Raw genomic sequence first — 56,152 nt, forward strand, 5'->3', positions numbered from 1 at the left:
GCATCGGCGCCGTCGGTGCCAGGGCGATCAGAAAAGACAGGGCGGCGTACGCGGCAAGCCCGGCGTCCCCACCTGTCACTGAGCGGGCCGAGGACGAGCTGGCCGAGCGCCATGCCGACCAGACGGAAGGTGAGCGAGAGCTGCACCTGTGCGGGAGAGACCGCCAGGTCGCGCGCGATGTCGGGGAGCGCCGGCAGGTACATGTCCAGCGACAGCGGCCCGATCGTCGTGATCAGCCCCGAGAATGACGACCAGCAGCACCCGGCGCGGGGCGCGGGTCCTCGCTTCTCCGGTTCCCACGGTCACGGCCGGAACATACGTCGCGTCCGGGAGTTTCATTCCGGGATGTGATCAGAGGACTCCGAGGTCAGGCGTACGCCGGGTGTCCGGAAGGCGGGACGAGAGTGGCCGGGACAGCGCCCGGTCAGGGCGCCATGCCAGACTGTCACCCGTGTTGCGTTGGCTTACCGCAGGTGAATCGCACGGACCGGCTCTCGTCACGCTGCTGGAGGGTGTTCCCGCCGGGGTGGAGGTGACGAGCTCGGACATCACCCGTGACCTCGTGCGCCGCCGCCTGGGCTATGGGCGCGGCGCCCGGATGAAGTTCGAGCAGGACGAGATCGAGGTCATCGGCGGCATCAGGCACGGCCTCACGCTGGGCAGCCCGGTGGCGATCCGGGTGGGCAACACCGAGTGGCCCAAGTGGGAGACCGTGATGGCGGCCGACCCGGTGGACCCCGAGGAGCTGGCCGCGCAGGCCCGCAACGCCCCGCTCACCCGCCCGCGGCCTGGCCACGCCGACCTGGCCGGCATGCAGAAGTACGGGCACACCGACGCCCGCCCGATCCTGGAGCGCGCCAGCGCCCGGGAGACCGCGGCCCGCGTCGCCGCCGGCGTGGTCGCCAAGAAGCTGATCAAGCAGGCGCTCGGCATCGACATCGTCTCGCACGTGATCGAGCTCGGCTCGGTCGCCGCGAAACCCGGCGTGATCCCCACGCCCGACGACTTCGACCGGATCGACGAGGACCCGCTGCGCTGCCTCGACCCGGAGGCCAGCGCCCGCATGGTGGCCGAGGTCGACGCCGCCAAGCAGGACGCGGACACGCTCGGCGGCATCGTCGAGGTGCTCGCCTACAACGTGCCGCCGGGCCTCGGCTCGCACGTGCAGTGGGACCGCAAGCTGGACGCCCGCCTGGCCACCGCCCTCATGTCGATCCAGTCGGTCAAGGGCGTCGAGATCGGCGACGGCTTCACCCAGGCGCGGTCCCGCGGCTCGGTGGCGCACGACGAGATCATCCCGACGCCGGACGGCGTCAAGCGGGTGACCGACCGGGCCGGCGGCCTGGAGGGTGGCATCACCAACGGCGAGCCGCTGCGGGTCCGTGCCGCGCTCAAGCCGATCTCCTCGCTGAACCGGGCGCTGCAGACCATCGACATCACCACCGGCGAGCCGGCCACCGCGATCAACCAGCGGTCCGACGTCTGTGCGGTCCCGGCCGGCGCGGTGGTCGCCGAGGCGATGGTCGCGCTGGTCCTGGCCGAGGCGGCGACCGAGAAGTTCGGCGGCGACTCGGTCGCCGAGATCCGCCGCAACCTGGCGTCGTACCTCGACACGCTGGTGGTCCGCTGATGGCTCCGGTCGCCGTCGTGCTCGGCGTGATGGGCGCCGGCAAGACCACGATCGGCGCCGCGGTGGCCGAGGCCCTCGGCGTGCCGTTCGCCGACACCGACGCGATCATCGAGGAACGGGCCGGCAAGCCCATCCCGGAGATCTTCGTCGACGACGGCGAGGCCGCCTTCCGCGCGCTGGAGCGTGAGGTCGTCGCCTCGTCGCTGCGCGACTTCGGCGGGGTGCTCGCTCTAGGCGGCGGCGCGATTCTCGACGACGGTACGCGCAAACTGCTCGCCGACCACACGGTGATCTACCTGTCGGTGGAGCTGACCGACGCGATCAAGCGGGTCGGGCTGGGCGCGGGCCGCCCACTGCTGGCGATCAACCCGCGGGCGACGCTGAAATACCTGCTGGAGCAGCGGCGGCCGCTCTATCTGGAGGTCGCCACCCACACGATCACCACCGACGGTCGTGAGCCGGAGGAGATCGCCACCGAGGTCGTCGCCCTGCTCCAGTCGGCTTGAGGCCAGCGCGTCAGGCGTAGCGGACCTTGATCGAAGCCGGCAGGTTGTCCGGTAGGGTCTGCTCCTTCCGCTTGTGCCAGGGCAGCTTGATGGTGAGTGGGCCGCCCTGCCAGTCGACGAAGGGCGTGAGATCGACCGGACCGTCAGACGCTTCCACGTCTATCCGCCGAAGACCGGGGGAGTTCACCAAGGGAGCCAGCTCCGCGCGGTCCGTGAACACCATCTCGATGGATCGCGCCGTCGTCGGAAGCTGGAGGGTGGGCATCTGTCGTTTCGCGAGGCCGCCGAGGAGCAGCGCGCGTAACCGCCCAAAATGCCGCAGGCTGTCAAGACGAGCGCGCCAATGATCCGATCCGTAGAGCTTGAGCTCCTCGACCAGCGGGAAACTCGTGTGCACATCCGCCAGGCCCCGGCGCGGGGGCTTGTGGCACGGGCCGAAGCCGAAGATCCGCACCGGCAGCTGTGCGAGCGCCCGGAACGACCGCACGCTGCCCCACTCGACGTCGAGAGATTCGAGCCGGGACAAGGCCGCCAATGGATCGATGTGTGCGATGTCCTCGGTAAGGACTATCTCCAGCCCTTTCAGCGTCTGGAGTTTGCTGAGCGCGGATATCTCGGGTCCGCCGCAACCGATCTCGCCGGTAAGCGACAAATGCCCGAGTTCGGGCAGGCGGGCGAGGCTTCCGATATCCGCTGCGGCGACGCGACCATGAGCGTCATACGCGTCCAGGATGACGAGGTTGCGAAAGCGTTCCAGGGCAGCCATCGGACCGCGGAATCCGTTGCCCAAGATCAACCGTGTCAACTTGGCGTTGGCCGGCAAGTCGCGGAGGTCCACGCTCGTTCTCAGCCACAGGTCGATTGTCGTCAAATGCCGCAGATGTCGCGTCGCCTCCAGGAATGACGGACGTCTGATGAGGATGTGGCCGCCGACGAGCGGAGCCTCGGCCAGAACCTCTCTCGCGTATTCCTCGGCGTCGAAGTAGTCCCAGGCGCCCGCCAGCTCTAGTTGCACCAGCCTGCGGGGATCCTGGCTGTATCGGCTCAGTACCCGGATCGCGTGCGGGCCATTGATCAGAGCCGCCGTTCGGACCGTGGCCGCGGCTTGTGCTTCCGAGAGGCCCGCCAAGTCGGCCGGGAGCCGGCGTAGTAGCGGGTCGCCCACCGGGTACAAGGACCGGGCCTCGTTCAGGTTGCGCGGCGGCAGAACGTGGTCGAGGCGGGCGTTGATCTCAGTGATCAAAGAGGAAGGTTCCAGGGACGACACGGTTTCCAGACAGGCGCCCGCGAGCAGGGTCAGCGACCTCCGGTGCCGAGGCTCCCGATCGGCGCGTGCCAGGATGCCGGTGACGATCTCGGTGCGTGTCGGGCTGTTGCTGTGCCCGGCGGCCATGATGACGATCTCTCGCCAGGTGTCCAGGTGCGCCTGCCCCGCGAGCAGTCCGCCCATACTCTGCTCAGCGGCCTCGCGAGCGGTCAGATACTCCTGGAAGGTTCGGTGCACGAAATCGATCCGGCCCACCGCCGGCTCGCGGAGGATGCCGCTGCGCTCGATCAAGTGCTGTAACACCGGCTCGGCCTCCGCCGTCATGCGCGGCATTGCCGCCAGCTTCCGGCTCACGTAGTCGAGTGCTTCCGCCCTGGTCAGTTCCGACCGCCCGTTCAGGGAGAGGCGCCAGGCCAGGTCCTGCAGCAGCTGCAACCGCTCCCGTGCAGTCATCTGCGGCAGCGCGGACGGCACTTCCCGCTCGGTGTCGCGGCGGTGCAGGAGCATGTCGACCGCTGCCTGGTAGATGCCCATCCGATCGGGTGGCAGATGGGTCTGGCGGTCCAGGTTCAGGGCGCACAGCATGGCCGCCATCAGAGGGTTCCCGGCCAGCCGGTACAGGTGGTGATTCGCCGCCAGCTGGTTGAGCAGGCTCTGCTCGTACCGATGAAGATCGCCGGCAGGGCACGGCAGCGAGGGTGACGTGCGGGCGGCCTGGTGCCACTGATCGATGAGGGCCCGCACGTCGGCCGGCGCCATGCGTTCCAAGGTGAGGGAGCCGAAGTCTTCGTCTTCCAGCCACCGCACCGGCGCCGCCGGCGGCCGCGAGGTGATCACCACCAGTATGTCGGTGTACGCGGCGAGCAGGTCCCGCAACCATTCACGAACCTTGGGCCGGCGCTCGGCGGGCAACTCGTCCACGCCGTCGACGAGCAGCAGCGCCCGGCCCGCACGCAGCTGGTCATGGACCCAGCCGGGGGGCATCGCGCCGACGAGTGGATCGGCCACGCCGCTGAGGAACCGCTCCGGTTGCGGCAGTTCGGCCGGCCAGCTGCGCAGCTTGACCAGGAAAGGAATGCGGCCGTTCCACTCGGCGAGCGCGCCGGTGAAGCCGTTGCCGGCCGCAGTCACCGCCAGCCAGCGCAGCAACGTCGACTTTCCGGCGCCCGCATCGCCACGGATGAGCGTGCGGGTGCGCCGGGCGAGTGCCTGCTCGACTCGCTCGGAGCCGCCGGCGCCGAGGCGGGCGTGGCGCAGTAGACCGGGATCCCACTTGGGCAGGCGGGCCCGGGCGGGTGCTCCGGTTCCATTCACCGCGAGGCTGACGTAGGCGACGCTGAGCGTGGTCCGCGGCCGGAACTGGGTGTCCAATCCCACCAGCTCCAGCGCGTTCAGCTTCTTGACCAGGAACTCCTGATAACGAGCGAGGAAGCCGGTGGCGGTCTCCGGTACGGCGAGGGCGAGTCTCCGCAGCGCCTCGGACATCAAGTCGGTCAACTCGGAGAGCCGGCCGAGGATCTCCACGGAAGCGCGGCCGGTGAACGGCGCAGTCTGCACGACGAACTGGACGAAGCACCTGGCACAGTCGTCCAATGCGATGTCGTAGAGGCGTTCACCCAAGTCGGAGAGGGCGGCCGGGGGAGCGGAGGCGCGCAGCCGGGCGGTGAGCCGGGCCGGTTCGAGGTCATCGGCGAAGACCGCGTCGTCGGTGAGATCCGCCCGGCGGAAGGTGTCGGCCACCGCCTCCATGCAGGCCACCACCTCGTTCTCAGGCAGGGCCGCGAAGCGGGTGGTGATCAGTGGCTTCAGTCGTTCAGCGACGTCGTCGACGACGGCCTCGATCTGGCGTTCGCCGCGCCGCCGGGTGAATTCATCGGTGGCTCGCTCGCGCAGAAGCTCGCTCAGCGGCAGCGTGCGCTCCCGCTCCTTCCGCCGGCCGCCCAGCCATCGAGTGAACAGCGGCGTGACCACCGCTCGGCCGACGTTGAGAAGAGCCGTCTCGATGCCGCTCACCACGCGGACTGTAGCGAAGGCGTCCCAGGATGCGAAGAGATGGAATCGCCGTCCGATCTTGTCGTGGCCGGCCGCTAGGGTGAGCGCGTGGTGACGCGGATTCCGGTGACGGGTGACCGTCCATATGACGTGATCGTCGGGCGTGGCCTCGACGGCGAGCTGCCCTCTCTCATCGAGGGCGCGGCCCGGGTGGCGATCCTGCACCCGCCCACGCTGCGGGAGCGGGCCGAGGCGGTCGGCAAGGCGGCCGGTGTCGCGACGGTGGTGCCGATCGAGGTGCCCGATGCCGAGGCCGGCAAGTCGATCGAGGTCGCGGCCCGGTGCTGGGACGAGCTGGGTGCGGCCGGCTTCACGCGTACCGATGTGGTCGTCGGTGTCGGTGGCGGAGCGACCACCGACCTGGCGGGATACGTCGCGGCGGCCTGGCTGCGCGGGGTGCGCTGGGTGCCGGTCTCCACCTCGGTGGCCGGCATGGTCGACGCCGCGGTCGGCGGCAAGACCGCGGTCAACATCGCGGCCGGTAAGAACCTGGTGGGCGCGTTCCACCCGCCCGCCGGGGTGCTCTGCGATCTGGACGCGCTCGACACCCTGCCCGCCGAGGACATCGCGGCCGGCCTGGCCGAGGTGGTCAAGGGCGGCTTCATCGCCGATCCGCGGATCCTGGAGCTGATCGAGGCCGACCCGGCCTCAGCGATGAATCCACGCGGCGACGTGCTCCGGGAGCTGGTCGAACGCAAGGTCAGGGTGAAGGCGCACGTGGTGAGCGTGGATCTCAAGGAGTCCGGGCTGCGGGAGATCCTCAACTACGGGCACACGCTCGGGCACGCGATCGAGCGCCGCGAGAAGTACACGTGGAAGCACGGGCACGCGATCTCGGTCGGCCTGGTGTTCGCCGCCGAGCTGGGCCGGCTCACCGGACGGCTGGACGACGTGACCGCCGACCGGCACCGGAGCGTCCTGGAGTCGCTGGGGCTGCCTACGGCGTACTCGAAAGAGGCCTGGACCGACCTGCTGCCCGCCATGCGCGTCGACAAGAAGGCGCGGGCCGCGACCTTGCGGTTCGTCGTTCTCGACGGGCTGGCGAAACCGGGCATCCTGGCCGGGCCCGACGAGGATCTGCTGGAGCGGGCCTACGCGGCGGTGGCCCGATGATCTACGTGCTGAACGGTCCGAATCTGGGGCGCCTCGGCCTGCGCGAGCCCGGTGTGTACGGCTCCGCCACCTACCAGGACCTGATCGACCTGTGTCAGAAGGTCGCCGACGGCCTCGGCGTCACGGTCGAGGTCCGGCAGACCAACGCCGAGCACCAGATGCTGGAGTGGCTCTATCAGGCCGCCGACGAGGGCGCCGACGTGGTGCTCAACCCGGGCGCCTGGACCCATTACAACTACGCCGTCCGGGACGCCTGCGCGATGCTGCGTGGCAAGCTGGTCGAGGTACACATCTCCAACATCCACACGCGCGAGGAGTTCCGGCACCACTCGGTGATCTCAGCCGTCGCGACCGGGGTGATCGCCGGTCTGGGCTTCGACGGATATCGCCTGGCTCTGGAGCACATCGCACGGTAGGCCCGATTCGCTCCGGGCGTCGGCACGCCGGTAGACTCGTTCGGTCACCGATTCGCGTCAAGATCAAGGTAGGACATGGCTTCCACCAACGACCTGAAGAACGGCCTGGTGCTCAACCTCGATGGCGAGCTGTGGGCCGTCGTGGAATTCCAGCACGTCAAGCCGGGCAAGGGGCCGGCGTTCGTGCGCACCACGCTGAAGCACGTCCTGTCCGGCAAGGTCGTCGACAAGACCTTCAACGCCGGCACCAAGGTCGAGACCGCGACCGTCGACAAGCGCACCATGCAGTACCTGTACCAGGACGGCGAGGACTTCGTCTTCATGGACCTGGACACCTACGACCAGATCCACGTGCAGGGCGGCACGGTCGGGGAGAACGCGAACTACCTGCTCCCCGAGGCCGAGGCCACGGTGGCCCTGCACGAGGGTGTGCCGCTCTACATCGAGCTGCCGACCAGCGTGTTCCTCGAGGTCACCTACACCGAGCCGGGTCTGCAGGGCGACCGCTCGACCGGCGGCACCAAGCCGGCCACCGTCGAGACCGGCGCGACCGTCCAGGTCCCGCTCTTCATCACCACCGGCGAGAAGATCAAGGTCGACACCCGCGACGGCCGCTACCTCGGCCGCAGCTGATGGCCGAAGGTCCCAAGAAGGATCGGCTCGCGCGCCGCAAGGCCCGCAAGCGAGCACTCGACGTCCTCTTCGAGGCCGACCTTCGTGACCTGCCGCCGGGCCAGGTGCTCGTCACCTACCTGGACCGGATCGCCAAGCCGCACCCCGACCACATCGGGTACGCGATCACCCTCATCGAGGGCGTCGCGAAGAACCTGAACCGGATCGACGAGCTGATCGCCAGCTACGCGGAGGGCTGGACGATCGACCGCATGCCGGCGGTCGACCGCAACCTCGCCCGCATCGCGGTCTACGAGCTGCTCTACGAGCCGGACATCGACGACCCGGTGGCGATCACCGAGGCGGTCGAGCTGGCCAAGGAGATGTCGACCGACGACAGCCCGCGCTTCCTCAACGGTCTCCTCGACCGGATCGCGGCCTTCGCCACCCGCTGAGTGCCCCACGATCGGCCCGGACTTCGGTCCGGGCCGTTTCGCATTTTTCCGGTACGGGCCACGGGGCGGCCGGAAACTACGCCTGCACCGCGCTGCCGCGCGATCATGCTGCCACCCCGAGCCTCAGCGCGACCGCCGGGAAAGGGTGCCGCGACCTGGTGGGTGGCACGCAGAGCGACGAGATCAGCCGCGGCCGGTGGGTCCCGCCTCGTCGGCCGGCGATCACGCGGTGTTGCCGGAGGACACCCCTGGTTCATCCCGCGCCCCGCTTCCGCCGCCCGGCCTTGATCGACAGACAGTACGGGCGCGGCGCGCCAGAGGTTCAGAGATCCACCGGCGGACACGCGAAAGCCCGCGTCAGGTGCGACGCGGGCTTCAACGGGGGGCGTTGCTGTGGTGCGGGACTCAGCTGGCGAAGAACGCGCGCGGGTCGGCGACCAGGACACCCTGCTCGGTCAGGCGCTCGATGAGGCCGGACGGCGAGATGTCGTAGACGATGGCGAGCGCGCGCAGGTCGTCGGCGCGGATGGAGAGGACGCGGCCGTTGTAGTCGCCGCGCTGCTGCTGGATGGCCCGGGCGTACCGCGCCACGTAGGCGAGGTCCTCGCCAGTGGTGTCGTACAGCTTCTCCAGGTCCAGCACGATCTTGTTGGTGGCCTCGAGCCGGATGCCACTGCCGTCGGGCAGAAGCTCGGACACGGGCACACGGTAGAAGTCGGCCAGTTCGGCAAGGCGCGAGACGGTCACCGCGCGGTCGCCCCGCTCGTACGAGCCGACCACGACCGCCTTCCAGCGGCCGTTGGACTTCTCTTCGACGCCTTGCAGGGACAGGCCCTGCTGCTGGCGGATGGAGCGCAGGCGAGCGCCCAGCGACTTCGCGTACTCAGACGGCATACGGACACTCCCGGTACTGTGCTGGCCCGCGAGGGTACTTTTCCTCGCGGATCGCTACGCTGCGTGACGGTACGGAGTTTGCGACCGCCGGTCAAGTGTTGGTTACCGATGAGTCGCCGAAGTTACCGACTGTATCCCCAGTTACAGGATTTGTCCGGACTGCTCCAGTCAGGCACGTCACCATAATCAACGCTGTGTCCACTGGTAACGTAGCGTCAGCCATGCGGGCAGGTGAAACAGGGCCTACCCGCACCGACGTCCTTTAACGACCCGTCCCGTGAGGCGGGGAAGGAGGTCCGCCGTGGCACAGCCACGCGCCGACGCACCTAGCAAGATCATTTTGGCCGGGTCCGACCTGCATCGGGTCGTCGACCGCATCGCTCACCAGATTCTCGAGAAGACCTCGGGCGCCACCGGCACCGTGCTGCTCGGCATCCCGACCCGGGGCGTTCCGCTGGCTCACCGGCTCGCCGCCCGGATTCACGCCTTCGAGGGCGTCGAGGTGCCGGTCGGCTCGCTGGACATCACCCTCTACCGCGACGACCTGCGCCTCAAGGCCACCCGTGCCCTCGGCAAGACCGAGCTGCCGCCGGGCGGCGTCGACGGCCTCCGGGTCATCCTCGTCGACGACGTGCTCTTCTCCGGCCGCTCGGTGCGGGCCGCCCTGGACGCGCTGCAGGAGCTCGGCCGGCCCAGCTCGGTCCAGCTCGCGGTCCTGGTCGACCGCGGCCACCGGCAGCTGCCGATCCGCGCCGACTACGTGGGCAAGAACATCCCGACCGCGCTCAGCGAGAGCGTCAAGGTGGCGCTCACCGAGGTCGACGGCGCCGACGAGGTCAAGCTGATCGGAGGCCTCACGTGATCAAGCACCTGCGCTCGGCCGCGGATCTGGACGCGGCCACCGCCACGCTGATCCTGGACACCGCCGCGGAGATGGCGGCGCTCTCCGGCCGCGAGGTCAAGAAGCTGCCCGCGCTGCGCGGCCGTACCGTGGTCAACCTCTTCTACGAGGACTCGACCCGGACCCGGATCTCGTTCGAGGCGGCCGCCAAGCGGCTCTCGGCCGACGTGATCAACTTTTCCGCGAAGGGCTCCAGCGTGTCCAAGGGTGAGAGCCTGAAGGACACCGCGCTCACCCTCCAGGCGATGGGCGCCGACGCGGTGGTGATCCGGCACTCGGCGAGCGGCGCGCCGCACCGGCTGGCCAACTGGGTGGACGGTTCGGTGGTCAACGCCGGCGACGGCACCCACGAGCACCCGACTCAGGCGCTGCTGGACGCGTACACCATGCGCTCGCGCCTGGGCCGTCTCGACGGCCTGAAGGTCGCCATCGTGGGCGACGTGCTGCACAGCCGCGTGGCCCGCTCGAACGTCCTGCTGCTGACCACGCTCGGCGCGCAGGTCACCCTGGTCGGCCCGCCGACCCTGATCCCGCTGGACGTCGCCGCCGCACTGTCCGAGAAAACCCAAGTTTCCTACGACTTGGACGCCGTGTTGCCGGACAGCGACGTGGTGATGATGCTGCGGGTGCAGACCGAACGGATGCAGGACTCGTACTTCCCGTCGGCCCGCGAGTACAGCCGCCGCTACGGGCTGGACATGCTGCGCATGAGGAAGCTCCCAGAGCACGCCATCGTCATGCACCCGGGCCCGATGAACCGCGGCATGGAGATCGCGCCCGAGGTGGCCGACTCGCCCCGCTCCACGATCGTCGAACAGGTCGCCAACGGCGTCAGCGTCCGGATGGCCGTCCTCTACCTGCTTTTGGGAGGCAAGTGATGGCGTACCTGCTCAAGGGCGTCTCGATCCTCGGTGCCGAACCGACCGATCTGTTCATCAAGGACGGGGTGATCTCCTCGGACAAGGCCGGCAAGGACGCCGAGGTGATCGACGCGAGCGGCCTAGTCGCGCTGCCCGGCCTGGTGGACGTGCACACCCACCTGCGCGAACCGGGCCGCGAGGACGCCGAAACCGTCGAGACCGGCTCCCGCGCGGCCGCGCTGGGCGGCTACACCGCGGTCTGCGCGATGGCGAACACCTCGCCGGTCGCCGACACCGCCGGCGTGGTCGAACAGGTGTGGCGGCTGGGCCGCGAGGCCGGCCTGGTCGACGTGCAGCCGATCGGCGCGGTCACGGTCGGCCTGGCCGGCAAGCAGATGGCCGAGCTGGGCGCGATGGCCACCTCCGCCGCCAATGTGCGGATCTTCTCCGACGACGGCTTCTGCGTCGCCGACCCGAAGCTGATGCGCCGCGCCCTGGAGTACGTGAAGGCGTTCGACGGCGTGATCGCCCAGCACGCCGAGGAGCCGCGGCTCACCGAGGGCGCGCAGATGCACGAGGGCGAGGTCAGCACGCGGCTCGGCCTCACCGGCTGGCCCGCGGTCGCCGAGGAGGCGATCATCGCCCGCGACGTGCTCCTGGCCGAGCACGTCGGCAGCCGCCTGCACGTCTGCCACGTCTCGACCGCGGGGTCGGTCGAGGTGCTGCGCCAGGCCAAGGCGCGCGGCGTGCGCGTGACCGCCGAGGTCACCCCGCATCACCTCCTGCTGACCGACGAGCTCGCGGCCGGTTACGACCCGGTCTTCAAGGTCAACCCCCCGTTGCGTACGCGCAGCGACGTCGAAGCCCTGCGCCAGGCCCTGCTGGACGGGATCATCGACGTGGTCGCCACCGATCACGCGCCGCACGCCGTGCAGGACAAGGAGTGCGAGTGGGCGTACGCGCGGCCCGGCATGCTCGGCCTGGAGACCGCCCTGCCCATCGTGCTCAGCGTCTTCGGCGAGCAGTGGGACCTGATCGCCGACCGGATGTCGATCGCGCCGGCCCGCATCGCCGGGCTGGCCGGGCACGGCGGCGACCTGACCAAGGCCGGTACGCCGGCCAACCTCACGCTGGTGGACCCGAAAGCACGCTGGGTCGTCGACCCCGGCGGGCTGGCGAGCCGCAGCCGCAACACGCCGTACGCGGGCCTCACGCTGCCGGGTCGCATCGTGGCGACCTTCCTGCGGGGCGAAGCGACGGTCTTGGACGGGAAGGCAGTCAAATGAGCAAGGCGATCCTCGTGCTCGAGGACGGGCGCACGTTCTCCGGCACCGCCTACGGAGCCCTGGGTGAGACGTTCGGCGAGGCGGTGTTCACCACCGGCATGACCGGCTACCAGGAGACGCTGACCGACCCGTCGTTCCACAAGCAGGTCGTGGTGCAGACCGCGCCGCAGATCGGCAACACCGGCGTGAACGACGAGGACGACGAGTCGGACCGGATCTGGGTGGCCGGCTACGTGGTCCGCGACCCGGCCCGCCGCCCGTCGAACTGGCGCTCGAAGGGCGACCTGGGCGAGCGCCTGACCGCCGAGGGCGTCGTCGGGATCAGCGGCGTCGACACCCGCGCGCTCACCCGGCACCTGCGCGAGCGCGGCGCGATGCGGGTCGGCATCTCCTCGGTCGACCTGGATCCGCAGGTTCTGCGGCAGCGGGTGCTGGCCCAGCCGCAGATGCTCGGCGCCGACCTCTCCGCCCAGGTCACGACTGGCGAGCGGTACACGGTCAAGGCCGAGGGGGAGCACCGCTACACGGTCGCCGCCCTGGACCTCGGCATCAAGCGCAACGTGGCCCGCCGGCTCGCCGCCCGCGGGGTCACCACGCACATCTTCCCGGCCTCGTCCTCGATCGAGGACCTGCTCGCGGTCAGCCCGGACGCGGTCTTCTTCTCGCCCGGCCCCGGCGACCCGGCCACCGCTGACGGTCCGGTGTCGCTGGCCCGCGACGTGATGCGCCGCGAGGTGCCGCTGTTCGGCATCTGCTTCGGCAGCCAGATCCTCGGCCGCGCGCTCGGCTTCGGCACCTACAAGCTGGGGTACGGCCACCGCGGCATCAACCAGCCGGTGCTCGACAAGACCACCGGCAAGGTCGAGGTGACCAGCCACAACCACGGTTTCGCGGTGGACGCCCCGCTGAACACCGTGATCGACACCGACTTCGGCGGCGTCGAGGTTTCGCACGTCTGCCTCAACGACAACGTGGTCGAGGGTCTGCGCGGCATTGACCTGCCCGCCTTCACCGTCCAGTACCACCCCGAGGCCGCCGCCGGCCCGCACGACGCCGACTACCTCTTCGACAGGTTCGTCGAGCTTGTGGAAAAGAAGGGCTGACCATGCCGAAGCGTGAAGATCTCAAGCACATCATGGTGATCGGCTCCGGCCCGATCGTGATCGGCCAGGCCTGCGAGTTCGACTACTCCGGCACCCAGGCCTGCCGGGTGCTGCGCGCCGAGGGCATCCGCGTCTCGCTGGTCAACTCCAACCCGGCCACGATCATGACCGACCCGGAGTTCGCCGACGCCACCTACGTCGAGCCGATCACCCCGGAGTTCGTCGAGCTGGTCATCGCCAAGGAGCGCCCGGACGCGATCCTGCCTACGCTGGGCGGCCAGACCGCGCTGAACACCGCGGTCGCCCTGCACGAGAGCGGCGTGCTGGAGAAGTACGGCGTCGAGCTGATCGGCGCCAACATCGACGCCATCCGCAAGGGCGAGGACCGCCAGCTCTTCAAGGACATCGTGGCCAAGGCGGGCGGCGAGACGCCGCGCTCGCGGGTCTGTCACTCGATGGACGAGGTACGCGAGACGGTCGCCGACATCGGGCTTCCGGTCGTCATCCGCCCGTCGTTCACCATGGGTGGCCTCGGTTCCGGCATGGCGCACACGCAGGAGGAGCTCGACCGGATCGCCGGCGCCGGGCTGGCCGCGTCCCCGGTGCACGAGGTGCTCATCGAGGAGAGCGTGCTCGGCTGGAAGGAGTACGAGCTCGAGCTGATGCGCGACAAGCACGACAACGTCGTGGTGGTCTGCTCGATCGAGAACATCGACCCGATGGGCGTGCACACCGGCGACAGCGTCACCGTCGCACCGGCGATGACCCTCACCGACCGGGAGTACCAGAGGCTGCGTGACCTGGGCATCGCGGTGCTGCGCGAGGTCGGTGTGGACACCGGTGGCTGCAACATCCAGTTCGCGATCAACCCGGACAACGGCCGCCTGATCGTCATCGAGATGAACCCGCGGGTCTCCCGCTCGTCGGCGCTCGCCTCGAAGGCGACCGGCTTCCCGATCGCCAAGATCGCCGCGAAGCTGGCCATCGGCTACACCCTCGACGAGATCCCGAACGACATCACGCTGAAGACGCCGGCCGCCTTCGAGCCGGCTCTGGACTACGTGGTCGTGAAGATCCCGCGGTTCGCGTTCGAGAAGTTCCCGGGCGCGGACAAGGAACTCACCACCACGATGAAGTCGGTCGGCGAGGCGATGAGCCTGGGCCGCAACTTCGCCGAGGCGCTGAACAAGGCGATGCGCTCGATGGAGACCAAGGCCGCCGGCTTCTGGACCGCTCCGACCTTCGAGAACGTCGACGAGGCGCTCGAGGCGCTGCGGATCCCGCACGACGGCCGGCTCTACACGGTCGAGGCCGCGCTGCGGCTCGGCGCGACGGTCGAGCAGGTGCACGAGGCCAGCGGCCGGATCGACCCGTGGTTCCTGGACGAGATCCAGGCCCTGGTCGACCTGCGTGCCGAACTGCTGGCCGCGCCGGTCCTGGACGAGGAGCTGCTGCGCAGGGCGAAGCGCTCCGGGCTCTCCGACAAGCAGCTCGCGGTGCTGCGTCCCGAGCTGGCCGGCGAGGACGGGGTGCGCTCGCTGCGTCATCGCCTCGGCATCCGCCCGGTCTACAAGACCGTCGACACCTGCGCCGCCGAGTTCGAGGCGAACACCCCGTACCACTACTCGTCGTACGACGAGGAGACCGAGGTGGTGCCGAGCGACCGGCCCAAGGTGCTGATCCTGGGCTCCGGCCCGAACCGGATCGGCCAGGGCATCGAGTTCGACTACTCCTGCGTGCACGCGGTGCAGGCTCTGCGGGGCGTCGACTTCGAGACCGTCATGGTCAACTGCAACCCGGAGACGGTCTCCACCGACTACGACACCGCCGACCGGCTCTACTTCGAGCCGCTCACCTTCGAGGACGTCCTCGAGGTGTTCCACGCCGAGGACAGCTCCGGCAAGGCGGCCGGCGGCCCGGGCGTGGTCGGCGTGATCGTGCAGCTCGGCGGTCAGACCCCGCTCGGGCTGGCGAACCGGCTCAAGGCGGCGGGCGTACCGATCGTCGGCACCTCGCCCGAGTCGATCGACCTGGCCGAGGACCGCGGCCTGTTCGGCGCGCTGCTCGCCGAGAACGACCTGCGCTCGCCCGACCACGGCACCGCGACCAGCTTCTCCGAGGCCAAGGCGATCGCCGACTCGATCGGCTACCCGGTGCTGGTCCGCCCGTCGTACGTGCTCGGCGGCCGCGGCATGGAGATCGTCTACGACGAGCCGACGCTCCAGGGCTACATCGAGCGGGCCACCGAGATCTCGCCGGACCACCCGGTGCTGGTCGACCGGTTCCTCGACGACGCCATCGAGATCGACGTGGACGCGCTCTGCGACGCGACCGGTGAGGTCTATCTGGGCGGCGTGATGGAGCACATCGAGGAGGCCGGTATCCACTCCGGCGACTCGGCCTGCTCGCTGCCGCCGATCACCCTGGCCGCCTCGAACCTGACCGAGGTCCGCCGCTACACCGAAGCCCTCGCCCGGGGCATCGGCGTGCGCGGCCTGATGAACGTCCAGTACGCCCTCAAGGACGAGGCCCTCTACGTCCTGGAGGCCAACCCGCGGGCCTCGCGGACCGTGCCGTTCGTCTCGAAGGCGACCGCGGTGCCGCTGGCCAAGGCGGCCGCCCGGATCATGCTCGGCGCCACCATCGCCGAGCTGCGCGCCGAGGGGCTGCTGCTGCCCGAGGGCGACGGCGGTAACACGCCGGCCAACGCGCCGATCGCGATCAAGGAGGCGGTGCTGCCGTTCAAGCGGTTCCGCACCCTGTCCGGCAAGAACGTGGACAGCCTGCTCAGCCCGGAGATGAAATCGACCGGCGAGGTGATGGGCATCGACGCCGGCTTCGGGCAGGCGTTCGCCAAGTCGCAGGCCGCGGCGTACGGCTCGCTGCCGACCAGCGGCAAGGTCTTCGTCTCGGTGGCCAACCGCGACAAGCGCTCGATGATCTTCCCGGTGAAGCGGCTCGCCGACCTGGGCTTCACGATCGTCACGACCGCCGGCACCGGCGAGATCCTGCGCCGGTACGGCATCGACTGCGAGATCGTCCCGAAGCACTACGAGGACCCCAGCCGGAAGAACGCGGTCGAGCTGATCCTGGCCGGTGAGATCTCGCTGATCATCAACACCCCGCAGGGCTCGGGCGCCAGCGCACGCCTCGACGGGTACGAGATCCGCAGCGCCGCCGTGACCGCGGACGTACCGAGCATCACCACCGTGCCGGGCGCCGCCGCCGCGGTGATGGGCATCGAGGCCCTGATGCGCGGCGACATGACCGTGCGGCCGCTCCAGGAGCTGCATGCCCTGCTCCGGCCGGAACTCGCTCAGGCATGATCGACTGCACCGAGCGGCACCCGGCCGCACCGAGCTATGGCCTCGCAGGCGAGGGCCAGGAGAGCATGCCGAGGTCAGCACAGTGAATCTGTTCACCGACGTCGCCCGGCCGGTTCTGTTCCGGCTGGGCGGCGGCGACGCCGAGCACGCCCACGAGTGGACGCTGAAGCGGCTCGCCTCGCTCCCGGCGCCGGCCCTGGCCGCGCTGCGCAGCCGGTACGCCTTCTCGGCTCCGGTGGACGTGTTCGGCGTCCGGTTCCCGAACCGGGTCGGCCTGGCCGCCGGGATGGACAAGAACGGGATCGCGCTGCCGGCCTGGCCGGCGCTCGGGTTCGGGTTCGTCGAGGTGGGCACCGTCACCGCCAAGCCGCAGCCGGGCAACGACCGCCCGCGTCTGTTCCGGCTGAAGGAGAGCGCGGCGATCATCAACCGGATGGGCTTCAACAACGAGGGGGCGGCCGCTCTCGCCGAGCGCCTGGCCGCCGTCGGCCCGTTGCCGGTGCCGCTCGGTGTCTCGCTCGGAAAGTCCAAGGTGACCCCGCTCGACGAGGCCGTCGACGACTACCTCACGTCCTACCGGCTGCTGCACCCGTACGCGGACTACATCGCCGTCAACGTCTCCTCGCCGAACACGCCGGGCCTGCGCACCCTGCAGGACAAGGACTCGATGGCGGCCCTGCTGAAGGCGCTGAACGGCCCGGTGCCGGTGCTGGTGAAGATCGCCCCGGACCTGACCGAGCCGGCCATCGCCGAGCTCCTGGAGGTCTGCCTGGAGCAGGGCGCGGCCGGCATCATCGCGACCAACACCACCCTGGCCCGGGACGGGCTCGCCGAGTCCGACCAGCACCTGGCGGGCGAGGCCGGCGGGCTGTCCGGCAAGCCGCTCACCGAGCGGTCCCGGGCGGTGGTCAAGTTCGTGCACGACGAGACCGGCGGCCGTCTGCCGATCATCGGGGTCGGCGGCATCATGTCGGCCGACGACGCGTCCCGGCTGCTCGACGCCGGTGCCTCGCTGGTGCAGCTCTACAGCGGCTTCATCTATCGCGGTCCGGACCTGGTCCGCGCGGTCGCCCGCAGCGCCCGCCCGATCCGGTCGCACCGCGCCAGATGAGCATCGGGGCGGACGAGCGCGAGCTGCTCGCGCTCGACCGTGCGCACGTCTGGCACCCGTACGGCCCGATGCCCGGGCGCGGCGACCCCTACCTGGTGGAGAGCGCCGAAGGGGTGCGGCTGCGCCTGGCGGACGGGCGGGAGCTCGTCGACGGCATGTCGTCCTGGTGGGCGGCGATCCACGGCTACCGGCACCCGGTGCTGGACGCCGCCCTGGCCGAGCAGGCCGGGCGGATGAGCCATGTGATGTTCGGCGGGCTCACCCACGAACCGGCGATCCGGCTCGCCGCCACCCTGGTCGAGCTCACCCCGCCCGGGCTGGAGCACGTCTTCCTCTGCGACTCCGGCTCGGTCGGGGTCGAGGTGGCGATCAAGATGGCGTTGCAGGCGCAGCGGGCGCTCGGGCGCCCCGGACGGCAGCGGCTGGCGACCTGGCGGGGCGGCTACCACGGCGACACGTTCCACCCGATGAGCGTGTGCGACCCGGTCGGCGGGATGCACTCGCTCTGGACCGGGGTGCTGCCCGCCCAGGTCTTCGCCGGGCCACCTCCGGCGGAGTACGACCCCGCCTACGCGGACGAGCTGGCCGGGCTGATCGAGCGGCACGCCGACGAACTGGCCGCCGTGATCGTCGAGCCGGTGGTGCAGGGCGCGGGCGGGATGCGGTTCCACCATCCGGAGTACCTGCGGGTGCTGCGTGCGGCGACGGCCGCGCACGGCGTCTTCCTGATCTTCGACGAGATCGCCACCGGGTTCGGGCGGACCGGGCGGTTCTTCGGTGCTGATCACGCCGGGGTGAGCCCGGACATCATGTGCCTGGGCAAGGCGCTGACCGGGGGATATCTGACCCTGGCGGCCACCCTGTGCACGGCGGAGGTGGCGGCGGCGATCTCGGCGGGGGAGGGCGGCGGGCTGGCGCACGGCCCGACCTTCATGGGGAACCCGCTGGCCTGTGCTGTGGCCGGTGCGTCGCTCGACCTCTTGCGTGATGGCGGGTGGGCGAAAAGCGTACAAAATATTCAAGATCGGCTGAAAGGCGGCCTGGAGTCGCTGCGCGGCGCGCGAGGGGTCGCCGATGTCCGCGTCCTGGGCGCGATCGGCGTGGTCGAGCTGGACCACGACGTGGATATGCCGAAGGCGACCGCGGCCGCGGTCGCCGAGGGCGTCTGGCTGCGGCCGTTCCGGAACCTGATCTACACCATGCCGCCGTACGTAGCGGACGACGCCGATCTGGCCCGCATTACCGCGGGCATCACCGCCGCGGTGGCGGCTACCTGACACTGGAGAGGGAATTAGCGATGGAAACCTTCGGCGAACGACTGCACGCGGCCGTCGCGGAGCGTGGCCCGCTCTGCGTAGGCATCGATCCGCATGCCGCGCTGCTGGCCCGCTGGGGCCTCTCCGACGACATCGCCGGCCTCGAACGCTTCAGCCGTACGGTGGTCGACGCGGTGGCCGATCGGGTGGCTGTTCTGAAACCACAGTCCGCGTTTTTTGAGAGATTTGGGTCACGTGGCGTCGCGATTCTTGAGTCAACTATCCGACAGTCGCGAGAGGCCGGCGCGCTGGTTCTTCTCGACGTGAAACGTGGCGACATCGGCTCGACGATGGCCGCGTACGCGTCCGCCTATCTGGATCCGGCGAGTTCTCTGCGTGCTGACGCGATTACTGTGAGTCCCTATCTCGGAGTCGGCTCATTGCAGCCGGCGTTCGACCTGGCGGCCGCTCACGGCGGCGGAGTCTTCGTCCTGGCGTTGACCTCGAACCCCGAGGGACCGGCCGTCCAGCACGCCGTCACGGCTTCCGGAAAAACCGTCGCGCAGACCGTGATCGACGAGATTTCGCAGGTCAACGCGGGTGTGTCGCCGCTCGGAAGCCTCGGGCTGGTGGTCGGCGCGACGATCGGCGAGACCGGTCATGACCTCTCCGAAGTCAACGGTCCGCTGCTCGCGCCGGGCCTCGGAGCCCAGGGCGCCACCCCCGCCGACCTGCGCGCGGTCTTCGGCGAGAGCCTGCGGAACGTGTTGCCGTCGTACTCACGCGAGGTTCTCGCGGCGGGCCCGGAGATCGGCGATCTGAGGGCCGCGACGGCCCGTGTTCTTGACGACTGTCGTTCCGCTCTTGGGTGAAACGGCCTGCTTACCAGGCTCTCGGACAGCCGAACCGGGGGTACCCCCACGTTGCCGAAAGCGCCGTTGACCGCTAGTTTTCCGGGCGCCGGGAACCACATGCCCCTTTGGTTCCCTGGCACACCACGTTTCACAGAAGCGCCGGTATTGCTACCGCCGCGTAAGGGACCTGAGGAGAACTGGTGCCGCTCCCGTCACTGAGCCCCGAACAGCGCCAAGCTGCGCTGGAGAAGGCCGCGGAAGTCCGCAAGGCTCGGGCTGAGCTGAAGGAACAGCTCAAGTCCGGCAAGACCACCCTCGCCGCCGTGCTCGACCGCGCGGAGGGCGACGAGGTCGTCGGCAAGCTGAAGGTCTCGGCCGTGCTTCAGGCGCTGCCGGGCATCGGCAAGATCCGTGCGACCCAGATCATGGAGAAGCTGAAGATCGCTGAGAGCCGCCGGCTCCGGGGTCTCGGCGACCAGCAGCGCAAGGCCCTCCTGGGGGAGTTCGCTGCGAACTGACTCATGGGCTCGTGTAGGAATGAGCCGTGAGCATGGATGACGACGCGCGCCCGGCAGCCCGCCTCACCGTCCTGTCCGGCCCCTCCGGGGTCGGCAAGGACAGTGTGATCGAGCTGATCCGGGCGCGCTCGCCTTGGATCCGGTTGTCGGTGTCGGTCACGACACGCAAGAAACGCGACTACGAGACCGACGGCGAGCACTATCACTTCGTGACCCGGTCCGAGTTCCAGCGCCTGATCGACGGCGACCAGCTGCTGGAATGGGCGGAATTCGCGGGCAACCTCTACGGCACGCCCCGCGCACAGGTCGAGGGCTGGCTCCAGCAGGGCCGGCCCGTTTTGCTGAAGATCGACCTACAGGGCGCTCGCCAGGTCCGGGCGGCGATGCCGGAGGCCCAGCTGGTCTTCCTGGCGCCGCCGAGCGTCGACGAGCTCCAGCGCCGGCTGATCGGCCGGGGCACCGACGACGCGGAGACCATCAAGCGCCGTCTGGCGCACGCGGACGAGGAGCTGGCCGCCGAGGCGGAGTTCGACGTCACCGTGGTGAACGACTTCGTCGAGCGGGCCGCCGACGAGCTGGTAGGCTTGCTCGGTTCGTCTTATTTGACGCCGGCACAGGCTCACGAGCATTAAGGATTTACCACAGTGGGAACCATCGCGAACCCCGAAGGCATCACCAACCCGCCGATCGACGAGCTCCTCGACAAGACCTCGTCGAAGTACTCGCTGGTGATCTTCGCGGCCAAGCGCGCCCGCCAGGTCAACGCCTACTACAGCCAGCTCGGCGAGGGTCTGCTCGAGTACGTCGGCCCCCTGGTCGAGACCACCCCGCAGGAGAAGCCGCTCTCCATCGCGATGCGTGAGATCAACGCCGGGCTGCTGACCGCCGAGGCAACCGACAACCCGTAATCGTCGTTCATCGCCTGATCCCGCGTCCCGATCCCTGGGCCGCGGGATCGTTCGTTTTGTGAGGTGCCGGTGTGACTGAGGTCGTCCTGGGTGTGTGCGGGGGCATCGCCGCGTACAAGGCGTGTGAGCTGCTGCGGCTCTTCACCGAGTCGGGGCACGGCGTGCGGGTGGTGCCGACCGCCTCCGCGCTGAAGTTCGTGGGCGAGCCGACCTGGGCGGCGCTCTCCGGCCGCCCGGTCGCCACCGAGGTCTGGGACGACGCGCACGAGGTGCCGCACGTGCGGATCGGCCGCGCGGCCGAGCTGGTCGTGGTCGCGCCGGCCACCGCCGACCTGCTCGCCAAGGCCGCGCACGGCATCGCCGACGACCTGCTCACCAACACGCTGCTCACGGCGACCTGCCCGATCGTGTACGCGCCGGCCATGCACACCGAGATGTGGGAGAACCCGGCGACGCAGGCGAATGTGGCGACGCTGCGGGCCCGCGGTGCGATCGTGATCGAGCCGGCGGTGGGGCGGCTCACCGGGAAGGACACCGGCAAGGGGCGGCTACCGGATCCGGCGGCGATTTTCGAGTACGCGTTGCGCGTACACCGCAGGGGTCTTGATTTTGATCTTGCGGACCGGCACGTGGTGGTGACCGCGGGCGGGACCCGTGAGCCGCTCGACCCGGTGCGCTTCCTGGGCAACCGCAGTTCCGGCAAGCAGGGCTACGCGCTGGCTCGCTCGGCGGCGGCGCGGGGCGCCCGGGTGACGTTGATCGCGGCGAACGTGTCGCTGCCCGACCCGGCCGGCGTGGAGCTGGTTCGGGTCGGCACCACCGAGGAACTGCGCAAGGCGACGGTCGAGGCGGCCGGGTCGGCGGACGTCGTGGTGATGGCGGCCGCGCCGGCCGACTTCCGCCCGGAGGCGGTCGCGACGCAGAAGATCAAGAAGACCGAGGACGGTACGCCCGCCCCGATCGTCCTCACCACGAACCCGGACATCGCGGCCGAACTGGGTGCCGCGAAACGCCCCGGTCAGATACTTGTCGCATTCGCGGCCGAGACGCACGACGCGCTGGAGCACGCCCGTGCCAAGCTGGTGAAGAAACGTGCGGACCTGATCGTCGTTAACGAGGTTGGTCCCGGCCTGGTTTTCGGCCAGGACCGGAACACAGTCACGCTGCTGGGTGCGGACGGAGCCACCGCCGCCCTCGGTGAACTACCCAAAGACGATGTGGCCGATATGATTTTTGACCACGTTGTGGCACGCCTGGATGCCCAGGACAGTGACGCTCGGCGGGGCTGACTACACTTCCGCGTTACGTTGTATTCGACAAAGCTGAGGAGCACCGTGGCACGCCGCCTGTTCACCTCCGAGTCGGTCACGGAAGGCCACCCGGACAAGATCGCTGACCAGATCAGCGACGGTATTCTCGATGCCCTGCTCGCGCAGGACCCGCGTAGCCGCGTCGCGGTGGAAACCCTCATCACCACCGGCCAGGTGCACGTGGCGGGTGAGGTCACCACGCAGGCCTACGCCGACATTCCCAGCATCGTGCGCGACACCATCCTGCGGATCGGGTACGACTCGTCCAAGAAGGGCTTCGACGGCGCGTCGTGCGGCGTCAGTGTCTCGATCGGCTCCCAGTCGCCGGACATCGCGCAGGGTGTGGACAGCGCCATCGAGCTGCGTGAGGGCGACTCCGACCACGTTCTGGACTCGCAGGGCGCCGGCGACCAGGGCATGATGTTCGGTTTCGCCTGCTCGGAGACGCCCGAGCTGATGCCGCTGCCGATCGCGCTCGCCCACCGCCTGGCCCGCCGGCTCTCCGCCGCGCGCAAGGACGGCACGATTCCCTACCTGCGGCCGGACGGCAAGACCCAGGTCACCATCGAGTACGACGGGCTCCGCCCGGTCCGCCTCGACACGGTCGTCGTCTCCTCGCAGCACGCCGCGGACATCTCCCTGGAGTCGCTGCTGACCCCGGACGTCCGCGAGCACGTGATCGGCCCCGAGCTGGAGGGCCTCGGCCTCGACACCGAGGGCTACCGGCTGCTGGTCAACCCGACCGGGCGTTTCGAGATCGGCGGCCCGATGGGCGACGCCGGCCTCACCGGCCGGAAGATCATCGTCGATACGTACGGCGGGTACGCCCGGCACGGTGGCGGCGCTTTCTCCGGCAAGGACCCGTCCAAGGTGGACCGCTCCGCGGCGTACGCGATGCGCTGGGTCGCCAAGAACGTGGTGGCCGCCGGCCTCGCCGAGCGCTGCGAGACCCAGGTCGCCTACGCGATCGGCAAGGCTCACCCGGTCTCGCTGTTCGTCGAGACCTTCGGCACCGAGAACGTGCCGGTCGAGCGGATCGAGAAGGCCATCACCGAGGTCTTCGACCTGCGCCCGGCCGCGATCATCCGCGACCTCGACCTGATGCGCCCGATCTACCAGCAGACCGCCGCCTACGGCCACTTCGGCCGGGAGCTGCCGGACCTGCGGTGGGAGAGCACCGACCGCGCCCAGGACCTGAAGAACGCCGCTTCCTGAGCCCGTTTCTCGCGAGAGCCGGTGCCGTGGTCTCCACGGCGCCGGCTCTCCTTTGATCTCCGCGGACCTGGTTTCCGTGTCCTTGCGCATGAGCGGCGCGGCGGTCCAGGGAGAACGGGTGATCATCGTCCGGCACGCGAGGCCGGCGGTCGATCCGGAGATACCGGCCGATCGGTGGCCGCTGGCATGGGACAGCCGGGTCGCCGCCCGGCTGCTGCGGCTGCACATCAGCCACCCGGCGTACTACGTCTCCAGCACCGAGCCGAAAGCGGTGCAGACCATGCAGGAGATCGCCGGCGCGCAGCACGTGTTGACCGACGCCGGCCTGGCCGAGGTGCACCGGCCGCACGTGTGGTTCAGCGACGAGGGTTACCACGCGGCGGCATTGGCGTACGTCGGCGGCGCCTGCCCGGAGGGCTGGGAGCCGCAGGCCGAGGTCGTCGCCCGCTTCGACGCGGCGGTCGTGCGGCACGCTGCGGCAGCCGCGGCCCAGGGCCGCACATTGATCATCGGTACGCACGGACTGGCGCCGACCGTGTGGATGGCCAGCAGGTACCGGCTCGACCCGGACCCGGCGGCGTTCTGGTCGGAGCTGCGCTTCCCGGACGTCGTGGAGATCGATCTGGTCAACGAGCGGGTCAGCTGCCTCACCCACTGAGCGGGATCAGTCCCCGAGAGACGCGCGGGTCGCGGCGATGGCGTCGAGAAGCTCCTCGTGGCAGTCGAAGCCGCGCTCGATGCGGTCCATGTCGACCCCGCACTCGCGCTGCCGCTCGCGCAGCAGTGGTTGCTCGGGCATGGAGACCGGGAAAGCCAGCGGATCGAGATCGGGCATCCGCTCGAGGAGCATGTCGACGTCGCGGTGCACGCCGTCGCCGACCTGGAGCCACCCGGTGTGGCCGGCGTGGACGACCACACCGGTGGCGATGCCTCTCGTCCACTGGGTGAACAGGCCGGCCAGGCTGGTGGCGGCGCGAACCGTGTCCCAGGCGTCGGGGGAGATCTCGTACCGCCAGATCTCCCCTTCGTGGTCGCCCGCGAGCACGAACGTGTAGAGCAGGAAGTCGAAGTGGAACAGCGGAACCTGCTGCCGCCACCGGAACGGCGTCCCGATCGAGAACGCCAGACTCTCCAGCGCCTCGCTCCCCCCGGCCGGCCAGGGCAGCAGATAGCCGCCGTTGGGCAGGAGCCGGGCGTCCCACCCCTGGGAGTGGAGCCAGATGAGCTGCTCGGCGACATGGTCGACGTCGAAGAGCCGGTGGACCAGGTCCGACGGTTCTCCGGGCTGGGCGGTGGCGGACCAGGTCAGGCCCGCGGCGATGGCCGCCGCACGGTACCCCGCCACCGCGTCACGCAGGTCGCCCATGTCGTCGAGCATCGCTCACCCCTAAGGCTGCGCCGGAGACATGCACACGCTAGCGCCGCCGGCACTGACCCGGAATCCGAAGCTGGGCCCGTTCGCCTGCACCCACGGCTTGAGCGGCAGGACGATGAAGTGCTCGTTGTCGTCCACCCGGCACTTGTTGTGGAAGCCGATGATGTCGGTGGCCTGTGGCAGCGACTCCGCCCCCGGCACCGGCTTCAGCGACGCGACCATGCCGGACAGGTCGACCGCCTGGTTCGTCGTCCAGAACGGGAACTCGTCACAGACCTGCCCCCGCGGACGTGTGTTGCAGATGTTCGGCTGGAACTTCACGTCGGTGTCGAACCAGTTGCGGTTGTATCCGGCGTCGCGCGCCTTCTGGCCGTTGACGCTGCGTGCCGGCCAGTACCACTGCATCCGTGTCGGCGGCTGCGGGAACCCGTCGCCCATCGCCGCCACGATGTGTCCCGCGGTCTGTGACATGTCGGCGAGCTTGTAGTTGCGAGCGCCCGGCACGTAGACGGCGAAGTCCTCGTCGCAGCCGGCCGCCGCTCCGGTGCCGCCCTGTTGGGCCGTGCACGCCCGGTCGATGGTGCGCTTGAGCAGCGCGTCGTCCAGATTGCCCCAGGCGAACTGCAGGTTGTCCCGCTCGGTGATCAGTTTCGTCGTCTTGATCACCTCGGCGTACACCTTCAGGCTGTTGTACCACTCGCCCTCGTCGGCGCCCCAGTTGTCGAAGGTGTCGAAGTCGGTGTCCGGATCGATCGGATATTCGAGGATGCCCCCGATGCCGATCGGGGACGGGAACAGGATGGCGAGCAACAGGCCGAGCACGATGCCGATGCCGATCCCGGCCGCCGCGACCACGAGGAAGCTGCCGAGCGCGCCGGCGCCGGCGGCGACCGCGGTGGCCTCCGCGGCCTGTGCCGCCGGTGCCAGCAGGATGGTGCAGGCACCTGAACTAAGACACCAGGCGACCGGTGCGACCGGCCCGGCGAGCAACAGGCGCGGCTCGCTCGCGGTGCTCGGGAGGTCGTCGATCGACGAGATCACCGGTCCCCGGCCGGGCGGTGCGGAGGCGTAGAGGGTCCGCGTGACGTCGTCCTCGCACTCGGCGACCTCGGCGTCGTCGGTCGGCGGGAGGAAGTCGTCGATGCAGCTCGAGTCGGGCGCCCGGTAGCAGCCGTCGAAGACCTGACTGCTGCCCTCGGGGATCTGCACGCTGCCGCGTACGTCCGTGGAGAGGTAGAAGTCACCGCCGCCGGCGGCGCACCGCGTGCTCTCGCTGGCGTTCATCTGGGTGATCTCAGGGGACACCGAGCGTTCGACGGCCGTGGTGCGGAACGTGCCGTTCAGCGACCGTCCCACTTCGCCGTCCGGGCGTATCGCGTCGACCCGGAACGTGTAGGGCGTACCCGCCTCGAGCGGTTCGATCACGAAGCTGCACAGCTCCGCCGCGCAGTACGTGTCCAGCGGGAACTCCTCGACCAGCTGGTTGTCCAGGTAGGCGCGATAGCTGACGTCCCGGACGCCGGGGTCGGAGGGCAGGTAGGTGTGCCAGGAGGCGGTGGCGCCACCGTCCTGCGGCGCGAAGGTCAGGTCACCACTCGGCGGCGGCGGTTCCACCTCGGTCTGGAAGGAGGCCGTCGCCGGGGTCGGTGACCGGTTGCCGGCCAGGTCCACCGCGACCACCGAGACGGTGTGGTTGGTGAACGGCGCCAGTCCGGTGATCCGGTAGGTGCGGGTGCCGGCCGTGGTCCGGCGCGGTGTGCCGCCGTCGACCGAGACGTCGTAACCGGCGAGGCCGTAGTTGTCGGTGGCCGCGCCCCAGCTCACCCTGGCCGAGTACGGCGTGATCTCGCTGACCGACAGGCCGGTGACATTGCTCGGCGGGATCCGGTCGACCACGGTGAACGAGCGCAGGACGCGCGCACTCCTCTTCGGGTCACGCTCGGCGCGGGCGCACACCTGGTTCGGGCCCAGGTGCGGCGGGCGCAGGCTGGTGGTCCAGCCGGATGCCCAGGCGGCCACGTCCTCGGGTGGCTCGCCGATGGCGATGTCGGTCGCGACCACCCGCTCGTCCGAGACGTCGATCATGGTCGCTTGCTTGTGCAGGACGCCGCTGATCGCGATCCGGCCGTTCTCGTCGACCGCGGCCTCCGCGCCGTCCGCCGGTTCGTCGATCCGCAGCCGGATGGAGGCGTGGTTCTCCTCCGGCGTGGTCATGTCGGAGCAGGCGCCCACGGTCGGCGGCGGCACCGCGGCCGCCGCTGCCGGCGGGCAGGTCACGACGCCGGGCACGGCGACCAGGACGGCGAATGCGGCTGTCAGGAAGGTTTTGCCGAGGAATCGATGGCGCAAGGGTCCCACCCCCGTCTGGGTCTCGAATGCCGGAGACTATAGACATTCCTCAATTTGATAGACATCGATTGATCGGCCAGGTCGCGCTGGCCTCGGGTGTGAATCCGGGCGCGTGGCGCGGCTTCCGGCGGGAAGTGTCAGAGGGGGCGGGCAGAATGTGCGGCGATGGCGAGCAAGGGAACGCGCAGCGAGCGGGAGCCGGCCGAGCGGCTGCCCGTGGCCCGGGTCTGCGTCGACATGCCGCTCGCGCACCTCGACCGACCGTTCGACTACCTGGTCTCCACCGGCGACGACGAGGCCGCGCAACCGGGCGTGCGGGTCAAGGTGCGGTTCGCCGGGCAGCTGGTGAGCGGATTCCTGCTGGCCCGCGCCGAGCGGTCCGAGCACGAGGGCAAGCTGGCCTACCTGGAGAAGGTGGTCTCCGCCGAGCAGGTGCTGGACCCGGAGGTGGCCCGGCTGGCCCGGGCGGTGGCCGACCGATACGCGGGCAATCTCGCTGATGTGTTGCGGCTCGCGGTGCCACCCCGGCATGCGCGGGTTGAGGCCCAGGCCGCTTCCCCACCCGACCCGGCGGGATCCGCCCCGCCGCCCGAGCCGGCCGCGCCGGCCGGGCCCGCCCCGTCGCCGGGTGACGCTGTGGTGGATGTCGTGGAGCCTGCGGCGGGCGGGTGGGATGCGTACCTGGCGGGGGCGGGTTTTCTGCGGGCGCTGGAGGAGGGCCGGGCCCCTCGGGCGGTCTGGTCGGCGCTGCCCGGGGAGGACTGGCCGCTGCGGATCGCGGAGGCGGCCGCGGCCACCGTGCGCGGCGGACGCGGTGTCGTCATCGTGGTGGCGGACGCTCGCGACCTCGACCGGGTGGACCAGGCGCTCGGTGCCGTGCTCGGTGCGGGGCGGCACGTCGCTCTGAACGCGGCGGTCGGCCCGGCGGAGCGATATCGGCGGTTCCTCAAGGCGAGCCGTCATCAGGTTCCGGTGGTGGCCGGCACCCGGGCGGCGATGTGGGCGCCGGCGCCGACACTCGGGCTCGTGGTCATCTGGGACGACGGGGACGACCTGCACGCCGAGCCGCGGGCGCCCTACCCGCACGCGCGGGACGTGCTGCTCACCCGGGCACAACTCGCCGAGTGCGCGGCGCTGGTGGGCGGCTTCGCGCGTACCGGTGAGGGGCAGCTGCTGCTGGAGACCGGCTGGGCGAAAGAGATCGCCGCGCCGCGCCCGGTCCTGCGGGAGCGGTCGCCGGCGATTTCGCCGACCGGCGACGACTCGCAGCTGGCCCGCGATCCCGGCGCGGTCAGCGCACGGCTGCCGGCGCTGGCCTGGCAGGCGGCGCGGCAGGCGTTGCAGGCCGACGCGCCGGTGCTGGTGCAGGTGCCCCGCCGCGGATACCTGCCGGCGATCGCCTGCGCCGAGTGCCGCACCCCGGCGCGGTGCCCGCACTGCTCCGGACCGCTCGGCCTGCACGGCGCGCGGGACGTTCCGGTCTGCCACTGGTGCGGGCGGGCGTCGGCGGCCTTCGCGTGCCCGGTCTGCGAGGGCCGGCGGCTGCGCGCCTCGGTGACCGGGGCCCGGCGTACGGCTGAGGAGCTCGGCCGCGCCTTCGCGGGCGCGCCGGTGCGCACCTCGGGCCGGGACGAGATCTTGACCACGGTGCCGGCCGAGGCCGCTGTGGTGGTCGCCACGCCGGGGGCCGAGCCGGTCGCCGACGGTGGCTACGGTGCGGTCCTCCTGCTTGACACGTGGGCCCTGCTGAGCCGGTCCGACCTGCGCGCCGCGGAGGAGACGATGCGGCGCTGGCTGAACGCGGCGGCGCTGGCCCGGCCCGGTTCGGCGGGTGGCCGGGTGATCGTGGTCGCGGACGCCTCGCTGGCACCGGTGCAGGCCCTGCTGCGCTGGGATCCCGGCTGGTTCGCCGCCCGTGAGCTGGCCGAACGGCGCGAGCTCGGCTTCCCGCCGGCGGCCCGGATGGCGAGCGTGACGGGCCAGACAGCCGCCGTGTCCGAGCTGCTCTCGCTGGCCCGCCTGGGAGACGATGTCGAGGTGCTCGGCCCGGTGCCGGCCACCGACGACCAGGAGCGGATGCTGCTGCGGGTGTCCCGGTCCCGGGCGGCCGAGCTGGCGCACGCGCTGCACGAGGCGGCCGCCGTGCGCAGCGCACGTAAGGCGGCGCTGACCGTGCGTGTCCAGGTGGATCCGGCCGACCTGTTCTGAGCATCGGCACTCCGTAGACTGGTCGGGTGCTGTTCACCAGAGTCAGGAGTACTGCCGCGTGACCGTCCAGCCCATCCGTCTGTTCGGCGATCCGGTGCTGCGCACGCCGGCCGATTCCGTCGTCGACTTCGACAAGGAACTGCGCAATCTGGTCAAGGACCTGATCGAGACCATGCAGGACGAGGGCGGCGCCGGACTGGCCGCGCCGCAGCTCGGCGTCGGCCTGCGGGTTTTCACGTTCGACGTGGATGACGTGGTCGGGCACATCGTCAACCCGGTGCTCTCCTTCCCGGACGACGAGGAGCAGGACGGCCCGGAGGGCTGCCTGTCCATCCCGGGCATCTACATCGACACCAAGCGCCGGCAGAACGTGATCGCGGCGGGCTTCAACGAGCACGGTGACCCGATCCAGCTGGTCGGCACCGGCCTGATGGCCCGCTGCGTGCAGCACGAGACCGACCACCTGGACGGAGTGCTGTTCCTGGACCGGCTGGACGCCGCCGCCCGCAAGGACGCGATGAGGCAGATCCGCTCCGCCGAGTGGTACGACGCGGCGAAGCCCCCGATGATCAAGGAGAGCCCGCACGGCCAGGGCATCTTCGGGCTCGGGCGGTGACTCGATGCGCCTGATCTTCGCGGGCACTCCCGAGGTCGCCGTGCCGAGCCTGAACGCGATCGCCGCCTCCGGGCACGAGCTGATCGCCGTCGTGACCCGCCCGGACGCGCCCGCCGGTCGTGGCCGCCGCCTGGTCCGCTCGCCCGCCGGTGCCTGGGCCGACGAGCGGGGCATCGAGGTGCTCACCCCGGCGAAGCCGCGCGACCCCGAGTTCCAGGAGCGGCTGCGCGCGCTGGCGCCGGACTGTGTGCCCGTGGTGGCGTACGGCGCACTCGTGCCACCCAGCGCGCTGGAGATCCCGAAACACGGCTGGGTGAACCTGCATTTCTCGCTGCTGCCCGCGTGGCGTGGCGCGGCGCCGGTGCAGCACGCCGTCCTGCACGGCGACGAGGTGACCGGCGCGAGCGTCTTCGAGCTGGAGGCGGGGCTGGACACCGGCCCGGTCTTCGGCACCCTGACCGAGCAGATCCGGTTCAACGACACCTCCGGCATGCTGCTGGAGCGGCTCGCCGTCGAGGGCGCGGGACTGCTTGTCGCGGTGCTCGACGCGATCGAGGCGGGCACCGCCCGGGCACACCCGCAGCCGGCCGACGGGATCACGTTCGCACCGAAGCTGACCGTCGAGGACGCCCGGATCCGCTGGGACGACCCGGCGTTCGCGGTGGACCGGCGGATCCGGGCGTGCACTCCGGCGCCGGGCGCCTGGACCACGCTGCGCGACGAGCGGCTGAAGCTGGGACCGGTCCGGCCGGTGGCCAACGTCCCGCACCTGCGGCCGGGTGAGCTGCTGGTGGAGCGTAAGCAGGTACTGGCCGGTACCGCGACCACCCCGGTGATCCTGGGCGAGGTCCGGGCCGCCGGGAAGAAACCGATGTCCGCCACCGATTGGGCGCGCGGCATGCGTATCGAGGCTGGGGAGAAGCTCTCTTGACAGAACACCGGGCTTCGCGGCCGCATGGTGGACGGCCGATCCGGCCGTCCGGTCCCGGCCATTCCCGGGACGACCGCAGCGGGCGGGCTCCGCGCGCCGGTCGCCCACCGTCGGATCCGGCACGGCAGGCGGCGTACGAGGCGATCGCGGCGGTGCATCGCGATGACGCGTACGCGAACCTGGTCCTCGCCGAGATCCTCGGCGGGATGGGTTTGCACGGGCGGGACGCGGCGTTCGCGACCGAGCTGACGTACGGGACGCTCCGTGCGCTCGGCACCCTCGACCTGATCGTCGCCGAGGCGGCCGGCCGGGAGGTCTCGCGGATCGACCCGCCGGCCCGGGACGCGCTCCGGCTCGGCGCCTACCAGCTGCTGTACACCCGGGTGCCGTCGCACGCCGCGGTGAACCAGACGGTCGACCTGGTGCGTTCGGTGGCTCCCGCAGCGTCCGGCTTCGCCAACGCGGTGATGCGCACCATCTCCGAGACCACGCTGGAGGCGTGGCTGGATCGGGTCGCGCCGGACTACGAGAGCGACCCGATCGCCAACCTCTCGGTGATGCACCACCACCCGCAGTGGATCATCCGATCGTTCGCCGAGGCGCTCGGCGGCGACCTGGACGAGACCGCCCGGTTGCTGATCGAGGACAACCAGCCGCCGGCCGTGCACCTGTGCGCGCGTCCCGGACGGGCCGATGCGATCGACCTGGCCGACGAGGTGGACGGCGTACCCGGGGCCTTCTCGCCGTACGCGGTGTATCTCAACGGCGGCGCGCCGCGCGACCTGGCGGCGATCCGTCAGGGTCGCGCCCACGTGCAGGACGAGGGCTCCCAGCTGGTCGCCGCCGCGCTGCTGGCCGCGCCGATCGAGGGCCGCGACACCCGCTGGCTGGACCTGTGCGCCGGCCCGGGCGGCAAGGCCGGCCTGCTCGGGGCGATCGCCGCCGGCCGGGGCGCCGAGGTGACCGCGGTCGAGGTGGCCGAGCACCGGGCCCGCCTTGTCGACCAGGCCTGCGAGGGCATGCCGGTGACGGTGCTGCCGGTGGACGGCCGTTCCGTCGGCCGGGATCCGGATCTGGCCGAGGAGTCGTTCGACCGGGTGCTGGTGGACGCGCCGTGCACCGGGCTCGGCTCGTTGCGCCGCCGGCCGGAGTCGCGCTGGCGCCGGCAGCCGGCCGACCTGCCGCCGCTCACCAAGTTGCAGCGGGAGCTGCTGGTGGCGGCACTGCGGGCGGTGCGCCCGGGCGGCGTGGTGGCGTATGTGACGTGTTCGCCGCACATGGTGGAGACGCAGGTCACGGTGAGCGAGGGTGCCCGGCGCAGCGGCGTCGAGGTCGACTTCGTGGACGCCCGGCCGCTGCTGCCACCGGGCATGCCGGGGCTGGGCGCCGGGCCGACCGTGCAGCTGTGGCCGCACAAGCACGGCACCGACGCGATGTTCCTGGCGGTTCTGCGGCGGACCAGCTGAACCCCGCGTGAGGGAGGCCGGATCGGCCTCCCTCACGGGGGCGGCGCGGCCCTGGCCACGATGAAAAGGCCGGGTCATAGACTCGCAGCGTGGAACGATCGCCGATCATCGCGCCGAGCATCCTGGCCTCCGACTTCTCCCGTCTCGGGGAGGAGGTGCGGGCCATCGAGGGAGCTGCCGACTGGGTGCACGTGGACGTCATGGACAACCACTTCGTCCCGAACCTCACGCTCGGCCTGCCGATCGTGCAGAGCCTGCGCAAGGCGACCACCATCCCGTTCGACGTGCACCTGATGATCACGGATCCGGAGCGGTGGGCGCCGGGCTACGCCGAGGCGGGGGCGTACAACGTCACCTTCCACGCCGAGGCCTGTGAGAACCCGGTGGCGCTGGCCAAGGCGCTGCGTGCGGCGGGGGCCAAGGCCGGGCTGGCGATCGACCGGGACACCCCGGTCGAGCCGTACCTGGAGTTGCTGCCCTACCTGGACACCGTCCTGATCATGACGATCAAGGCGGGTTTCGGCGGTCAGGCCTTCATGCCGGAGATGCTGGCCAAGGTCCGTGACGTGCGCCGCCGGATCGCGGTCGGCGGGCTGGAGGTCCGGGTCGAGGTGGACGGCGGCATCGCGGCCGACACCATCGAGCAGGCCGCCGAGGCCGGTGCCGACGCGTTCGTGGCGGGCACCGCCGTCTACGGCGCCGCCGACCCGGCCGAGGCCGTGCGGAAGCTGCGGGCGCTGGCCGCCGCGAAGATGGGGGTGGCGTGAGCGGCTCCGGGGGCCCATCATCGAGCTTTATCTCCCGGCGTGCGCAGGAAGGGTGCGATGAGCACGGCTGAGCCGCGACCCGACACCGATTTCGAACTGGAGGCGGAGGAGGGTCCCGATCTCATCCTGGTGGTCGACGACGACCAGGACATCGCCAGCTTCGTCGAGTTCAACCTCAAGGTGCAGGGTTTCGAGGTGATCCGGGCCAGGGACGGCCAGGAGGCGCTCGACATGATGGAGACCCACCGGCCCGGCCTGGCGATCGTCGACTGGATGATGCCGCGGATGGACGGGGTCGAGCTGATCCGCCGGCTGCGCGCCGATCCGCTCACCTCGGCCCTACCGGTGATCATGCTGACCGCGAAGAGCATGACCGTGGACAAGGTGGTCGGCCTCACCGCGGGCGCCGACGACTACCTGGTCAAGCCGTTCGACAACGCGGAGCTGCTCGCACGGGTCACCACCACGCTGCGCCGCCACAAGGACGCCCGCGAGGTGTCGCCGCTGACCGGCCTGCCGGGCAACGCCCGCGTCCGGCGCGAGATCGGCGAGCGGATGCGCAACGGCGGGGAGTACTCGGTCGGCTACATCGACATCGACCGGTTCAAGAGCGTGAACGACGTCTACGGGTTCGACCGGGGTGACGAGTTCATCATCGCGCTGGCGCGCAGCCTGCAGCGGGCCAGCGCGGACACCGGCAAACCGTCGATCTTCCTGGGGCACATCGGCGGCGACGACTTCGTCTTCATCTGCGCACCGGAGCAGGTGCTGCCGCTGACGAAGCGGACGGTCACCGACTTCGAGAAGGCGGCCGACATGCTCTACGAGCCGAAGGACGCGCAGCGCGGCTTCATCGAGGTGCCGGACCGCCGGGGGAACAAGCAGAAGGCGGCGCTGGTGACCCTGTCGATCGGGGTGGCGCAGGCGACCGCCGACGGGCGCCGGTTCGCCGACCCCCGGGTGGTGATCGCCGTCGCCTCGGAGATGAAGAAGGTGGCCAAGTCGCAGCCGGGCTCCTACGTTGCTATCGACCGGCGCCGGAAGGAGATCGAGTAGGTGCGTATTGGGGGACGTACTCCTGGCCGGTCAGGGACTGGATCCGGGCCAGCAGTACGTCGGTGAGCGCCCGCACCTCCGCGGCCTGCGGGCTGGGATCCGGAGCGGGCAGGGCGGGGCCGAACGCGATGGCCACCGCGCGGCGGCCCGAGCTGCGCGGCTCGGTGCCGCGGATGCCGACCGGTACGAGTGGGACGCCCGCCTGTGCCGCCAGCCGTACCGCCCCGGTCCGGCCTCGGTAGAGCCGCCCGTCCGGCGATCGGGTGCCCTCCGGGAAGACCGCGACCAGGCCGCCCGCGCGCAGGACCGGCACCGCGGCGTCGAAGGCGGCCAGCACCGCGCGCCCACCGCCACGCTCGACCGGGATGGCACCCATTCCGGTGACCACCGATCGGGTGATCGCACCACGCAGTCCCGGGGTGCGGAAGTACTCCGCCTTGGCCCAGAACGCCACGTGCCGGGGCGCGGTCAGGCCGAGGAAGAGCTGGTCGCCGACGGAGAGATGGTTGGCGCAGAGGATCGCCCCGGTGCCGGCCGGTACATGCTCCAGACCGGTGACGGCGGGACGCCAGATCGCCCGGACCAGGGTGCCGAGGGTGCGGTCGGTCAGTGCGTAGAGCGGCGGCGTACGGGTCATTCGGCGGCTCCCAGGTGGGCGGTGAGGATGGCGTCCAGGAACGGTGCGGGGTCGGAGGCGCCGGTGGCGAGCTGGAGACTGCCCCAGTTACGCAACTCGGCCATGCCGTGCAACGCGGCCCACAGCACGCCGGCGGTGACCTCGGGCCGCTGCCCGCTCGCCGGCCGGACCTCGGCGACCAGGCCGGCCAGCAGCCGGAAGAGCGGCAGGCCGGCCTCGCGCAGCCCGAGGTAGCCGCTCTGCAGCAGGTCGTGCCGGAACATCAACTCGAACATGCCGCGGTTGGTCGCGGCGAAGCCGAGGTAGGTCCCGGCGAGTGCGGCGATCCGGGCGCGCGGCTCGGGAGGTGCCGCGGCGAGGGCGGCGTCGATCTGGTCGGAGAGGTCGGCGAAACCGGACCGGGCGATCGCGGACAGCAGCGAGAGATGGGTCGGGAAGTAGCGGCGGGGCGCGCCGTGTGAGACGCCGGCGCGGCGGGCGATCTCCCGCAGGGACAGTGCGGCATGGCCCTCGCTCTGCAGCAGCTCGGCACCGGTCCGCACCAACCGGGCGCGTAATCCCTGGTCGAGGTCCATAGACACTGTCTATCAAAGTGCGTAGACAGTGTCTACCCGGGCGAATGTGCGATGGTGATGGTCATGGATGTTGACGCGCTGCGTGCGATCACGCCGGGCTGCAAGCACCGGCTCCATCTCAACAACGCGGGCGCCGGGCTGATGTCTCAGCCCACGCTCGACGCGATGACCGCGCACCTGCGGGCCGAGGCGGAACTGGGTGGCTACGAGGCGGCCGACGCCGCGGCCGGCCAGATCGCCGACACCTACGCCGCGCTGGCGGAGCTGCTCGGCGGGCGGCCGGAGGAGATCGCGCTCTTCGACAACTCGACCCACGCCTGGCAGGCGGCCTTCTACTCGCTGCCGCTGAGCCCCGGCGACCGCATCCTCACCGGGACGGCGGAATACGGCAGCAACGTGTACGCCTACCTCCAGGTCGCCCGACGGACCGGCGCCGAGGTCGTGGTCGTGCCGAACGACGAGCACGGCCAGCTCGACACCGCCGCACTCGCCGGGCTCATCGACGAGCGGACCAAACTGATCGGGCTCACCCATGTGCCCACCTCCGGCGGCCTGGTCAACCCGGCAGTCGAGGTGGGCCGGATCGCCCGGGCGGCCGGAGTGCCGTACCTGCTGGACGCCACCCAGTCGGTCGGGCAGTTCCCGGTCGACGTCGAGGCGATCGGCTGCGACTTCCTCTGCGGCACCGGCCGCAAGTTCCTGCGCGGCCCGCGCGGCACGGGCTTCCTCTGGGTCCGCGAGTCGGCCCTGGACCGGCTGGACCCGCACGTCGCCGAGATCCGGTCGGCGGTGTGGGACGGCGACCGCGGCTTCTCCTGGGTGCCCGGCGCCCGGCGGCTGGAGACCTGGGAGAACAGCTACATCAACATCGTCGGGCTGGGCGTTGCCGTACGGCAGGCGCTAGACCTGGGGCTGGACCAGATCGGCCGGCGGGCGATCGGACTCGGCGCCCGGATGCGTGGTCTGCTCGACGACACCCCGGGCGTGACCACGTACGACCTGGGTGCGGTGCGCTGTGCCATCGTGACCGCGAAGGTCGACGGGGTGCCGGCGGACGAGGTGGTGACCCGGCTTGCATCTGCCGGGGTCAACGTCACCGCCACCGAGGCGGACGACAACCAGCTCGACACCGAGTTCCGCAGGGTGCACCCGCTGGTCCGGTTCTCGCCGCACTACTACAACACCGAGGACGAGTTGGAGCACGCGGCGGCGCTGGTCGGGGCCATGGTCGACAAGCGGGTGTGAGGTAGCTCGCGCACCGGGTGGCAAAATCGTCGCCGCGTGCAAGACTCGGGGGTAACCCACCACGCGCTGGCGGGACTCGGTGAAATTCCGAACCGGCGGTGATCCGATGCATTCGCATCGGTAAGCCCGCGACCCGGACGTCGATGCACCTTGACGGACGGTGGACCTGGTGAGACTCCGGGGCCGACGGTTGATCGGGCGGCAGGCCGCTCGATCAGACAGTCCGGATGGGAGACAGCGCGCGGAATCGGACGGGGGCGTGCCGCTACGGCTCGTTCCCGGACGGGGTGCGCGAAGCGTACCCATCTGTCCGATTCCCGGCGTTATCTCCCGCAACCTCTCAGCGCGTGACCGCTCCGCGTGAGAGGACCGTTCATGGTGACCGAGGACGAGGCGATGTGCCGCGCGATTGCGCTGGCCGCCCGGGGCCTCGGCACGACAAGTCCCAACCCGGTCGTCGGCTGCCTGCTGCTCGGCCCGGACGGCGAGGTCGTCGGTGAGGGGTTCCACGCGTACGCGGGCGGGCCGCACGCCGAGATCGTCGCCCTGGCTCAGGCCGGCGAGCGGGCCCGGGGCGGCACCTGCGTGGTCACTCTGGAGCCGTGCAACCACACCGGGCGTACCGGACCGTGTTCGGACGCGCTGATCGCCGCCGGGGTGCGCCGGGTGGTCATCGCGGTCGACGACCCGACGCCGGTCGCCGCGGGCGGGGCGGCCAGGTTGCGCGCCGCGGGCATCCACGTGGCCACCGGTGTTCGCCGGCAGGAGGCCGAGCAGGGCAACATCGCCTGGCTGACCGCGGTGCGCCGGAGCCGGCCCTATGTGACCTGGAAGTTCGCCGCGACGCTCGACGGCCGTTCGGCCGCCGCCGACGGCACCAGCCAGTGGATCTCCTCGGCCGAGTCCCGCGCCGACGTGCACGTGCTGCGCAGCACGGTGGACGCGATCGTGGTCGGGGTCGGCACGGTGGTGGCCGACGACCCGCAACTCACCGTCCGGGACCTGCGCGACGGCACCCTCGCGATCAAGCAGCCTCTGCGGGTGGTGGTCGACTCGTCCGGGCGTACCCCGGAAAACGCTCGCGTGCGTGACGCGGCCGCATCCACCTGGATCGTCACCCTGGCCGCCGCCGGCACCGGGCCGGACGGCCGGGTCGACCTGAACACGCTGCTCACCGGCCTGTACGCGCGGGGCGTGCGCAACGTCCTGCTGGAGGGCGGCCCGACCCTGGCCGGCGCTTTCCTGTCGGCCGGACTGGTCGATCGGGTGATCGGATACATCGCGCCGAAACTCCTCGGCGACGGCCGGGCCGCGCTGGTGGACGCCGGGGTCGGCACCATCGCCGACGCCCTGGAACTGGATTTCACCGACATCGCGCAGATCGGTGGCGACCTGCGCTTCACCGCCACCCTGCGGCAGAAGCCCTCCGACCACCCACCACTGAAGGAGACCTGATGTTCACCGGAATCGTCGAGGAGCTGGGCGAGGTCGTCCGGCTCACCGAGGGCAGCGAGGACTCGGCCGTCATCGCGGTGCGCGGCCCGCTCGTCACCTCGGACGCCAGGGACGGCGACTCGATCTCGGTCAACGGGGTCTGTCTCACGGTGATCGACAACGTGGACGGGGTCTTCACCGCCGACGTGATGGGCGAGACCCTGCGGCGCAGCTCGCTCGGGGTGCTGCGAGCGGGCAGCAACGTGAACCTGGAGCGGGCCGCCGCGCTGGGCAGCCGCCTCGGCGGGCACCTGGTGCAGGGCCACGTGGACGGCGTCGCGAAGATCATCGCGCGGGAGCCGGCCGACCAGTGGGAGGTCGTGCGCTTCTCGCTGCCGGCCGACCTGGCGAAGTACGTGGTCGAGAAGGGCTCGATCACGGTAGACGGGGTGTCGCTCACCGTCATGACGGTGACCGACGACACCTTCGAGGTCGGGATGATCCCGGCCACCTCCAAGCACACCGTGCTGGGCAGCAAGGCCATCGGCGATCCGGTCAACCTCGAGGTCGACGTGATCGCGAAGTACGTCGAGAAGATGCTGGGGAGCCGCAATGTTTGAGAGCATCGAGCGCGCTATCAAGGACATCGCGGCCGGCAAGCCGGTGATCGTGGTGGACGACGAGGACCGCGAGAACGAGGGTGACCTGATCTTCGCGGCCGAGCACGCCACGCCGGAGCTGGTCGCGTTCATGGTCCGCTACACATCCGGGTACATCTGCGTGCCGCTGCCCGAGGACGAGGCGGACCGGCTGGACCTGCCGCCGATGTTCCACACCAACCAGGACAAGCGGGGTACGGCGTACGCGGTGACCGTCGACGCCCGGACCGGTGTGAGCACCGGCATCTCGGCGGCCGACCGGGCCCGTACCATCCGGCTGCTCGCCTCGGCGGAGACGCAGCCCGACGACCTGTCCCGGCCGGGGCACATCGTCCCGCTGCGGGCCAAGTCCGGGGGCGTGCTGCGCCGCCCCGGGCACACCGAGGCGGCGATCGACCTGGCGGTACTGGCCGGCTGCCGGCCCGCCGGCGTGCTCTGCGAGATGGTCAACGACGACGGCACCATGCAGCGCCGTCCCGACCTGGAGCGGTTCGCCGCCGAGCACGACCTGGCGCTGATCACCATCGCCGACCTGGTGGCGTACCTGCGGGAGCAGAACCGCTCACAGGTGGAGCGGGTGGTGGAGACCCTGCTGCCGTCCGAGCACGGCGTCTTCACCGCGGTCGGCTACCGCACCGAGGCGGACAACGGCGAGCACGTGGCGCTGGTCTTCGGTGACCTGGGCGACGGCGAGGACGTGCTGGTCCGGGTGCACTCGGAATGCCTCACCGGGGACGTCTTCGGCTCCAAGCGCTGCGACTGCGGGCCGCAGCTGGACGCGGCCCTGGAGCGGGTCGCCGAGGCCGGCCGCGGGGTGGTGCTCTACATGCGCGGGCACGAGGGACGCGGCATCGGCCTGCTGCACAAGCTCCAGGCGTACCAGCTGCAGGACCGCGGCCTCGACACGGTGGACGCGAACCTCGAGCTCGGCCTGCCGGCCGACGCCCGCGACTACGGCACGGGCGCGCAGATCCTCTACGACCTGGGCGTGCGCTCGATGCGCCTGCTCACCAACAACCCGGCCAAGAGAGCCGGGCTTGAGGGGTACGGGCTGCGCGTCACCGGCCGTGAGTCACTTCCGGTCCGGCTGCACCCGGAGAACGTCCGGTACCTGCGGACGAAGCGGGACCGGATGGGGCATCTGTTCGAGGCGTTGGGCTGATCTCGTCCCCAGCAGGGGTGAACAATACGGTGAAAGAGGGGGACCAACATGGCCGGCTTCGGTGATCCGCACATGCAGACCGTCGACGCGGCCGGGCTGCGGCTCGGCATCGTCGGCTCCCGGTGGCACAACGACCTGGTCGGCCACATGATCGAGCGGGCCAAGTCTGCCGCCGCGGCCTGCGGCGTCACGGAGGTCTTCGTGGCCCGGGTGGCCGGCTCGGTCGAGTTGCCGGTGGTGGCTCAGGCGATGGCCCGCAAATACGACGCCGTGGTCGCCCTGGGTGTGGTCATCAAGGGCGAGACACAGCACTTCGAGTACGTGTGCGACGCGGTCACCACCGGGCTCACCCGGGTCGCCCTGGACGAGGCCACCCCGGTGGCGCACGGCGTGCTCACCGTGCACAGCCTCGGGCAGGCCCGGGACCGGGCCGGGCTGGAGGACTCGATCGAGGACAAGGGCTGGCAGAGCACGGTCGCCGTGCTCGACGCCGCGCTCGCCATCCGCGAGGTGGAGAAGGCCTAGAGCCGTCCGGCTTCGATGATGCGGGCCAGGAACTGACGGGTCCGCGCTTCGACGGGGTCACCGAGCACCTGCGACGGTGGCCCCTGTTCGAGGACCCGGCCGCCGTCCAGGAACGCCACCCGGTCGGCGACCTGCCTGGCGAACCCCATCTCGTGGGTCGCCAGGACCATGGTCGTCCCGTCGCCCTTGAGGTCGCGGATCATGGTGAGCACCTCGCCGACCAGCTCCGGGTCGAGCGCCGAGGTGACCTCGTCGAGCAGCAGCAGCCGCGGCTGGTTGACCAGCGCCCGGACGATGGCGACCCGCTGCTGCTGGCCGCCGGAGAGCCGGTCCGGGTAGGCGCCGGCCTTGGCGGCCAGGCCGACCCGCTCCAGCCACTGCATGGCCTGCGCCTTCGCCTCGGCCGGGGACTTCTTGTGTACGCGTACCGGGGCGAGCGTGATGTTGTCGAGCACCGTCATGTGCGGGAACAGGTTGTACGACTGGAAGACGAGCCCGATCTTCTGGCGTACCCGGTCGGGGTCCGCCCGCGGGTCGGTGATCTCGTCGCCGTCCAGGTGGATGGTGCCGTCGTCGACCTGTTCGAGGAGGTTGACGCAGCGCAGCAGCGTCGACTTGCCCGAGCCGGAGGCGCCGATCAGGGCGACCACCTCGTGCTCGTCCACGTCCAGGCTGAGGTCGTCGAGGATGACGTGCTCGCCGAAGGTCTTGCGAACGTTCTTGCAGGAGAGCACCACGGTCAGGACCCCGCGTTCTGGCGGCGGGCCGCGCGCAGGGTCACCCAGTCGGTGACCGCGATCAGCGGCAGGGCGAGCAGCATGAACAGCACCCCGGCCACCACGTACGGGGTGAAGTTGGCGTCCTGCGCGACGCCGATCTGGGCGGCCCGGATGGCGTCGATCGGCCCGGCCAGGGAGATCAGGCCGACGTCCTTCTGCAGGGCCACGGTGTCGTTGAGCAGCGGCGGGGCGACCCGGCGTACCGCCTGCGGCAGGACCACGTGCCGCATCGTCTGCCGGTAGCCGAGCCCCAGCGAGCGGGCGGCGGCGATCTGGCTCGGGTGCACCGACTCGATGCCGGCACGGAATACCTCGGCCAGGTAGGCGCCGTACGTGATGATGATCGCGGCGGCGCCGAGCACCAGCACCGACGGGATGCCCTGCAGCCGCAGGCCGGGGATGCCGAACGCGAACAGGTAGATCACGATGATCAGCGGCAGGCCGCGGAACGAGTACGTGTAGCCGGTGGCGATCGCGCGTACCGGGAAGGCGACCGGCCCGCGCAGCGTGCGCAGCACCGCGACCAGCAGGCCCAGGGCCATCGCGAGCGTGGCGCAGACGACGAGCAGCCGCAGGTTGAGCCAGAGCCCGTCGAGGATCTGCGGCAGGTACTTCCGGGCCGTCGGAAAGTCGAAGAACGACGTCTTGACCCGCTCCCACCCGGGCGCCCCGGTGACCGCGACGGTCAGCAGGGTGCCGACGGCCGCGGTGGAGAGCGCGGCGAGCAGAACGGACCGGATCGCCTGCCGGCGGCGGTAGGCGATCCGGTCGAGTCGCCGTTCGGATGGTGCGTAGGTCACGAGAGTTCGGGTGCCCCGGCGGTGTCCGCCAGCCAGGTCTTCTCCAGCACGGCGAGGGTGCCGTCCTGGCGCAGCTGGTCGACCGCCCGGCTCACGCAGCCGGTCAGCGGCGATCCCTTGTCGAGCACGATGCCGAACTGCTCGGGCACGCCGACCTGGGGCAGCTGGCCGACGATCACGCCGTTGTCCAGCTCCGCCGCGGTCATGTAGAACGCGGTCGGCAGGTCCACCACGATGCCGTCGACGGTGCCGTTCTCCAGCGCCTTCTTGGCGTCGTCGTTGTTGTTGAAGACCGACGGCTCGGTGGCCGGCTTGATCAGGTCGGTGACCGCCTGGTAGCTGGTGGTGCCGACCTGGGCGCCCAGCTTGGCGTTCTTCAGCTCGGCGACCGACTTCGCTCCGGCGATCTTGGAACCCTTCGTGGTGATCACCGTCTGCCGCACCAGGTAGTACGGGGACGAGAAGTCCACCGCCGCCTTGCGCTCCTCGGTGATCGAGAACTGGTTGATGTCGATGTCGAACGCCTTCGGGCCGGGCGCGATCGCGTTGTTGAACGTCACCTGAGTCCAGGTGACGTTCGCGGTCTGGAAGCCGAGCCGGTCGGCGACCTGGTACGCGACCGCGGCCTCGAACCCCTTGCCGTTGCTCGGCGTGTTCTCGCTGAACCACGGTTCGTACGCGGGGTTGTCGGTGCCGATGGTGAGCTTGCCTGGGGTCTTGGTGGCGAGGCTGCTGGGCGTGCACGTGTCGGAAGAGGCGGAGGCCGGGGCGCCGGCGGTGGTGTCTTCTTCGACCGGCGAGCATGCGGTGACGGCTGCGAACAGGAGCGCGACGCCGCCGAGAGCCACGGGGGAGTAACGGCTGACCATGCCGGGCAGCTTAGAAGACGTCCCAACCGCTGGGGCCGTTCGTCGTCAAGACGTGATGAGCTGCCACAATCGTTCCCCGTGAAGACGTTCGAAGAACTGTTTGCCGAGTTGCAACGCAAGGCGGCGGAACAGACCCCCGGTTCGGGCACCGTCGAGGCGCTCGAACGCGGAGTCCACTTCATCGGCAAGAAGGTCGTCGAGGAGGCGGCCGAGTCCTGGATGGCGGCCGAGCACGAGGGCCCGGAGCGCGCCGCCGAGGAGATCTCCCAGCTCCTCTACCAGGCACAGGTGCTGATGATCGCGACCGGTCTCGAGCTCAAGGACGTCTACCGACATCTGTGACGCGCGTCCGCCAGGTCCGTTCACAGATCGAAGGAGCACGTCATGCTGCGTATTGCCATTCCGAACAAGGGGACCCTCGCCGGTCCGGCGTCACAGATGTTGCGGGACGCGGGCTACCGCCAGCGCACCGACCCCAAAGACCTGATCTGCCGTGACGAAGCCAACAACGTCGAGTTCTTCTACCTGCGGCCGCGGGACATCGCCACGTACGTCGGCTCGGGTGATCTCGATCTCGGCATCACCGGCCGCGACCTGCTGGTCGACTCCGGCGTGCCGGCCACCGAGCTGCTCGACCTGAACTTCGGCGGTGCCACGTTCCGGTGGGCCGCCCCCAGCGGCACCCTGACCAGTGCCGACGAGATCGGCGGCCGGCGCATCGCCACCGCCTACCCCGGCGTGGTGAACCGCTACCTGGCGGAGAACGAGCTGAAGGCGGACGTCGTGCGCCTCGACGGCGCGGTGGAGAACGCGGTCCGGCTCGGCGTGGCCGACCTGATCGCCGACGTGGTGGAGACCGGGGCGACCCTGCGCCAGGCCGGCCTGGTCACCCTCGGTGAGCCGATCATGCGGTCCTCGGCGATCCTGATCGGTCGCGGCGAGCAGGCGCCGAACGGCGGCGCGCAGCTGCTGCGGCGCCTGCAGGGCGTGCTCGTCGCGCGCAACTTCGTGATGCTGGCCTACGACGTACGCGCGGACCTGCTCGAACAGGCCACCGGACTGACCCCCGGCATCGAGTCGCCGACCGTCTCCCCGCTGCACCGGGAGGGCTGGGTCGCGGTCCAGGCGATGGTCCAGCGCAGCAGCGTGCACCGGATCATGGACGAGCTGTACGAGCTCGGCGCACGTGCCATCCTGGTAACCGACATCGCCAACTGCAGGCTGTGATGACCGCTGTGACTTTCCGACCCAAGAAGATCCGCGTCGTCGCGGTGCCCTCCGCGATCGCCGTCGTGGTCCTGTTCACCGTGCTCAGCTTCGGGCTGAGCGGCAACGCCGGATTCCAGGACTCGCGGATGACCTTCCAGCGGGGCGACCAGATCGCCATGATCGGGCTGGGCATCCTGCTGGGCCTCGGCATCCTGGCCTTCTGCCGTCCGCGGATCGTCGCCGACCAGGAGGGCGTGCACGTGCGCAACCTGGTGGGCGGCTACGACCTGCCGTGGAGCGTGGTCCGCGCGGTCCGGTTCGACCGGAACTCGGCGTGGGCGCATCTGGAGCTGCACGACGAGGAGCAGGTGGCGATCCACGCGTTGCAGGCGGTCGACAAGGACTACGCGGTGGACGGAGTTCGTACCCTCCGGGCCTTGCATTCGGCCGCCGGCGGTGCCTGATAGACTTGCCGGCAGTCGACCACGCCCATGTTCAACATGGGCGCGAAAGAGGAGCCCGCAGGTTCCCACCCGAGTCACACATGTGGCTGGGTCCGGTCTCCCCGGTGGGGGCAGCGCTTGTTGAAGGCGCATCCCCGCCAGGCGTGCGTCCTCTCGGACGCCGATGACCGGTCGAGCGGGCCCCGGCATGTGCTGGGGCCTTCTGCTTTCCCGGCGTCCCGCCTCCAGCGGGACACTCGGGGCCGACCGCCATTGGCATCACCCGTCACTCGTCGTGGCGGGTGAGAGAACAACGTTCTGAGGAGGCCCCATCAGCGTCGAACCACGCGTGAACGAACAGATCCGGGCTCGTGAGGTCCGTCTGGTCGGTCCGGAGGGTGAGCAGGTCGGCATCGTGCCGCTCGAGCGCGCTCTTCAGCTGGCCGCGGACGTCGACCTGGACCTGGTCGAGGTTGCTCCGATGGCACGGCCGCCGGTGTGCAAGCTCATGGACTTCGGCAAGTTCAAGTACGAGAGCGCACTCAAGGCCCGTGAAGCACGGCGCAACCAGCAGCAGACCGTCATCAAGGAAATGAAGCTCCGGCCGAAGATCGATCCGCACGACTACGAGACCAAAAAGGGTCACGTGGTGCGGTTCCTCAAGGCGGGCGACAAGGTCAAGGTGACGATCATGTTCCGCGGTCGTGAGCAGAGCCGGCCCGAACTGGGCTTCCGGCTGCTGCGCCGGCTGAGCGAAGAGATTTCGGAGCTCGGCTTCGTCGAGGCCAGCCCGAAGCAGGACGGCCGGAACATGATCATGGTGCTGGCACCTCACCGGGCCACCAAGGCCGCCGCCGCAGCCGCCGTCGCAGCGGGCGCCAAGCCCGCCCGTGAGCCGCGCGAGGGCGACCCGACCGATGCTCCGGCAGCCGCTCCTGCCGACACGACAGCAGAGTAGTCAGTATTTCCCCGTGACTCCCCGGTGCGGGGAAAGATCAGAAAGAGGCGTCAAGTGCCGAAGATGAAGAGCCACACCGGCATGGGTAAGCGGGTGAAGGTCACCGGCAAGGGCAAGATCGTGCGCGAGCAGGCCGGCAAGCGTCACCTGCTGGAGCACAAGAGCTCCCACGTCACCCGCCGGATGACCGGCACGGTCGTTGTGGCCAAGGCCGACACCAAGCGAGTGAAGAAGCTTCTGGGCCGCTGACGCGCGCCTGACCAGTTCCCCTAAGGAGTACTAGAAATGGCACGCGTCAAGCGGGCGGTAAACGCCCAGAAGAAGCGCCGTACCCTGCTCGAGACCGCGAGCGGCTACCGCGGACAGCGTTCGCGTCTGTACCGCAAGGCCAAGGAGCAGGTGCTGCACTCGATGCAGTACTCGTACCGTGACCGCCGTGACCGCAAGGGCGACTTCCGCCAGCTGTGGATCCAGCGCATCAACGCTGCGTCCCGGGCCAACGGTCTGACCTACAACCGCCTGATCCAGGGTCTGAAGCTGGCCGGCGTCGAGGTCGACCGGAAGATCCTGGCCGACCTGGCGGTCCACGACGAGGCGGCGTTCGCGGCCATCGTCGAGATCGCTCGCGCGGCCGTCGCGGCCGAGGGCACCGGCGGCGCCGCCGCTCAGGCTGCCTGATTTCGCGTAGCACGTTTTCGAGACGCCCTCCGGCCCAGGTCGGGGGGCGTCTCGCTGTCTTGGAGTCGGAGCAGATGTTCACACCGCGTACCCCGAGAATCGTTGCGGCCCGGCGCCTGCAGCGCCGCAAGGACCGTGACCAGAGCGGCCGCTTCCTGGCCGAAGGCCCGCAGGCCGTGCGCGAGGCGCTGGCCGCCGGCGCCGTGCTGGAGCTGTTCGGCACCGGCGCCGCGCTGGACCGGCACGCCGACCTGGCGGCGCAGGCGCCCGAGGTCTCGCCGGTCACCGACGACGCCCTGGAGGCGCTCGCCGAGACCGTGCACCCGCAGGGCCTGGTGGCGCTCTGCGAACAGATCGACGTGCCGATCGGTGAGGCGCTCGCGAAACGGCCGCGGCTGGTCGCGGTGGTCGCCGAGATCCGCGACCCGGGCAATGCCGGCACCGTGCTGCGCACGGCCGACGCCGCGGGCGCCGGCGCGGTCATCTTCGCCGGCGACGCCGTCGATCCCTACAACGGCAAATGCGTACGCGCGTCCGCCGGCTCGCTGTTCCATGTGGACGTGGTACGCGCCCCGCTCAGCGTGATCGACCTGCTCCAGGACTCCGGGTTGCAGGTGCTCGCCACCAGCGGCACCGGCGACGACGACGTGGACTCGCTGCTCGACGGCGGTCTGCTGGACGCGCCGACCGCGTGGCTATTCGGGTCGGAGGCGCACGGGCTGCCGGAGCCGCTGCTGGCCGCGGCCGACCGGCGGGTCCGGGTGCCGATCTACGGCGGAGCGGAGAGCCTCAACCTGGCCGCGGCCGCCGCCGTCTGCCTGTACGCGTCAGCCCGGGCCCAGCGGTGACCGGACGCGTACCGGGAGCGGTATGCTGGCCGCATGTCAGGTCCGAGGCTTCTGTTTATCCGGCCCGCTGGTCGCGGGCGCCGGATCTGACTCTCCTGCGCGAACATCCCTGACCGGCGGGCTGCGGCCCAGCCGCGCCTCCGTAGACTGCCCGATGGCCCTGTCTTGGATGGGGCACTGCCGGTGTTGAGGGAGTTCGCCCGACCATGTCCTACCGCAACGATCCGTACGATCCGAAGCAGGCCGCCCTGCTTGCGCCCGAGGCCCTCGAGGCCGCGGTGGCCGACGCTGAGAAGGCGTTCGCGCAGGCCGCCGACCTCGACGCGCTCGCCGCGCTGAAGCCCGCGCACCTCGGTGACCGCTCGCCGGTGTCCCTGGCCCGCCGTGAGATCGGCTCCCTGCCGCCGGCCGCGAAATCCGACGCCGGCAAGCGCGTCAACGTCGCCCGGCAAGCCGTCCAGGCCGCCTACGACGCCCGGCACGCCGAGCTCATGGCCGACCGGGCCGCCCGGGTGCTGGTCGAGGAGCGCGTCGACGTCACGCTGCCGTGGAGCCGCCGCCCGCGTGGCGCCCGGCACCCGCTGACCACGCTCATGGAGCACATGGGCGACGTCTTCATCGGCATGGGCTACGACATCGTCGACGGTCCCCAGCTGGAGCTGGAGTGGGCCAACTTCGACGCGCTGAACATCGGGCCGGACAACCCGGTGCGTGGCGCCATGGACACGTTCTACGTGGACCTGCCGGGCCTGGTGATGCGTACCCACACGTCGCCGGGGCAGGTGCGCACCATGCTCAACCGGCAGCCGCCGATCTACGTGGTCAGCCCCGGGCGGGCGTACCGGACCGACGAGCTGGACGCCACGCACAGCCCGGTCTTCCACCAGATCGAGGGTCTCGTGGTGGACGAGGGCATCACCATGGCGCACCTGCGCGGCACCCTCGACCACTTCGCCAAGGCGATGTTCGGGCCGGACGCGCGGACCCGCTGGCGTCCGCACTACTTCCCGTTCACCGAGCCGTCCGCCGAGTTCGACGTCTGGTTCGCGCAGCACCGCGACGGTCCGCGCTGGGTCGAGTGGGGCGGCTGCGGCATGGTCAACCCGCGGGTGCTGACCGCCTGCGGCATCGACCCGGCGCGGTACAGCGGGTTCGCGTTCGGCATGGGCGTCGAGCGGACCCTGATGTTCCGCAACGGCGTCAGCGACATGCGCGACATGGTCGAGGGCGACGTGCGGTTCACCACGAACTTCGGAATGGAGTCCTGAAGCGATGAAGACGACACTGTCGTGGCTGCGCGAGTACGTCGAGCTGCCCGCCGGGATCACCGCTTCGGAGCTCGACACCGCGCTGACCAACCTCGGCATGGAGGTCGAGTCCATCGTCGACCAGTCCGCCACGGTCCTCGGTGACCTGGTCGTGGGCCGGGTGCTGACGATCGAGGAGCTGACCGGCTTCAAGAAGCCGATCCGGTTCTGCACGGTGGACGTCGGCCGGGACGCGCCCCAGGAGATCGTCTGCGGCGCGCGCAACTTCGCCGAGGGCGACCTGGTGGTGGTCATCCTGCCCGGCGGCGAGCTGCCCGGTGGCTTCCGGATCGGCGCGCGGAAGACGTACGGGCGCAACTCCAACGGCATGATCTGCTCGGCGGCGGAGCTGGGCCTGTCCGGCGACCACTCGGGCATCATCGTGCTGCCCGCCGGCGCACCGGCTCCCGGCACCGACGCGCGGCCGGTCGTCGGCCTCGACGACGTGCTGATCGACGTGGAGATCACCCCGGACCGGGGCTACGAGATGAGCGTCCGCGGTATCGCGCGGGAGCTGGCGACCTACTTCGCGGTGGGTTACACCGACCCGGCGTCCGGCGCTGCCCCCGGGGCCACGGCTGACGTGCCGCACCCGGTGGTCGTCGAGGACACCGTCGGTTGTGACCGGTTCGCGGCCCGCGTGGTCCGCGGCATCGACCCGTCCGCGCAGTCGCCGGAGTGGATGCAGCGGCGGCTCATCGCGGCCGGCATCCGGGCCATCTCGCTGCCGGTCGACATCACCAACTACCTGATGCTCGAGTACGGCCAGCCGATGCACGTCTTCGACCTGGACCGGCTGCGCGGCGGCCTGGTGGTCCGCCGGGCGCAACCGGCGGAGAAGCTGACCACCCTGGACGGCGTGGCCCGCGAGCTCGACGCCGAGGACATGGTGATCTGCGACGAGACCGGGCCGATCTCGCTCGCCGCGGTGATGGGCGGCGAGACCAGCGAGTGGCAGCAGGGCACGGTGAACGTGCTGCTGGAGGCCGCGCACTGGGACCCGGTCATGGTCGGGCGCACCGCGCGGCGGCACAAGCTGTTCAGCGAGGCCGCCAAGCGCTGGGAGCGGGGTGTCGACCCGCAGTTGCCGCTGGTCGCGTTGCAGCGGGCCGTGGAGATCCTGACCACGCACGCCGGCGGCACCGTCGACGACCGGGTTCTCGACATCGACCACGTGGTGGCCCCGTCGCCGATCACGTTGCCGGCCTCCCTCCCGTCCCGCCTGATCGGTCTGGACTATCCGGCCGATCGCGTGGCTGAGCTGCTGGCCCGGGTCGGCTGCCAGGTCACCGGCGAGGACGAGCTCACCGTGACGCCGCCGAGCTGGCGGCCCGACCTGCTCGCCCCGATCGACCTGGTCGAGGAGGTGGCCCGGCTGGGCGGTTACAACGACATCCCGAGCGTTCTGCCGCCGGCCGGCAGCAGCAACGGGCTCACCCCGGCGCAGCGGCAGCGTCGCTCGATCGGGCGGGCGCTCGCCGAGAACGGGTACGTCGAGGTGCTGTCCTACCCGTTCGTCGCGCCCGGGACGGCCGACGCCCTCGGCCTGGCGGCGAACGACCCCCGGCGCAGCGCGGTGCGGCTCACCAACCCGCTGTCCGAGGAGGAGCCGCTGCTGCGTACGTCGCTGCTGGCCCCGCTGCTCGGCACGCTCAAGCGCAACCTGGGCCGCGGCCGCCGGGACGTGGCTCTCTTCGAGACCGGCACGGTGTTCCTGCCGCATCTGACCGCGACCGCGCCGCCGGCGCTCGGCGTGGACCGGCGGCCCACCGACGAGGAGTGGGCCGCGGCGAACACGATCGTGCCGGAGCAGCCGTGGCACCTCGCGGTGGTGCTCACCGGCGACCTCGACCCGGCCGGCTGGTGGGGCGACGGCCGCGCGGCCGGGTGGGCCGACGCCATCGAGGCGGCGCGCGTCGCGGTCGCGGCGGCGGGCATTCCCGCTTCGCGAGTGGGGGTACGCGCGGCCGAGCACGCACCCTGGCACCCCGGCCGGTGTGCGGAGATCCTGGTCGACGGAAACGTGATCGGCCACGCGGGCGAGCTGCACCCGTCCGTCCTCGCCGCGTTCGACCTGCCGAAGCGCACCTCTGCGGCCGAGCTGGACCTGGACGCGATTCCGGCCGCCCCGGTGATCGACGCACCGCGGATCTCGACGTTCCCGGCGGCGCTGATCGACGTGGCGCTGGTCCTGGACCGTACGGTCCCGGCCGGTGACGTGCACGCCGCACTGGCCGAGGGCGCGGGGGAGCTGCTCGAGTCGGTGGCGCTCTTCGACGTGTACGAGTCGGAGCAGCTGGGCGAAGGGAAGCGGTCGCTGGCCTACAAGCTGACCTTCCGCGCACCGGACCGGACGCTGACCTCCGAGGAGACGATCGCCGCCCGGGACGCCGCGGTCGCGCTCACCGCGTCCCGTTTCGGCGCCACCCTGCGCGGCGCCTGACCCGCTGACGGGCGGCCGCCTCCCCGGTGGCCGCCCTTTCGGCGCAGAGGTCAGGGGACGATCTCGATGGGCGTGCCGCCCCGCGGATCGCCGAAGAGCCGGGCCGCGTTGCCACCGCGGGCGAGCAGCTCGTACCAGGTGTGATCGTTCCAGCCCGAGCTGCCGGGGGCGAAGGACATCGTGCCGGCGCGTACCTCGAAGACGCCGTCGCTGACGGTCGCCTCGGCCTCCACCTCGCCGATCCGGACCCGCACCGTGGTGCCGACCGGTGCCGGGGCGGAGTCCCAGGTGGTCTTGAGATTGCCGTAGCCGTCGGTGTACGCGACCGCGTGCTCGGGCGGCGGCGCGACCGGCAGTTCGTCGCCGAGCAGGGTGTCGTCGCCGGCGGCCAGCGCGGCGAGGGCGTCCGGGAACACGTCGCGGGACCGGAACTGGGAGCCGTGGTCGGCGACGTCCACGGCGTGGACGGTGACGCCCTCGGCGGCCAGGAACGAGAGGCTGGCGCCGGACGCGACGCCGACCACGAGGACGCCGGACTCGAGCCGGGCGGCGGCGAGCCGTTCCCCGGCGTTTGCGGCGCGTGGTTCGTCCCGGTCCTGGCGGGGCGCGACGTTCGCGTACACGATGCGGTCCTGTGGTCCCTCGCCGAAGGCGAGCTGAGCCACGCAGAAGCCGGCGGCGACCGTGTCGAAGGCCGGTACCGGCACCGCGTTGACCTCGGCCGAGGGCAGGAGCTGGGCGATCTTCTGGCGTACCTCGGCGAAGGCGAGGTCGCCGGTGCCGTAGTCGGCGACGACGGTGACGAGCATGCTCGCAGACTATGTCCGCTGGTGCGCCCGGTTCATCGGTTTCTCAGCAAGCGTCGGGCGTGTGGCCGTTCGTCCTGGTCGACGCGGGTACAGCCGGAGGACTCCAGCGCCCAGTCGCCGGCCGTGAGCGCGGCGTCGATGCGGGCCCGGACCTCGTCCACCCGGTGCGGCTCGGTGGCGAAGAGGATCCGGAGCCGCAGCCGATCCCCGTCCGCCTGGGCGGCGGTGTGGTGCGGCGCGAGCGGGCACGGCGGCTCGTGCTCCCAATGCCCGCAGAGCGCGGTGGTGACCGCGGCTCCGGGCGCACCCGGATCCGTGCCGGGCCCGGGAATCAGCGTCGCCTGGTGGGCGTAGATCTGCCGCATGGCCGAACGGTATCCGGACTGCCAGGATGACTGCCATGAAGAACGGATACGACGGGACCGGTCCGGGCGCCTTCACCCCGGACGGTTGCGCGGTCGACCTGTACACCCGGCTTCCGGTGCGTGACGAGCCGCAGATCATCGCGAGCGCCGCGCCGCCGCCGGCGACGCTGCTCGAGCTGGGCGCCGGCGCCGGCCGGGTGACCAGGGCGCTGACCGCCATGGGGTACGCCGTAACCGCCGTCGACGAGTCTCCCGAGATGCTCGCGCACGTCACCGGAGCCCGGACCGTGTGCTCCAGCATCGAGGACCTCCGCCTGCCCGACCGGTACGACGTCGTGCTGCTCTCCTCGTTCCTGGTGCACGCCCCCGACCCGGCGGTCCGCGCCGCCCTGCTGGACACCTGCCGCCGGCACGTCACACCCGGTGGGGTCGTCCTGATCCAGCGGGAGGGCGTGGACTGGCACGAGCGGGTGCCCCGCGAGTCGCCGGCCGGTGACGGGATCGCCCGGGCGCTCGCCTCCGACGACCTGGGCGACGGCACCCGCAGCATCCGGTTCGAGTACGAGTTCCCGGACGCCACCTGGACCCAGGTGTTCCGTTCCCGGCCGCTCACGCCGGAGCAGTTCGAGGCGGCGCTGTCCGAGGCGGGCCTGGTCCTGGACCGCTACCTCACCTCGGACGGCATCTGGACCTGTTGCCGGGTCGCGGACTAGTCGATCGTGTGGCCGCCGTTCACGGTGATCCGCTCGCCGGTCACGAACCGGGCCGCGTCGGAGGCCACGAACGCCACCACGTCGGCGATGTCGGCCGGCGTGCCGATGCGGCCCAGTGGCACCTCCGCCACGTACCCGGCGGTGTCCGCGTCCCCGTGCCGTTCCACCGGGATCCAGCCGGGCGCCACGACGTTCACCGTGATGCCGTCGCGGCCCAGCTCCCGTGCCCAGGTCCGGGCCAGGCCGATCTGCGCGCCCTTCGCCGCGTTGTACGCCGACGCCCCGGGAAGGGCCCGCTCGAACGAGTCCGATCCGATGTGGATGAACCGGCCGCCACCCAGCTCACGCATGCCGGGCAGGGCCGCTTGGAGCAGTAGCGTCGGGCTCTTGACGAAGAACTCCAGTTGGTCGAGGTGGTCCTGCCAGGTCACCTGCTCGGCCGGGGCGGTCGGCTGGGGGCCGGTGGCGTTGGCGACGACGACCTGCACCGGGCCGAGCCGCTCGGTGGCGGCGGCGACGAGATCGCGTACCTCCGCCTCGTTCGTCACGTCGGCCCCCAGGGCCGCCGCTCGCCCGCCGGCGGCGATGATCTCGGCGGCCACCCGCTCGGCGCCGTCGGAGTCGGAACGGTAGTTGATCGCGACCGGCCGGCCGTCGGCGGCGAGCCGGCGCGCGATGTGCGCGCCGAGTCCCCGGGAGGCGCCGGTCACCAGAGCTGTACCCAAGATCGTCACGTAGGTAGAAGTAGCACGTCGGCGATGACCGCGCCGTCCTCGGTCAGGCGGATCGGCGCCGGGCTGTCGTAAACCACCAGGACCCGGTCCTCGCCGAGCAGGCTCATACCCTCGGCGTGATCGTCGCCCTCGCCGTAGGTGAGCTCCAGTTCCCGGCTGATCAGGTCGTCGCGGACGATCGACGGCTGCTCCACGCGGCAGGCGCCGTGCCAGCGGTAGACGCGTACCGGACCGTCCAGGTCCATCGTCGGACCGGCCAGGACCAGCAGGTCGTCGCGGTGCGGGCAGAGGTCGCGCACGCCGAGGCCGTTCAGGTCGAGCACATGCTTACGGTACGGCCGCCCGTCCTCGAACTTCCGCAGCCGCAACCGGGTGGGGTCGTCGTCGGTCACGTACGGCCGCAACTCCAGCACGAACGCCCAGCCGCGCAGCACCGGCCCGCGCAGCCCCAGGTAGACCCGATCGCCGCTGACCGCGATGCCCTCGATGTCCAGGCCGTTGTCCTTGCCCGGGATCGGGAGGAACGCTGCCAGGTGCTCGTCGTCGCGCAGCAGCCGGCGCAGGTCGTCGCGGACGCTGACGGCGGCGGCGTGATGGGTCACGCCGTCCACCTCCAACTCGCGTACCGGGGTGGGCACCCCGTCCACCTCGGTGATCGGCAGCCGGACCAGGATCTGCCGGTTGGCCTGGCCCTCCACCCGGGCCAGGCGGCGCAGCGCCTTCTGCCCGGCGTGCCGGTCCTTGATCTGCTTACGGCGCAGGCTGTGCGAACCGACCGCCCACAGGAAGTCGCCGGTCCGCGCCAGCCCTTCGACGTCGGCCTCCTCGTCGGCGTCGACGCCGGGCAGGTCGACGAAGTCCGCGAGCCGGAAGCTCGCCTCCGCGTCGAACTCGACGGGCCGATCCGGGTCGTCGGCGAGCAGCCGCTCGATGGTGGCGGTCTCGTCACCGGCGATCCAGAGGGCCCGCCGGTCCAGCCGGACCGCGGAGAGGTTGGTGTGCGTGGACGCGGCCTGCGACTTGTCGGAGAACCGCAGCCGCACCGTGTAGTCGACCGTCATGGTCAACATGGTTTCACCGGCGGTCCACCGCCGGGTCCGGGTCGCCGGACCGTGCCGCCCGTCCGACCAGGCCGGGGGCATGGCCCGTTCTCCCGATTGAACTTTTCACCGTGTCAGGGTCAGCGCGAGCCCGTTCAGGACCACCTCGAGGCCGTTGCGGAACTTCGTCTCGCGTACCTCCGCGGGGTCGGTCTCGTCGTCGCCGGAGGCGGCGGACAGGTGCGCGTAACCCGCGGCTGCCCGCCGGGCCGCGGGCAGCAGGCGCGCCACGAGCTCTGCCTCGGTCGCACCCGAGCGGGCCACCGTGGTGAGCCAGGCGGCCTCGGTGGTACTCATCCCGGTCACATACCCCAGCACGGTGTAGATCCCGCGATCCGGATCGGCGAAGCCGGCCGCCGCGAAGAGCGCGGCCAGCCGATTCGAGTGCGCCATCAGGTTGGGCCCGAGGTACGCGAGACCGGCCTGCGCGAGCACCGACGACAGCCACGGGTGGCGCAGAGCCGTCGCGCGGAAGGAGAGCGCCGCCGCGGTGACGTCAGCGCGCCAGTCGGGACCGGGGTCGGGCACGGTCATCTCGCCGAAGACCTCGTCGACGGCGAGTTCCAGCAGCTCCTCCTTGGTGGCGACGTGCCGGTAGAGCGAGGTGGCACCGGCGTTCAGCCGGCTGCCGAGCTTTCGCATGCTGAGCTGCTCGATCCCTTCGGCGTCGAGCACGGTGATCGCTTCCCGGACGATGCTCGCCCGGCTGAGTGCGGGTTGATCGGGTTGCCGCTGCTCGCGGGCCCAGACCGAAGGAATCTTCGCGGCCATGTCGCTCCTCTGCTGCGTACGTCGTTCGCATGAAGCGTACGCCAAATTGCACTTGCGTACAGCGTGCGCAGCTGCGTACGTTGTTCGCATCGCCCCGATCATTGGAGGAATTGCCATGGAAGCTCGTGATCCGCGCCGCTGGTGGATCCTGGTCGTGCTCTGCCTGAGCTCGCTGGTGCTGGTCATCGACAGCATGGCGCTCACCGTGGCGGTGCCGCCGATGACCGCGGACCTGGGCGCGACGGCCCAGGACATGCAGTGGATCCTCGACTCGTACATCCTGGTCTTCGCCGGTCTGTTGCTCACCTCCGGCAGCCTCGGCGACCGGTTCGGCCGTCGCCGGGTGATGATCATCGGCCTGGTTCTCTTCGGAGCCGCGTCACTCGCCGCGACGTATGTGCAGGATCCGATCGAGGTGATCGCCGCCCGGATCGCCATGGGGGTCGGTGGCGCCCTGATCATGCCGTCGACGTTGTCGATCCTGATCACGGTCTTCGACGCGGAGGAACGCAACAAGGCGATGGCCGCGTGGGGCTCGGTCTCCATGCTCGGCCTGGTGGGCAGTCCGGTGCTCGGCGGCGTCCTGATCGACCACTTCTCCTGGCGCTCGATCTTCTTCATCAACGTTCCGGTCGTGGTGCTCGCCATCGTCGCCGCGCTGGCCCTGATGCCGGAGTCCAAGGGCCCGTGGCAGAAGCCGGACCCGCTCGGTGCGATCCTCTCCGCCA

General features: G+C 70.7%; 56 protein-coding genes, 1 pseudogene and 1 riboswitch (2 of these 58 only partly in view). Of the genes and pseudogenes, 42 read left to right on the forward strand and 15 right to left on the reverse strand.

Translation table 11 applies throughout. From position 1 onward, the window contains the following. A pseudogene (locus I4J89_RS50090) lies at positions 1-239 on the reverse strand (MFS transporter) (its annotated part extends 176 nt beyond the left edge of the window); the annotation flags it as partial. Between the two features lie 212 nt (positions 240-451). Here I4J89_RS50090 and aroC point away from each other — a divergent pair. Both aroC and I4J89_RS32645 read left to right on the forward strand, forming a co-directional pair. Then, on the forward strand, positions 452-1,630 hold the full coding sequence (aroC, locus tag I4J89_RS32640) for a chorismate synthase (protein WP_196417985.1): 1,179 nt from the start codon (positions 452-454) through the stop codon (positions 1,628-1,630). Then, a complete protein-coding gene (locus I4J89_RS32645) occupies positions 1,630-2,136 on the forward strand; it encodes a shikimate kinase (RefSeq protein ID WP_196417986.1) in 507 nt (168 codons plus the stop codon). Before aroC ends, I4J89_RS32645 begins: the two co-directional genes overlap by 1 nt. A gap of 10 nt (positions 2,137-2,146) precedes the next feature. Here I4J89_RS32645 and I4J89_RS32650 read toward each other — a convergent pair whose 3' ends face one another. Next, positions 2,147-5,620: an NACHT domain-containing protein gene (locus I4J89_RS32650; protein ID WP_373688178.1), complete on the reverse strand. Its 3,474-nt coding sequence runs from the start codon at positions 5,618-5,620 to the stop codon at positions 2,147-2,149. On the opposite strand from I4J89_RS32650, the gene aroB reads away from it, so the two are divergent. The 4 genes from aroB (at position 5,504) to nusB (ending at position 8,051) form a co-directional block, all read left to right on the forward strand. Beyond that, positions 5,504-6,568, forward strand: coding sequence for a 3-dehydroquinate synthase (gene aroB / locus I4J89_RS32655; RefSeq protein WP_196417988.1), 1,065 nt, complete (start codon positions 5,504-5,506; stop codon positions 6,566-6,568). The genes I4J89_RS32650 and aroB overlap by 117 nt on opposite strands. Next, complete coding sequence (gene aroQ / locus I4J89_RS32660) at positions 6,565-6,984, forward strand: type II 3-dehydroquinate dehydratase (protein WP_196417989.1); 420 nt, start codon at positions 6,565-6,567, stop codon at positions 6,982-6,984. Before aroB ends, aroQ begins: the two co-directional genes overlap by 4 nt. 75 nt (positions 6,985-7,059) lie before the next feature. Continuing rightward, positions 7,060-7,617 (forward strand): elongation factor P, encoded by a 558-nt coding sequence (gene efp / locus I4J89_RS32665; protein WP_196417990.1) that lies wholly within the window; start codon positions 7,060-7,062, stop codon positions 7,615-7,617. Beyond that, positions 7,617-8,051, forward strand: coding sequence for a transcription antitermination factor NusB (gene nusB / locus I4J89_RS32670; protein WP_196417991.1), 435 nt, complete (start codon positions 7,617-7,619; stop codon positions 8,049-8,051). The genes efp and nusB overlap by 1 nt, the downstream gene beginning before the upstream one ends. Positions 8,052-8,456: 405 nt before the next feature. On the opposite strand, the gene bldD is transcribed toward nusB, so the two are convergent. Beyond that, positions 8,457-8,945, reverse strand: coding sequence for a transcriptional regulator BldD (gene bldD, locus I4J89_RS32675; protein ID WP_014446326.1), 489 nt, complete (start codon positions 8,943-8,945; stop codon positions 8,457-8,459). A gap of 277 nt (positions 8,946-9,222) precedes the next feature. On the opposite strand from bldD, the gene pyrR reads away from it, so the two are divergent. The 14 genes from pyrR (at position 9,223) to I4J89_RS32745 (ending at position 24,251) form a co-directional block, all read left to right on the forward strand. Next, complete coding sequence (pyrR, locus tag I4J89_RS32680; RefSeq protein WP_373688179.1) at positions 9,223-9,807, forward strand: bifunctional pyr operon transcriptional regulator/uracil phosphoribosyltransferase PyrR; 585 nt, start codon at positions 9,223-9,225, stop codon at positions 9,805-9,807. After that, positions 9,804-10,724 carry an aspartate carbamoyltransferase catalytic subunit gene (locus I4J89_RS32685; protein ID WP_196417993.1) on the forward strand — a complete coding sequence of 307 codons (921 nt, stop codon included), beginning with the start codon at positions 9,804-9,806 and terminating at the stop codon, positions 10,722-10,724. Before pyrR ends, I4J89_RS32685 begins: the two co-directional genes overlap by 4 nt. Continuing rightward, complete coding sequence (locus tag I4J89_RS32690) at positions 10,721-11,992, forward strand: dihydroorotase (protein ID WP_196417994.1); 1,272 nt, start codon at positions 10,721-10,723, stop codon at positions 11,990-11,992. The genes I4J89_RS32685 and I4J89_RS32690 overlap by 4 nt, the downstream gene beginning before the upstream one ends. Continuing rightward, a complete protein-coding gene (carA, locus tag I4J89_RS32695) occupies positions 11,989-13,095 on the forward strand; it encodes a glutamine-hydrolyzing carbamoyl-phosphate synthase small subunit (protein ID WP_196417995.1) in 1,107 nt (368 codons plus the stop codon). Before I4J89_RS32690 ends, carA begins: the two co-directional genes overlap by 4 nt. A 2-nt stretch (positions 13,096-13,097) precedes the next feature. Next, positions 13,098-16,421, forward strand: coding sequence for a carbamoyl-phosphate synthase large subunit (gene carB / locus I4J89_RS32700; protein ID WP_196417996.1), 3,324 nt, complete (start codon positions 13,098-13,100; stop codon positions 16,419-16,421). An 82-nt stretch (positions 16,422-16,503) separates the two neighbouring features. After that, positions 16,504-17,532, forward strand: coding sequence for a quinone-dependent dihydroorotate dehydrogenase (locus I4J89_RS32705; RefSeq protein ID WP_309238568.1), 1,029 nt, complete (start codon positions 16,504-16,506; stop codon positions 17,530-17,532). Then, a complete protein-coding gene (locus tag I4J89_RS32710; RefSeq protein WP_196417998.1) occupies positions 17,529-18,809 on the forward strand; it encodes an adenosylmethionine--8-amino-7-oxononanoate transaminase in 1,281 nt (426 codons plus the stop codon). Before I4J89_RS32705 ends, I4J89_RS32710 begins: the two co-directional genes overlap by 4 nt. A gap of 20 nt (positions 18,810-18,829) precedes the next feature. Continuing rightward, entirely contained in the window at positions 18,830-19,660 is an 831-nt protein-coding gene (pyrF, locus tag I4J89_RS32715) for an orotidine-5'-phosphate decarboxylase (RefSeq protein WP_196417999.1), read from the forward strand. A 182-nt stretch (positions 19,661-19,842) separates the two neighbouring features. Next, a complete protein-coding gene (gene mihF, locus I4J89_RS32720; RefSeq protein WP_111654488.1) occupies positions 19,843-20,160 on the forward strand; it encodes an integration host factor, actinobacterial type in 318 nt (105 codons plus the stop codon). A 32-nt stretch (positions 20,161-20,192) separates the two neighbouring features. Next, a complete protein-coding gene (gmk, locus tag I4J89_RS32725; RefSeq protein WP_196418000.1) occupies positions 20,193-20,792 on the forward strand; it encodes a guanylate kinase in 600 nt (199 codons plus the stop codon). Between the two features lie 12 nt (positions 20,793-20,804). Further along, positions 20,805-21,068, forward strand: a complete 264-nt coding sequence (gene rpoZ / locus I4J89_RS32730) for a DNA-directed RNA polymerase subunit omega (RefSeq protein ID WP_015623990.1) — start codon at positions 20,805-20,807, stop codon at positions 21,066-21,068. Positions 21,069-21,139: 71 nt separating this feature from the next. Further along, positions 21,140-22,357: a bifunctional phosphopantothenoylcysteine decarboxylase/phosphopantothenate--cysteine ligase CoaBC gene (gene coaBC / locus I4J89_RS32735; protein WP_196418001.1), complete on the forward strand. Its 1,218-nt coding sequence runs from the start codon at positions 21,140-21,142 to the stop codon at positions 22,355-22,357. Between the two features lie 45 nt (positions 22,358-22,402). Then, on the forward strand, positions 22,403-23,593 hold the full coding sequence (gene metK / locus I4J89_RS32740) for a methionine adenosyltransferase (protein WP_196418002.1): 1,191 nt from the start codon (positions 22,403-22,405) through the stop codon (positions 23,591-23,593). Between the two features lie 118 nt (positions 23,594-23,711). Continuing rightward, a complete protein-coding gene (locus I4J89_RS32745) occupies positions 23,712-24,251 on the forward strand; it encodes a histidine phosphatase family protein (RefSeq protein ID WP_196418003.1) in 540 nt (179 codons plus the stop codon). A gap of 6 nt (positions 24,252-24,257) precedes the next feature. Here the strand turns inward: I4J89_RS32745 and I4J89_RS32750 are convergent, their stop codons facing one another. Both I4J89_RS32750 and I4J89_RS32755 read right to left on the reverse strand, forming a co-directional pair. Next, complete coding sequence (locus I4J89_RS32750; RefSeq protein WP_196418004.1) at positions 24,258-24,971, reverse strand: hypothetical protein; 714 nt, start codon at positions 24,969-24,971, stop codon at positions 24,258-24,260. Between the two features lie 9 nt (positions 24,972-24,980). Then, complete coding sequence (locus I4J89_RS32755; RefSeq protein ID WP_196418005.1) at positions 24,981-27,326, reverse strand: fibronectin type III domain-containing protein; 2,346 nt, start codon at positions 27,324-27,326, stop codon at positions 24,981-24,983. A gap of 156 nt (positions 27,327-27,482) precedes the next feature. Between I4J89_RS32755 and I4J89_RS32760 the strand changes: the two genes are divergently transcribed. The 6 genes from I4J89_RS32760 to I4J89_RS32785 all read left to right on the forward strand — a co-directional run bounded on the left by I4J89_RS32760 (position 27,483) and on the right by I4J89_RS32785 (position 34,361). Further along, positions 27,483-29,525, forward strand: a complete 2,043-nt coding sequence (locus I4J89_RS32760; RefSeq protein ID WP_196418006.1) for a primosomal protein N' — start codon at positions 27,483-27,485, stop codon at positions 29,523-29,525. Between the two features lie 58 nt (positions 29,526-29,583). After that, the gene (gene def / locus I4J89_RS32765) at positions 29,584-30,141 is read left to right on the forward strand and encodes a peptide deformylase (RefSeq protein WP_196418007.1); all 558 of its coding nucleotides are present in this window, start codon (positions 29,584-29,586) and stop codon (positions 30,139-30,141) included. A 4-nt stretch (positions 30,142-30,145) separates the two neighbouring features. Beyond that, positions 30,146-31,072, forward strand: a complete 927-nt coding sequence (gene fmt / locus I4J89_RS32770; RefSeq protein ID WP_196418008.1) for a methionyl-tRNA formyltransferase — start codon at positions 30,146-30,148, stop codon at positions 31,070-31,072. After that, on the forward strand, positions 31,069-32,538 hold the full coding sequence (locus I4J89_RS32775; RefSeq protein ID WP_196418009.1) for an RsmB/NOP family class I SAM-dependent RNA methyltransferase: 1,470 nt from the start codon (positions 31,069-31,071) through the stop codon (positions 32,536-32,538). The genes fmt and I4J89_RS32775 overlap by 4 nt, the downstream gene beginning before the upstream one ends. 89 nt (positions 32,539-32,627) lie before the next feature. Then, a complete protein-coding gene (gene rpe, locus I4J89_RS32780) occupies positions 32,628-33,305 on the forward strand; it encodes a ribulose-phosphate 3-epimerase (protein ID WP_196418010.1) in 678 nt (225 codons plus the stop codon). Positions 33,306-33,362: 57 nt separating this feature from the next. Continuing rightward, positions 33,363-34,361, forward strand: a complete 999-nt coding sequence (locus I4J89_RS32785) for a GGDEF domain-containing response regulator (RefSeq protein WP_196418011.1) — start codon at positions 33,363-33,365, stop codon at positions 34,359-34,361. Here I4J89_RS32785 and I4J89_RS32790 read toward each other — a convergent pair. Next, positions 34,330-34,998 (reverse strand): lysophospholipid acyltransferase family protein, encoded by a 669-nt coding sequence (locus I4J89_RS32790; protein ID WP_196418012.1) that lies wholly within the window; start codon positions 34,996-34,998, stop codon positions 34,330-34,332. The two genes, I4J89_RS32785 and I4J89_RS32790, sit on opposite strands and share 32 nt — an antisense overlap. Continuing rightward, positions 34,995-35,573: a TetR/AcrR family transcriptional regulator gene (locus I4J89_RS32795; RefSeq protein ID WP_196418013.1), complete on the reverse strand. Its 579-nt coding sequence runs from the start codon at positions 35,571-35,573 to the stop codon at positions 34,995-34,997. The genes I4J89_RS32790 and I4J89_RS32795 overlap by 4 nt, the downstream gene beginning before the upstream one ends. Before the next feature lie 63 nt (positions 35,574-35,636). On the opposite strand from I4J89_RS32795, the gene I4J89_RS32800 reads away from it, so the two are divergent. The 5 genes from I4J89_RS32800 (at position 35,637) to ribH (ending at position 40,598) form a co-directional block, all read left to right on the forward strand. After that, positions 35,637-36,818 carry an aminotransferase class V-fold PLP-dependent enzyme gene (locus I4J89_RS32800; protein WP_196418014.1) on the forward strand — a complete coding sequence of 394 codons (1,182 nt, stop codon included), beginning with the start codon at positions 35,637-35,639 and terminating at the stop codon, positions 36,816-36,818. Between the two features lie 61 nt (positions 36,819-36,879). Further along, positions 36,880-37,061: riboswitch (FMN riboswitch) on the forward strand. Between the two features lie 132 nt (positions 37,062-37,193). Beyond that, positions 37,194-38,273: a bifunctional diaminohydroxyphosphoribosylaminopyrimidine deaminase/5-amino-6-(5-phosphoribosylamino)uracil reductase RibD gene (gene ribD, locus I4J89_RS32805; RefSeq protein WP_196418015.1), complete on the forward strand. Its 1,080-nt coding sequence runs from the start codon at positions 37,194-37,196 to the stop codon at positions 38,271-38,273. Then, the gene (locus I4J89_RS32810) at positions 38,273-38,872 is read left to right on the forward strand and encodes a riboflavin synthase (RefSeq protein WP_196418016.1); all 600 of its coding nucleotides are present in this window, start codon (positions 38,273-38,275) and stop codon (positions 38,870-38,872) included. The genes ribD and I4J89_RS32810 overlap by 1 nt, the downstream gene beginning before the upstream one ends. Further along, entirely contained in the window at positions 38,865-40,073 is a 1,209-nt protein-coding gene (locus tag I4J89_RS32815; protein WP_196418017.1) for a bifunctional 3,4-dihydroxy-2-butanone-4-phosphate synthase/GTP cyclohydrolase II, read from the forward strand. Before I4J89_RS32810 ends, I4J89_RS32815 begins: the two co-directional genes overlap by 8 nt. A gap of 48 nt (positions 40,074-40,121) precedes the next feature. Then, the gene (gene ribH / locus I4J89_RS32820) at positions 40,122-40,598 is read left to right on the forward strand and encodes a 6,7-dimethyl-8-ribityllumazine synthase (RefSeq protein ID WP_196418018.1); all 477 of its coding nucleotides are present in this window, start codon (positions 40,122-40,124) and stop codon (positions 40,596-40,598) included. On the opposite strand, the gene I4J89_RS32825 is transcribed toward ribH, so the two are convergent. Genes I4J89_RS32825 through I4J89_RS32835 form a run of 3 tightly spaced genes read right to left on the reverse strand, consistent with a single transcriptional unit; the run spans position 40,595 to position 43,046 of the window. Beyond that, the gene (locus I4J89_RS32825) at positions 40,595-41,335 is read right to left on the reverse strand and encodes an amino acid ABC transporter ATP-binding protein (protein ID WP_309238569.1); all 741 of its coding nucleotides are present in this window, start codon (positions 41,333-41,335) and stop codon (positions 40,595-40,597) included. The genes ribH and I4J89_RS32825 overlap by 4 nt on opposite strands. 2 nt (positions 41,336-41,337) lie before the next feature. Beyond that, positions 41,338-42,177, reverse strand: a complete 840-nt coding sequence (locus I4J89_RS32830; RefSeq protein WP_196418019.1) for an amino acid ABC transporter permease — start codon at positions 42,175-42,177, stop codon at positions 41,338-41,340. Then, entirely contained in the window at positions 42,174-43,046 is an 873-nt protein-coding gene (locus I4J89_RS32835) for an ABC transporter substrate-binding protein (RefSeq protein WP_196418020.1), read from the reverse strand. Before I4J89_RS32835 ends, I4J89_RS32830 begins: the two co-directional genes overlap by 4 nt. Before the next feature lie 78 nt (positions 43,047-43,124). Between I4J89_RS32835 and I4J89_RS32840 the strand changes: the two genes are divergently transcribed. The 9 genes from I4J89_RS32840 (at position 43,125) to pheT (ending at position 50,932) form a co-directional block, all read left to right on the forward strand. Beyond that, on the forward strand, positions 43,125-43,388 hold the full coding sequence (locus tag I4J89_RS32840; RefSeq protein WP_196418021.1) for a phosphoribosyl-ATP diphosphatase: 264 nt from the start codon (positions 43,125-43,127) through the stop codon (positions 43,386-43,388). Between the two features lie 42 nt (positions 43,389-43,430). Next, entirely contained in the window at positions 43,431-44,273 is an 843-nt protein-coding gene (gene hisG, locus I4J89_RS32845) for an ATP phosphoribosyltransferase (protein WP_196418022.1), read from the forward strand. Beyond that, positions 44,273-44,719, forward strand: coding sequence for a PH domain-containing protein (locus tag I4J89_RS32850; RefSeq protein ID WP_196418023.1), 447 nt, complete (start codon positions 44,273-44,275; stop codon positions 44,717-44,719). Before hisG ends, I4J89_RS32850 begins: the two co-directional genes overlap by 1 nt. 328 nt (positions 44,720-45,047) lie before the next feature. Further along, positions 45,048-45,656, forward strand: a complete 609-nt coding sequence (gene infC, locus I4J89_RS32855) for a translation initiation factor IF-3 (protein ID WP_196418024.1) — start codon at positions 45,048-45,050, stop codon at positions 45,654-45,656. A gap of 54 nt (positions 45,657-45,710) precedes the next feature. Next, positions 45,711-45,905 carry a 50S ribosomal protein L35 gene (gene rpmI, locus I4J89_RS32860; protein ID WP_196418025.1) on the forward strand — a complete coding sequence of 65 codons (195 nt, stop codon included), beginning with the start codon at positions 45,711-45,713 and terminating at the stop codon, positions 45,903-45,905. A gap of 36 nt (positions 45,906-45,941) precedes the next feature. Further along, positions 45,942-46,334 (forward strand): 50S ribosomal protein L20, encoded by a 393-nt coding sequence (gene rplT / locus I4J89_RS32865; RefSeq protein ID WP_196418026.1) that lies wholly within the window; start codon positions 45,942-45,944, stop codon positions 46,332-46,334. 74 nt (positions 46,335-46,408) lie between these two features. After that, positions 46,409-47,182, forward strand: coding sequence for a TrmH family RNA methyltransferase (locus I4J89_RS32870; protein ID WP_196418027.1), 774 nt, complete (start codon positions 46,409-46,411; stop codon positions 47,180-47,182). 206 nt (positions 47,183-47,388) lie between these two features. Next, a complete protein-coding gene (gene pheS / locus I4J89_RS32875; RefSeq protein WP_196418028.1) occupies positions 47,389-48,450 on the forward strand; it encodes a phenylalanine--tRNA ligase subunit alpha in 1,062 nt (353 codons plus the stop codon). A gap of 4 nt (positions 48,451-48,454) precedes the next feature. After that, positions 48,455-50,932 (forward strand): phenylalanine--tRNA ligase subunit beta, encoded by a 2,478-nt coding sequence (gene pheT / locus I4J89_RS32880; RefSeq protein ID WP_196418029.1) that lies wholly within the window; start codon positions 48,455-48,457, stop codon positions 50,930-50,932. A gap of 50 nt (positions 50,933-50,982) precedes the next feature. On the opposite strand, the gene I4J89_RS32885 is transcribed toward pheT, so the two are convergent. Together I4J89_RS32885 and I4J89_RS32890 are read right to left on the reverse strand one after the other, a co-directional pair. After that, positions 50,983-51,741 (reverse strand): SAM-dependent chlorinase/fluorinase, encoded by a 759-nt coding sequence (locus I4J89_RS32885; RefSeq protein ID WP_196418030.1) that lies wholly within the window; start codon positions 51,739-51,741, stop codon positions 50,983-50,985. Positions 51,742-51,773: 32 nt separating this feature from the next. Then, the gene (locus tag I4J89_RS32890; protein WP_196418031.1) at positions 51,774-52,106 is read right to left on the reverse strand and encodes a hypothetical protein; all 333 of its coding nucleotides are present in this window, start codon (positions 52,104-52,106) and stop codon (positions 51,774-51,776) included. Positions 52,107-52,141: 35 nt separating this feature from the next. Here I4J89_RS32890 and I4J89_RS32895 point away from each other — a divergent pair, with 35 nt between their 5' ends. Further along, positions 52,142-52,819, forward strand: a complete 678-nt coding sequence (locus I4J89_RS32895; RefSeq protein ID WP_196418032.1) for a class I SAM-dependent methyltransferase — start codon at positions 52,142-52,144, stop codon at positions 52,817-52,819. Here the strand turns inward: I4J89_RS32895 and I4J89_RS32900 are convergent. From I4J89_RS32900 to I4J89_RS32910, 3 genes are all read right to left on the reverse strand, one after another. Beyond that, positions 52,816-53,553 carry an SDR family oxidoreductase gene (locus I4J89_RS32900; protein WP_309238570.1) on the reverse strand — a complete coding sequence of 246 codons (738 nt, stop codon included), beginning with the start codon at positions 53,551-53,553 and terminating at the stop codon, positions 52,816-52,818. The genes I4J89_RS32895 and I4J89_RS32900 overlap by 4 nt on opposite strands. After that, positions 53,550-54,614, reverse strand: coding sequence for a DUF3616 domain-containing protein (locus I4J89_RS32905; RefSeq protein ID WP_196418033.1), 1,065 nt, complete (start codon positions 54,612-54,614; stop codon positions 53,550-53,552). The genes I4J89_RS32900 and I4J89_RS32905 overlap by 4 nt, the downstream gene beginning before the upstream one ends. Before the next feature lie 105 nt (positions 54,615-54,719). Next, on the reverse strand, positions 54,720-55,424 hold the full coding sequence (locus I4J89_RS32910) for a TetR/AcrR family transcriptional regulator (protein WP_196418034.1): 705 nt from the start codon (positions 55,422-55,424) through the stop codon (positions 54,720-54,722). Positions 55,425-55,539: 115 nt separating this feature from the next. Between I4J89_RS32910 and I4J89_RS32915 the strand changes: the two genes are divergently transcribed. After that, positions 55,540-56,152, forward strand: the beginning of a protein-coding gene (locus I4J89_RS32915) for an MFS transporter (protein WP_196418035.1). 848 nt of this gene lie beyond the right edge of the window; 613 of the gene's 1,461 nt are visible here — the first part of the coding sequence; the start codon lies at positions 55,540-55,542; its stop codon lies beyond the right edge, outside the window.

Origin of the sequence: Actinoplanes aureus, from assembly GCF_015704865.1 — a bacterium.
GTDB lineage: Bacteria > Actinomycetota > Actinomycetes > Mycobacteriales > Micromonosporaceae > Actinoplanes > Actinoplanes aureus.

What these genes read in the sequence shown, in the direction of transcription:
- I4J89_RS32885 (WP_196418030.1), bottom strand. Translation starts at nt 51,741, where the DNA reads ATGCTCGTCACCGTCGTCGCCGACTACGGCACCGGCGACCTCGCCTTC.
- gmk (WP_196418000.1), top strand. Translation starts at nt 20,193, where the DNA reads ATGGATGACGACGCGCGCCCGGCAGCCCGCCTCACCGTCCTGTCCGGC.
- ribH (WP_196418018.1), top strand. Translation starts at nt 40,122, where the DNA reads ATGGCCGGCTTCGGTGATCCGCACATGCAGACCGTCGACGCGGCCGGG.
- ribD (WP_196418015.1), top strand. Translation starts at nt 37,194, where the DNA reads ATGGTGACCGAGGACGAGGCGATGTGCCGCGCGATTGCGCTGGCCGCC.
- I4J89_RS32895 (WP_196418032.1), top strand. Translation starts at nt 52,142, where the DNA reads ATGAAGAACGGATACGACGGGACCGGTCCGGGCGCCTTCACCCCGGAC.
- aroQ (WP_196417989.1), top strand. Translation starts at nt 6,565, where the DNA reads ATGATCTACGTGCTGAACGGTCCGAATCTGGGGCGCCTCGGCCTGCGC.
- pyrF (WP_196417999.1), top strand. Translation starts at nt 18,830, where the DNA reads ATGGAAACCTTCGGCGAACGACTGCACGCGGCCGTCGCGGAGCGTGGC.
- rplT (WP_196418026.1), top strand. Translation starts at nt 45,942, where the DNA reads ATGGCACGCGTCAAGCGGGCGGTAAACGCCCAGAAGAAGCGCCGTACC.
- efp (WP_196417990.1), top strand. Translation starts at nt 7,060, where the DNA reads ATGGCTTCCACCAACGACCTGAAGAACGGCCTGGTGCTCAACCTCGAT.
- I4J89_RS32905 (WP_196418033.1), bottom strand. Translation starts at nt 54,614, where the DNA reads ATGACGGTCGACTACACGGTGCGGCTGCGGTTCTCCGACAAGTCGCAG.
- I4J89_RS32800 (WP_196418014.1), top strand. Translation starts at nt 35,637, where the DNA reads ATGGATGTTGACGCGCTGCGTGCGATCACGCCGGGCTGCAAGCACCGG.
- nusB (WP_196417991.1), top strand. Translation starts at nt 7,617, where the DNA reads ATGGCCGAAGGTCCCAAGAAGGATCGGCTCGCGCGCCGCAAGGCCCGC.
- I4J89_RS32790 (WP_196418012.1), bottom strand. Translation starts at nt 34,998, where the DNA reads ATGACCCGTACGCCGCCGCTCTACGCACTGACCGACCGCACCCTCGGC.
- I4J89_RS32760 (WP_196418006.1), top strand. Translation starts at nt 27,483, where the DNA reads ATGGCGAGCAAGGGAACGCGCAGCGAGCGGGAGCCGGCCGAGCGGCTG.
- I4J89_RS32870 (WP_196418027.1), top strand. Translation starts at nt 46,409, where the DNA reads ATGTTCACACCGCGTACCCCGAGAATCGTTGCGGCCCGGCGCCTGCAG.
- I4J89_RS32710 (WP_196417998.1), top strand. Translation starts at nt 17,529, where the DNA reads ATGAGCATCGGGGCGGACGAGCGCGAGCTGCTCGCGCTCGACCGTGCG.
- hisG (WP_196418022.1), top strand. Translation starts at nt 43,431, where the DNA reads ATGCTGCGTATTGCCATTCCGAACAAGGGGACCCTCGCCGGTCCGGCG.
- pheT (WP_196418029.1), top strand. Translation starts at nt 48,455, where the DNA reads ATGAAGACGACACTGTCGTGGCTGCGCGAGTACGTCGAGCTGCCCGCC.
- carB (WP_196417996.1), top strand. Translation starts at nt 13,098, where the DNA reads ATGCCGAAGCGTGAAGATCTCAAGCACATCATGGTGATCGGCTCCGGC.
- I4J89_RS32890 (WP_196418031.1), bottom strand. Translation starts at nt 52,106, where the DNA reads ATGCGGCAGATCTACGCCCACCAGGCGACGCTGATTCCCGGGCCCGGC.
- I4J89_RS32815 (WP_196418017.1), top strand. Translation starts at nt 38,865, where the DNA reads ATGTTTGAGAGCATCGAGCGCGCTATCAAGGACATCGCGGCCGGCAAG.
- bldD (WP_014446326.1), bottom strand. Translation starts at nt 8,945, where the DNA reads ATGCCGTCTGAGTACGCGAAGTCGCTGGGCGCTCGCCTGCGCTCCATC.
- I4J89_RS32785 (WP_196418011.1), top strand. Translation starts at nt 33,363, where the DNA reads ATGAGCACGGCTGAGCCGCGACCCGACACCGATTTCGAACTGGAGGCG.
- I4J89_RS32910 (WP_196418034.1), bottom strand. Translation starts at nt 55,424, where the DNA reads ATGGCCGCGAAGATTCCTTCGGTCTGGGCCCGCGAGCAGCGGCAACCC.
- I4J89_RS32850 (WP_196418023.1), top strand. Translation starts at nt 44,273, where the DNA reads ATGACCGCTGTGACTTTCCGACCCAAGAAGATCCGCGTCGTCGCGGTG.
- I4J89_RS32835 (WP_196418020.1), bottom strand. Translation starts at nt 43,046, where the DNA reads ATGGTCAGCCGTTACTCCCCCGTGGCTCTCGGCGGCGTCGCGCTCCTG.
- I4J89_RS32810 (WP_196418016.1), top strand. Translation starts at nt 38,273, where the DNA reads ATGTTCACCGGAATCGTCGAGGAGCTGGGCGAGGTCGTCCGGCTCACC.
- I4J89_RS32645 (WP_196417986.1), top strand. Translation starts at nt 1,630, where the DNA reads ATGGCTCCGGTCGCCGTCGTGCTCGGCGTGATGGGCGCCGGCAAGACC.
- I4J89_RS32795 (WP_196418013.1), bottom strand. Translation starts at nt 35,573, where the DNA reads ATGGACCTCGACCAGGGATTACGCGCCCGGTTGGTGCGGACCGGTGCC.
- fmt (WP_196418008.1), top strand. Translation starts at nt 30,146, where the DNA reads ATGCGCCTGATCTTCGCGGGCACTCCCGAGGTCGCCGTGCCGAGCCTG.
- pheS (WP_196418028.1), top strand. Translation starts at nt 47,389, where the DNA reads ATGTCCTACCGCAACGATCCGTACGATCCGAAGCAGGCCGCCCTGCTT.
- I4J89_RS32750 (WP_196418004.1), bottom strand. Translation starts at nt 24,971, where the DNA reads ATGCTCGACGACATGGGCGACCTGCGTGACGCGGTGGCGGGGTACCGT.
- carA (WP_196417995.1), top strand. Translation starts at nt 11,989, where the DNA reads ATGAGCAAGGCGATCCTCGTGCTCGAGGACGGGCGCACGTTCTCCGGC.